Annotated in this window: 49 protein-coding genes and 1 riboswitch (2 of these 50 cut by a window edge); of the genes, 20 read left to right on the top strand and 29 right to left on the bottom strand. The window is 43.9% G+C overall.

Going from position 1 to position 57,671, the window contains the following annotated elements; translation table 11 throughout:
* Together ACKLNH_RS08075 and ACKLNH_RS08070 are read left to right on the top strand one after the other, a co-directional pair.
* Positions 1-649, top strand: partial view of a cation diffusion facilitator family transporter gene (locus ACKLNH_RS08075; protein WP_413111751.1) — the 3' portion only. Its footprint begins 248 nt before the window's first position; only the last 649 of its 897 coding nucleotides appear in the window; the start codon falls outside the window, past its left edge; it ends in the stop codon at positions 647-649.
* 111 nt (positions 650-760) lie between these two features.
* Entirely contained in the window at positions 761-1,420 is a 660-nt protein-coding gene (locus ACKLNH_RS08070) for a YoaK family protein (RefSeq protein ID WP_413111750.1), read from the top strand.
* Here ACKLNH_RS08070 and ACKLNH_RS08065 read toward each other — a convergent pair.
* From ACKLNH_RS08065 to ACKLNH_RS08050, 4 genes are all read right to left on the bottom strand, one after another.
* On the bottom strand, positions 1,404-2,090 hold the full coding sequence (locus ACKLNH_RS08065) for a DNA alkylation repair protein (protein WP_413111749.1): 687 nt from the start codon (positions 2,088-2,090) through the stop codon (positions 1,404-1,406). The genes ACKLNH_RS08070 and ACKLNH_RS08065 overlap by 17 nt on opposite strands.
* A 109-nt stretch (positions 2,091-2,199) precedes the next feature.
* On the bottom strand, positions 2,200-2,352 hold the full coding sequence (locus tag ACKLNH_RS08060) for a hypothetical protein (RefSeq protein WP_413111748.1): 153 nt from the start codon (positions 2,350-2,352) through the stop codon (positions 2,200-2,202).
* 103 nt (positions 2,353-2,455) lie between these two features.
* Complete coding sequence (locus tag ACKLNH_RS08055; RefSeq protein WP_413111747.1) at positions 2,456-3,823, bottom strand: NCS2 family permease; 1,368 nt, start codon at positions 3,821-3,823, stop codon at positions 2,456-2,458.
* Between the two features lie 80 nt (positions 3,824-3,903).
* Positions 3,904-4,004: riboswitch (purine riboswitch) on the bottom strand.
* Between the two features lie 263 nt (positions 4,005-4,267).
* On the bottom strand, positions 4,268-7,093 hold the full coding sequence (locus ACKLNH_RS08050; RefSeq protein ID WP_413111746.1) for an FAD-binding and (Fe-S)-binding domain-containing protein: 2,826 nt from the start codon (positions 7,091-7,093) through the stop codon (positions 4,268-4,270).
* Between the two features lie 245 nt (positions 7,094-7,338).
* Here ACKLNH_RS08050 and ACKLNH_RS08045 point away from each other — a divergent pair, with 245 nt between their 5' ends.
* On the top strand, positions 7,339-8,220 hold the full coding sequence (locus tag ACKLNH_RS08045; RefSeq protein ID WP_413111745.1) for an aspartoacylase: 882 nt from the start codon (positions 7,339-7,341) through the stop codon (positions 8,218-8,220).
* Between the two features lie 105 nt (positions 8,221-8,325).
* Positions 8,326-8,757 (top strand): DUF3010 family protein, encoded by a 432-nt coding sequence (locus tag ACKLNH_RS08040; protein ID WP_413111744.1) that lies wholly within the window; start codon positions 8,326-8,328, stop codon positions 8,755-8,757.
* A gap of 127 nt (positions 8,758-8,884) precedes the next feature.
* On the opposite strand, the gene ald is transcribed toward ACKLNH_RS08040, so the two are convergent.
* Complete coding sequence (gene ald, locus ACKLNH_RS08035) at positions 8,885-10,003, bottom strand: alanine dehydrogenase (RefSeq protein WP_413111743.1); 1,119 nt, start codon at positions 10,001-10,003, stop codon at positions 8,885-8,887.
* A gap of 405 nt (positions 10,004-10,408) precedes the next feature.
* Between ald and ACKLNH_RS08030 the strand changes: the two genes are divergently transcribed.
* A complete protein-coding gene (locus tag ACKLNH_RS08030) occupies positions 10,409-10,831 on the top strand; it encodes an META domain-containing protein (RefSeq protein WP_413111742.1) in 423 nt (140 codons plus the stop codon).
* Between the two features lie 23 nt (positions 10,832-10,854).
* Here ACKLNH_RS08030 and ACKLNH_RS08025 read toward each other — a convergent pair whose 3' ends face one another.
* Positions 10,855-11,457 (bottom strand): D-Ala-D-Ala carboxypeptidase family metallohydrolase, encoded by a 603-nt coding sequence (locus ACKLNH_RS08025; RefSeq protein ID WP_413111900.1) that lies wholly within the window; start codon positions 11,455-11,457, stop codon positions 10,855-10,857.
* 231 nt (positions 11,458-11,688) lie between these two features.
* Between ACKLNH_RS08025 and ACKLNH_RS08020 the strand changes: the two genes are divergently transcribed.
* Positions 11,689-11,910: a hypothetical protein gene (locus ACKLNH_RS08020; protein ID WP_413111741.1), complete on the top strand. Its 222-nt coding sequence runs from the start codon at positions 11,689-11,691 to the stop codon at positions 11,908-11,910.
* Positions 11,911-11,955: 45 nt separating this feature from the next.
* On the opposite strand, the gene ACKLNH_RS08015 is transcribed toward ACKLNH_RS08020, so the two are convergent.
* Positions 11,956-12,519, bottom strand: coding sequence for a rhomboid family intramembrane serine protease (locus ACKLNH_RS08015; protein ID WP_413111740.1), 564 nt, complete (start codon positions 12,517-12,519; stop codon positions 11,956-11,958).
* A 34-nt stretch (positions 12,520-12,553) separates the two neighbouring features.
* Entirely contained in the window at positions 12,554-13,084 is a 531-nt protein-coding gene (locus tag ACKLNH_RS08010; RefSeq protein WP_413111899.1) for a 3'-5' exonuclease, read from the bottom strand.
* A gap of 299 nt (positions 13,085-13,383) precedes the next feature.
* On the opposite strand from ACKLNH_RS08010, the gene ACKLNH_RS08005 reads away from it, so the two are divergent.
* Positions 13,384-15,231, top strand: coding sequence for an ABC transporter ATP-binding protein (locus tag ACKLNH_RS08005; RefSeq protein ID WP_413111739.1), 1,848 nt, complete (start codon positions 13,384-13,386; stop codon positions 15,229-15,231).
* A gap of 544 nt (positions 15,232-15,775) precedes the next feature.
* Positions 15,776-16,882: a phosphoribosylaminoimidazolesuccinocarboxamide synthase gene (locus tag ACKLNH_RS08000; protein WP_413111738.1), complete on the top strand. Its 1,107-nt coding sequence runs from the start codon at positions 15,776-15,778 to the stop codon at positions 16,880-16,882.
* A gap of 115 nt (positions 16,883-16,997) precedes the next feature.
* Here the strand turns inward: ACKLNH_RS08000 and ACKLNH_RS07995 are convergent, their stop codons facing one another.
* Positions 16,998-18,536, bottom strand: a complete 1,539-nt coding sequence (locus ACKLNH_RS07995; protein WP_413111737.1) for an amidohydrolase family protein — start codon at positions 18,534-18,536, stop codon at positions 16,998-17,000.
* 300 nt (positions 18,537-18,836) lie between these two features.
* Here ACKLNH_RS07995 and ACKLNH_RS07990 point away from each other — a divergent pair, with 300 nt between their 5' ends.
* Positions 18,837-19,493 carry a helix-turn-helix domain-containing protein gene (locus ACKLNH_RS07990; protein ID WP_413111736.1) on the top strand — a complete coding sequence of 219 codons (657 nt, stop codon included), beginning with the start codon at positions 18,837-18,839 and terminating at the stop codon, positions 19,491-19,493.
* Positions 19,494-19,594: 101 nt separating this feature from the next.
* Here ACKLNH_RS07990 and ACKLNH_RS07985 read toward each other — a convergent pair whose 3' ends face one another.
* On the bottom strand, positions 19,595-20,128 hold the full coding sequence (locus ACKLNH_RS07985; RefSeq protein WP_413111735.1) for a hypothetical protein: 534 nt from the start codon (positions 20,126-20,128) through the stop codon (positions 19,595-19,597).
* Between the two features lie 149 nt (positions 20,129-20,277).
* Here ACKLNH_RS07985 and ACKLNH_RS07980 point away from each other — a divergent pair, with 149 nt between their 5' ends.
* The 4 genes from ACKLNH_RS07980 (at position 20,278) to ACKLNH_RS07965 (ending at position 24,202) form a co-directional block, all read left to right on the top strand.
* Complete coding sequence (locus ACKLNH_RS07980; protein ID WP_413111734.1) at positions 20,278-20,874, top strand: pentapeptide repeat-containing protein; 597 nt, start codon at positions 20,278-20,280, stop codon at positions 20,872-20,874.
* 439 nt (positions 20,875-21,313) lie between these two features.
* Entirely contained in the window at positions 21,314-21,817 is a 504-nt protein-coding gene (locus ACKLNH_RS07975; protein ID WP_413111733.1) for a hypothetical protein, read from the top strand.
* A gap of 212 nt (positions 21,818-22,029) precedes the next feature.
* Positions 22,030-22,317 carry a carboxymuconolactone decarboxylase family protein gene (locus ACKLNH_RS07970; protein WP_413111732.1) on the top strand — a complete coding sequence of 96 codons (288 nt, stop codon included), beginning with the start codon at positions 22,030-22,032 and terminating at the stop codon, positions 22,315-22,317.
* 226 nt (positions 22,318-22,543) lie between these two features.
* On the top strand, positions 22,544-24,202 hold the full coding sequence (locus ACKLNH_RS07965) for an AMP-binding protein (RefSeq protein ID WP_413111731.1): 1,659 nt from the start codon (positions 22,544-22,546) through the stop codon (positions 24,200-24,202).
* Between the two features lie 104 nt (positions 24,203-24,306).
* Here ACKLNH_RS07965 and ACKLNH_RS07960 read toward each other — a convergent pair whose 3' ends face one another.
* Complete coding sequence (locus tag ACKLNH_RS07960) at positions 24,307-26,658, bottom strand: Lon protease family protein (protein WP_413111730.1); 2,352 nt, start codon at positions 26,656-26,658, stop codon at positions 24,307-24,309.
* Between the two features lie 190 nt (positions 26,659-26,848).
* On the opposite strand from ACKLNH_RS07960, the gene ACKLNH_RS07955 reads away from it, so the two are divergent.
* Positions 26,849-27,103 (top strand): cysteine-rich CWC family protein, encoded by a 255-nt coding sequence (locus ACKLNH_RS07955; protein ID WP_413111729.1) that lies wholly within the window; start codon positions 26,849-26,851, stop codon positions 27,101-27,103.
* A gap of 119 nt (positions 27,104-27,222) precedes the next feature.
* Here ACKLNH_RS07955 and ACKLNH_RS07950 read toward each other — a convergent pair whose 3' ends face one another.
* From ACKLNH_RS07950 to ACKLNH_RS07940, 3 genes are all read right to left on the bottom strand, one after another.
* Positions 27,223-28,887 carry an amidohydrolase gene (locus tag ACKLNH_RS07950; RefSeq protein ID WP_413111728.1) on the bottom strand — a complete coding sequence of 555 codons (1,665 nt, stop codon included), beginning with the start codon at positions 28,885-28,887 and terminating at the stop codon, positions 27,223-27,225.
* Between the two features lie 437 nt (positions 28,888-29,324).
* Positions 29,325-29,639 carry a hypothetical protein gene (locus ACKLNH_RS07945; protein WP_413111727.1) on the bottom strand — a complete coding sequence of 105 codons (315 nt, stop codon included), beginning with the start codon at positions 29,637-29,639 and terminating at the stop codon, positions 29,325-29,327.
* A 161-nt stretch (positions 29,640-29,800) separates the two neighbouring features.
* Positions 29,801-30,709, bottom strand: coding sequence for an ROK family protein (locus ACKLNH_RS07940; protein WP_413111726.1), 909 nt, complete (start codon positions 30,707-30,709; stop codon positions 29,801-29,803).
* 153 nt (positions 30,710-30,862) lie between these two features.
* Between ACKLNH_RS07940 and ACKLNH_RS07935 the strand changes: the two genes are divergently transcribed.
* The gene (locus ACKLNH_RS07935) at positions 30,863-32,572 is read left to right on the top strand and encodes an NAD-dependent malic enzyme (protein ID WP_413111725.1); all 1,710 of its coding nucleotides are present in this window, start codon (positions 30,863-30,865) and stop codon (positions 32,570-32,572) included.
* Positions 32,573-32,711: 139 nt separating this feature from the next.
* On the opposite strand, the gene focA is transcribed toward ACKLNH_RS07935, so the two are convergent.
* Complete coding sequence (gene focA, locus ACKLNH_RS07930) at positions 32,712-34,211, bottom strand: formate transporter FocA (protein ID WP_413111724.1); 1,500 nt, start codon at positions 34,209-34,211, stop codon at positions 32,712-32,714.
* A gap of 225 nt (positions 34,212-34,436) precedes the next feature.
* Between focA and ACKLNH_RS07925 the strand changes: the two genes are divergently transcribed.
* Both ACKLNH_RS07925 and cutA read left to right on the top strand, forming a co-directional pair.
* Entirely contained in the window at positions 34,437-35,342 is a 906-nt protein-coding gene (locus ACKLNH_RS07925; RefSeq protein ID WP_413111723.1) for a LysR substrate-binding domain-containing protein, read from the top strand.
* 41 nt (positions 35,343-35,383) lie between these two features.
* A complete protein-coding gene (gene cutA / locus ACKLNH_RS07920) occupies positions 35,384-35,707 on the top strand; it encodes a divalent-cation tolerance protein CutA (protein WP_413111722.1) in 324 nt (107 codons plus the stop codon).
* Between the two features lie 9 nt (positions 35,708-35,716).
* Here cutA and ACKLNH_RS07915 read toward each other — a convergent pair whose 3' ends face one another.
* On the bottom strand, positions 35,717-35,851 hold the full coding sequence (locus tag ACKLNH_RS07915; protein ID WP_413111721.1) for a hypothetical protein: 135 nt from the start codon (positions 35,849-35,851) through the stop codon (positions 35,717-35,719).
* Positions 35,852-36,121: 270 nt separating this feature from the next.
* On the opposite strand from ACKLNH_RS07915, the gene ACKLNH_RS07910 reads away from it, so the two are divergent.
* Together ACKLNH_RS07910 and ACKLNH_RS07905 are read left to right on the top strand one after the other, a co-directional pair.
* On the top strand, positions 36,122-36,943 hold the full coding sequence (locus ACKLNH_RS07910) for an AraC family transcriptional regulator (RefSeq protein WP_413111720.1): 822 nt from the start codon (positions 36,122-36,124) through the stop codon (positions 36,941-36,943).
* A gap of 82 nt (positions 36,944-37,025) precedes the next feature.
* Positions 37,026-38,396, top strand: a complete 1,371-nt coding sequence (locus tag ACKLNH_RS07905) for an L-serine ammonia-lyase (protein ID WP_413111719.1) — start codon at positions 37,026-37,028, stop codon at positions 38,394-38,396.
* Between the two features lie 222 nt (positions 38,397-38,618).
* Here ACKLNH_RS07905 and ACKLNH_RS07900 read toward each other — a convergent pair whose 3' ends face one another.
* The 12 genes from ACKLNH_RS07900 to ACKLNH_RS07845 form a co-directional block, all read right to left on the bottom strand.
* Positions 38,619-39,053 carry an ecotin family protein gene (locus ACKLNH_RS07900; RefSeq protein ID WP_413111718.1) on the bottom strand — a complete coding sequence of 145 codons (435 nt, stop codon included), beginning with the start codon at positions 39,051-39,053 and terminating at the stop codon, positions 38,619-38,621.
* 320 nt (positions 39,054-39,373) lie between these two features.
* Positions 39,374-41,554, bottom strand: coding sequence for a glycoside hydrolase family 3 N-terminal domain-containing protein (locus ACKLNH_RS07895; RefSeq protein WP_413111717.1), 2,181 nt, complete (start codon positions 41,552-41,554; stop codon positions 39,374-39,376).
* 106 nt (positions 41,555-41,660) lie between these two features.
* Complete coding sequence (locus ACKLNH_RS07890; RefSeq protein WP_413111716.1) at positions 41,661-42,140, bottom strand: hypothetical protein; 480 nt, start codon at positions 42,138-42,140, stop codon at positions 41,661-41,663.
* Positions 42,140-42,961 carry a carbohydrate ABC transporter permease gene (locus tag ACKLNH_RS07885; protein ID WP_413111715.1) on the bottom strand — a complete coding sequence of 274 codons (822 nt, stop codon included), beginning with the start codon at positions 42,959-42,961 and terminating at the stop codon, positions 42,140-42,142. The genes ACKLNH_RS07890 and ACKLNH_RS07885 overlap by 1 nt, the downstream gene beginning before the upstream one ends.
* Positions 42,961-43,839, bottom strand: coding sequence for a carbohydrate ABC transporter permease (locus ACKLNH_RS07880; protein WP_413111714.1), 879 nt, complete (start codon positions 43,837-43,839; stop codon positions 42,961-42,963). Before ACKLNH_RS07880 ends, ACKLNH_RS07885 begins: the two co-directional genes overlap by 1 nt.
* 78 nt (positions 43,840-43,917) lie before the next feature.
* Positions 43,918-45,162, bottom strand: coding sequence for an extracellular solute-binding protein (locus ACKLNH_RS07875; protein WP_413111713.1), 1,245 nt, complete (start codon positions 45,160-45,162; stop codon positions 43,918-43,920).
* 110 nt (positions 45,163-45,272) lie between these two features.
* A complete protein-coding gene (locus tag ACKLNH_RS07870) occupies positions 45,273-46,259 on the bottom strand; it encodes a LacI family DNA-binding transcriptional regulator (RefSeq protein ID WP_413111712.1) in 987 nt (328 codons plus the stop codon).
* Between the two features lie 200 nt (positions 46,260-46,459).
* Positions 46,460-49,840, bottom strand: coding sequence for a GH36-type glycosyl hydrolase domain-containing protein (locus tag ACKLNH_RS07865; protein ID WP_413111711.1), 3,381 nt, complete (start codon positions 49,838-49,840; stop codon positions 46,460-46,462).
* Between the two features lie 36 nt (positions 49,841-49,876).
* The gene (locus tag ACKLNH_RS07860; protein WP_413111710.1) at positions 49,877-50,995 is read right to left on the bottom strand and encodes an ABC transporter ATP-binding protein; all 1,119 of its coding nucleotides are present in this window, start codon (positions 50,993-50,995) and stop codon (positions 49,877-49,879) included.
* Between the two features lie 502 nt (positions 50,996-51,497).
* Positions 51,498-52,895 carry a hypothetical protein gene (locus ACKLNH_RS07855; RefSeq protein ID WP_413111709.1) on the bottom strand — a complete coding sequence of 466 codons (1,398 nt, stop codon included), beginning with the start codon at positions 52,893-52,895 and terminating at the stop codon, positions 51,498-51,500.
* A 33-nt stretch (positions 52,896-52,928) separates the two neighbouring features.
* Positions 52,929-53,906 carry a hypothetical protein gene (locus ACKLNH_RS07850; protein WP_413111708.1) on the bottom strand — a complete coding sequence of 326 codons (978 nt, stop codon included), beginning with the start codon at positions 53,904-53,906 and terminating at the stop codon, positions 52,929-52,931.
* 24 nt (positions 53,907-53,930) lie between these two features.
* Positions 53,931-55,271 (bottom strand): hypothetical protein, encoded by a 1,341-nt coding sequence (locus ACKLNH_RS07845; RefSeq protein ID WP_413111707.1) that lies wholly within the window; start codon positions 55,269-55,271, stop codon positions 53,931-53,933.
* A gap of 391 nt (positions 55,272-55,662) precedes the next feature.
* Here ACKLNH_RS07845 and ACKLNH_RS07840 point away from each other — a divergent pair, with 391 nt between their 5' ends.
* On the top strand, positions 55,663-56,925 hold the full coding sequence (locus ACKLNH_RS07840; protein WP_413111706.1) for a putative glycoside hydrolase: 1,263 nt from the start codon (positions 55,663-55,665) through the stop codon (positions 56,923-56,925).
* Between the two features lie 129 nt (positions 56,926-57,054).
* On the opposite strand, the gene ACKLNH_RS07835 is transcribed toward ACKLNH_RS07840, so the two are convergent.
* Positions 57,055-57,671: the 3' portion of a porin gene (locus ACKLNH_RS07835; RefSeq protein ID WP_413111705.1), read on the bottom strand. 388 nt of this gene lie beyond the right edge of the window; only the last 617 of its 1,005 coding nucleotides appear in the window; the start codon falls outside the window, past its right edge — the gene reads right to left on this strand; its stop codon occupies positions 57,055-57,057.

Raw genomic sequence — 57,671 nt, 5'->3', positions numbered from 1 at the left:
TGCAATCAAAGCATCCGTTATTTTGACGGTTGTCGCCTTTTCACTTTATGCCGCTATTGCCGCTCTATTTAGCGGCGGCCGTGAAATTGATGCCTCTATTGCGACCCTATTTGGACTCATTAACGTTATTGGCTGCGGATTTGGTTGGTGGGTAATACAACGTAAGAGCCATCACTTCTCTTCTGACCTCATTGACGCAGAAGCTAAACAGTGGCAAATGGATACCCTACTGAGCGCTGCTGTTATGGCTGGCTTTATAGTAGCTGGGTTTATCTCACGTTCACCGTTTGCGCATTGGGCAGTCTACGCCGACCCGCTGATGATGTGTATTATGTCATTTTACTTCATAAAAGTGCCCCTTGATATGCTACGCAGTTCAACAAGAGAACTCTTAATGATGTCACCAAGTAAAGAAATTACTGAGCTTGCCAACAAGAATGTTAACGCGATTAGTGCGGCAACAGGGCACCCTATTGAGATAACTGGCTTAACCAAAGTAGGTCGAGAATTGCGTCTTAACCTAAACTATCACCCCAAACATGGCAACACCGTAAAAATTGAAGAGCTAGAGCATGTAAAAAGCCAACTGCATAAACGGTTTGCTCCTACTCCTTTAGATCTCCAGTTGACACTAAATATTCAACACTAATCTACCTCATAAGTGGCAGCCTCCACTTGCATTACAAATAACCATGAAACAGGTGCAATATCCTGATAGAATGCGCCGCTTTTCCAACCATTAATTAACGGTTACTTTGTAATGTTAACTCGCATTCCTCTTTGGATACTACTTGGTGCGGTATCATTAGCCTTTAGTGCGGGCTACATTAATGCCATCGCACTATTAACCTTTTCAAATAACGCTGTTTCACACGTTACAGGAACGCTCACCCAAACGATGAACGCTCTCAGCGTTGGCGATGATGGTACAAGTACGTATCTATTTACGCTGGTCGCGATGTTTTTCTTTGGTGCAGTGACCAGCGGTATGATAATCAAAAATGAAGCGTTAAAGCTTGGACGACGCTACGGAATCGCGCTGTTTTTAGAAGCAATAGTGCTTTTCGCTGCCACCTATCTCTTTTACCACGGTGCCATTATGGGCGAAATGCTGGCTTCTTTTGCCTGTGGGTTACAAAACGCCATGATCGCAACGTACAGCGGCTCGGTGATAAGAACAACGCATTTAACGGGCATTGTGTCAGATTTGGGTTCCGCCATCGGTCAGTTACTGGTACGTAAACAGGTAAATACACGCCAAGTTACGATTCAAAGTGCCATTCTCGCTGCGTTTTTAAGCGGTGCTTTTGTCGGCGCTAGCCTTCTTAACATTCTAAGCTCGCTGGCGATGCTAGTACCTGCGGTCATCGTTTTGTGTGCCAGCCTCGGTTATCAACTCAAGATCAAGAAAGTGATTTGACCATAATTTTTGTCGCTTCTCGGTATGAAAGCGGCGATAGCACATGCCTTCTTAAGAACTCGTTCACGTATGCGGGATCGGTTTTACTGTACTCTCGCAATACCCAACCAATGGCTTTACGAATGAAGTAATCTTCCTCTTGAGCCAACATCAGTATGGTTTCTTCGAGCAATACCACATTGGTGGCTTGCTTATGTTTTAGGCGCACCAATAGAGAGGCACGGCGCACCCACATATTTGAGTCTGTGCGCCATTTAACCACACGCGCTTCCAAATCACTGTGCTCCAGTAACAACGGTCCAACAAGGCCGACTGCCAGCCGGTCTAATACGTCCCAGTTGTCAGCGCTGAAGATCAACTCTTCGTACAGATCCATTGCTGCCACCGTTCGAAAGCAGGAATACCCTTCGGCAACATCAAGTGCCAAATATTGCTCTTCACGATACTGACCGCTCCATAACCATCGGATCAATGCCGTATACTTTTCAAATGTATCTATTGGGCTATAGGCTTGAGCCTGCTTAAAGATCGCCTTTCGTTCCGGGGCTTTCACACCATAAAACCGCTTAGCTATCTTCATGTATGCCTGCATCTCTCGTGCTTGGGTACTCTCCCCTGCTTCGGTCAGCAATTTTTGCATGATTAACACGACGGGAAAAACAGATGACATACTCACGTCCATTGCAAATGGTTAAGGAGAAGATTGAACTCCTCAATGAAGCTCACTGTAAGACAGAAAAAAGGCCCTTAACATTATTAGGGCCTTCGTTTCAAAGCACTTACTCATCAGAGTCAGGAATGTTTTCCCAATGCTCATAAGGGTTTTGTTTTTTGTCTGTCAGTTCAATCGACAGCCCCATATCAACGATCTCTTTTAGAGTAAGATCATCAGCCAAGTGAGTCACATCACCACGTTCGTTGCGCAATTCCATACTCGCTCCTTTTTCATCAAGGCCTCACATAAAGCATAGACTGCATTTTCAAAGCATAAAGAAAGCCAGTGCATTTGCGCTGGCTTCTCTCTATTTGTTTATCTTAAGTCAAAAATAGGAATACAAGGAACAATACCGACAAACCATAAATTAGTGGGTGAACCTGTTTGCCTTTGCCTGCAACAACCATAGAGAACGCATAGCTGATAAAGCCCATCGCCATACCATTTGCTGGTGAGAAACTCAGCACCGTAAACATGATGGTGAAAAATGCAGAAATGCGTGATTCGGTGCATTCCCAATTAATTTGCCCAATGCGACCAATCATGTACACACCCACCACCACCATCGCCGGTGCTACCATCGCAGCCGAGAAAACTGAAAACAGTGGGAACAAGAACAGTGATAGCACGAATAATCCAGACACCACCACCGCGGCTAAACCGGTTTTAGCACCTTGAGACGAAGCAATACCAGACTCAGAAAAGGCGGTGATAGAGGTAGTACCCAAAAAGGCACCAATCACTGTGCCACCAGCATCAGCAACCAGCGCTGAACGTGCATTCGGCACTTTACCATCTTTACTGATAATCCCTGCATCACGTCCTACACCAACAATGGTACTTAAACCATCGAAGAAATCGACGATGAAAAAGATCACGACAACAAACAGCAAATCCATCAATTTGTCGGCCGTGAAACCAGACAGATCAAAAATCGCGCCCATGCTTGGTTCGATACTCGGCGGCATAGAAACCAACTGCTCTGGTAGTGGCGCATAGCTGGTACCAAGAATGAAATCAGCAAAAATGGTTAAGATAATGGCAGAAACAAACGAAATAAACGTTGCTAGTTTAATATTACGAATCATGCATGCCAATGCGATGAAGATACTGATATATGCAATCATTACTGGTGGGTGAGTGATGTCGCCCATGCTGACTAAAATAATTGGGTTTGAAACAATAATCCCAGCGTTTTTCAAACCTAGAAATGCGATAAATAGGCCCAGTGAAACCGAAATCGACAACTTCAAGTCTTCTGGAATCGCCTCTATCATATTACGGCGAATTTTGGTCAAGCTGAAAATCAGATAGACCACGCCAGATAAGAAGATGCCAAACAGTGCCTCATGCCATACCAGTGCAATAGAACCACTTAACAGCATACCCTTAAAGAAGCCATTCATGCTCATGCCGGGCGCTAACATAACTGGGTAGTTACCAAACACACCCATGATTAGCGTTGCAATCGCTGCAGCTAATGCCGTTGCCGTAAAGACCGAACCATGATTCATGCCCGGAATATCGCCCAAAATAGCTGGGTTAACAGCTAGAATGTAGCTCATTGCTAGGAAAGTAATGAATCCAGCATAAATCTCTGTGGAAACCGTCGACTGGCGCTCAGTAATTTTAAACGTTGAGTCTAGTGTCTTACGTTGGGTAATCTTAAGGGTGGAGTTGAGGTTCACAACAAGGCCTTATCTAAAATTAAATGTATGATAAGCCTGTTTAACCGTAGAGATCGGCAATAGCGCCATGCAGTTTTATCTCGCGATAGAACGCAGACTGTAGTGTCTCAATATAGGTCGAGACGTAGAAACTTATGGCCCAAATTGCCAAAAATATACAGTCAAACAAGTCAATATGACGCGAATCATAACGTTAATTGCAAAAAACACAATAACGTTATTTCTGTGACTTAGCGCACCTCATTAACATGTTAATGCAATGTTAACCGCAGTTATCAGCGTCACACGAATGAACGTGCCATTCGACCCTTTAAATTCAATACGCCCTAAAGCAGTAAGTGACTTGCCAAGCAAACCTTTGCGCAAACGTTTGCAATTCAGCTGGGATTAATCACAAAATGTTAACATTGTAATTTATGTAACAATTTATTACTGCGCAATTTCCTAGCGACTCACCTCATCAACCAAGTATAAAATGGAGCGATACTCTATACCGCTATGGTGTGATAGCCCTATCTCACAGGTACGACTATTTGAATACCCTTCCGTGCACGTCTCGGGAACCTGGGTGGCCAATGTTGCTAAAGCCGCTGCATTCAGTTCAGGTTGCGTAAACCCTTTATCACCAGCAAAACCACAACACAGAATATCGTCGGGTATCACCACCTCTTTGGCACAGGCGCGGGCAACCTGCTCCATAATGGGAGCGAGACCACGACGGCGCGATGTGCAGGTAATATGCAACATCACTGTTGCCTCTTTCGGAGTAATTGGAAGTAACGGAAGCACATACTCTGCAATAAAAGCGAAGGGCTCATAGATCGACATCGACGCCGTGAATTGATTTTTACTCAGGGCACTACACGGACTTGTGTCCATTAGTATAGGATATTGTCCCTTTGCACTCGCATTAAACAGTTCTTGCTCTAGTTGAAGCGACGCTTTCTCGGCTTGCTCAGCATACCCTTTACTGTGAAACGGCATGCCACAGCATAAGCGATTAACATCATCTGGAATAATGACATCGAAGCCAGCACGCCCCAATAGTGACACCGTCACCTCCATCACACTCCGCGCGTCAACTGCGCTGGATTGAGGTCCCATCACGCGCGTTGCGCAGCTAGGAAAATAAACGACCTTATGCTTACTCAGTTTGGAGATAGATAACGTCTTAACGTTCGGCGCGAGCGTTGGCATTTCTGCTGGCCATAATGGTCCGCCCATACGTAAAAGCAACTGGCTGACGCCCCGAGTGAGGCGTTTACCCAGCAACCGCTGGCTGGCAGTGCTCACTTTAACGCCTACGCGGCTCATATTTTCCACTGCACCAAAATGCTCAGCACTCCATGTAGCGATACGCTCTGCTGCACCGCCGTGTGAGTGGCGCAACTGGCGCATCATCTCGCCAGTGTTAATATCTACTGGACAACGTTCAGCACATACCCCTGTGGCAGCGCATGTATCAACCCCTAAATGCTGATAGCGCTGCTGCCAAACACGCAAACGCTCCGCATCGTCGCCCGCAAGCTCCATACGCTTCAATTCCCTTAACACGGTATTGCGCTGACGCGGCGTAAGTGTGTAATGACGAGAAGGACAAACTGGCTCACAAAAACCGCACTCGATGCACTTATCGACCAAGGGATGTGCTGCTGGCATATGTTTTAGATCGGACAAGTGAGCACGCTTATTACTATTAATAATTACACCTGGATTAAGTAGTCCTTTGGGATCAAATAAGGCTTTAATCTGCCGCATCAGGGCCATCCCCTTCTCACCCCACTCCAGTTCGACATAAGGCGCCATATTGCGCCCCGTGCCATGTTCTGCTTTCAAGGATCCTTGATATTCAATGGCGACCAAATGAGACACCGCGTCCATAAATTTCCCATAGCGCTCCACCTCACTCTCTAACTCAAAGCTCTGCGTAAAGACAAAATGGAGATTCCCTGCTAGCGCATGACCAAAAATGATCGCTTCGTCATACCCAAACTGTGTAAAACACATCTGCAAATCACGCACTGCCTGAGCCAACCTATCAATCGGAAACGCGACATCCTCTATAATTACCGTCGTGCCCGTTTCACGCACGGCTCCCACGGCTGGAAATAGGCCTTTTCTTATCGACCACAACTGCTGTGCCACGGTGCTATCTTGGCTAAACGCAATTTGCGCACTCGGAGTTTGCTGCTCAATTAATGCTTGAACTGAATCACTCAGTGTCACCAATAACGCCTCTTCCGCCGATTGAATCTCAACCAGCAGCGCGGCAGGCTCACCTTCCAATTTGGCAATCACATTGGGCATGGCCGGATCATTGGCCACCGATGCCAATGCGCGACAATCCATAAGCTCCACCGCAACAACGTCAGTATTAGCTAACAAACTGACGGTATTGCACGCTGCCTCTATCGAGGAGAATACAAATAAACCCGTCGCTTTATATGGATAGTCGATAACAGTGCGGTACGTAATATCAGCAATAAACCCAAGCGTGCCTTCTGAACCAATCATGAGATGCTGAATAATATCGATAGGATCAAGGTAATCAATCAAGGCGTTTAAACTGTATCCGGTGGTATTTTTTAAACGGTATTTGTGTTGAATCAGCGACACCAGCTCATCGTCTGCACGACACGTCATCACTAGCTGCATTAAAGCATGAATAAACGGGGCATGGCTTCGTTTGAAAGCAGAAACACTGGCAGTACTACGTGTATCTAATACCGTGCCATCCCACATCACAATCGTCATACCATCCAAAGTTTGGTAACTATTATGCGCAGTACCACAGCACATACCAGACGCATTATTTGCCGCGATACCACCGATTTTACACGTGTTAATGGATGCTGGATCTGGACCTATTTTGCGCCCAAACGGAACCAATAATCGATTTGCTTCGGCTCCAATGACACCAGGTTGAAGCGTGACCCGCTCACCTTGTTCATGAATTTCATGTTGACGCCATCGCGGTGTTAAGGTGATAAGCAGTGAATCTGATAGTGCCTGTCCAGACAGACTGGTGCCCGCGGCCCGATAGGTATAATGAATGCCATACTCAGCGCAATGGCGCACTATCCAACATATTTCATCCAAATTATCCGCCATAACAACAAGCTCTGGAGTAAGGCGATAAAAACTCGCATCGGTACCCAATGCCATTCTTTGTAGCGGATCATCAATGACTCGCTCAGCAGGTATTTTCCTTATTAGCGTTTCTCGTAGTGCTGCAAACTTGGCATCCATAGGGTTGATCTCACCACTCATAATATCGACTGTTCAAGCATACGATGCAATTACCCTCAGAAATAGCGTAACAATCACATAACAAATAGTTCATTCATCGCATCAGAACAGAACCTCTTCAGCACCAATCAGACTGAACAAATGGATGTAATAACAAGGCATAACAGCGTAAATACCGCCAAATTGCCCGCGTTATGACATTGAAATAATGCAAATTCAACGTACACTGTCGAACATGAGTGACGTAAATAGAAAAGGACCTTGAGTTGACTAAGATAACCTCAGTGGCCATTGTTGGTGGCACGCACGGAAATGAATTTAGCGGAATATACTTGTTGAAAAAATGGCAAGAAGACCCCACTGCCATTGCTCGCCCTAGTCTCGCGTGTCAAACACTGTTCGCTAACCCAAAGGCATTCGACAATAACAAACGCTACCTCGATAGCGATCTGAATCGTCAGTTTACACTGCCTGATTTAAGCAACTCTGCGTTAGCTAACTACGAGCAGAGCCGTGCCAAAGTTATCAACCAACAACTGGGTCCTAAAGGTGATGCCAATTGTGACTTTATTATCGATTTACACAATACCACCAGTAATATGGGACCATCACTGATCCTACTACAGTCAGACGACTTTAACCGTCAACTGGGTAGCTATGTGTCGGAGAAAATGCCCGAAGTTGTTGTTGTATTTGAAGACCAATGCAGTGTCGAAGAGCACGGTTTTCTCAGTTCGATTACCGCACAAGGCGTCATTGTTGAAGTTGGCCCTCAACCACAGTCGGTATTGCGCCAAGATGTACTTGAACAAATGGAAACGATGACCCACCACATTCTCGACTTCGTCGAACTTTACAATACGCAAGCACTACCTACCCTCAACGGTTATTCAGCCTATCGGTATAAAGAGACCTTGTCATTACCAATGGATGAGCATGGTGAACGTATCGGAATGGTCCACAAGCATGTACAAGATGCTGATTTCAAGCTGTTAAGACAAGGGGACCCAATCTTTAGCTTGTTCAATGGTGAGGAAGTCGTTTGGCAAGGTAACTATGATGCGTATCCACACTTTATTAACGAAGCAGCATATTACGATAATAACTTAGCAATGTCGTTAGCAGAAAAGATCGACATTAGTCTCTAGCTCTGGCTAAAAAAGGTGTCGATATAGCGGGATTCACTGATAGCCAATGCTGGCATTTAGTACTCAGTCCACTATAATGCGCCAAAAACCTATCGAGATGACAAAATGAAGATTTGCGCCGTAGAAATTAAAAATAATGAAGCAGTTGTGGTATTGGCTTCTATGCATCAAGGAATGATGGCTGTTCACGATTGTCGCGTTACTGCTGTATCGATCAAAGTTGATCATGACACGGAAATGCTGGCTGAATTCCAATCTAAGTTCGCAAAACTAATGCAAGACTATCAAATTGAGCATGTCGTTATCCGCGAGCGTATGTCTAAAGGGAAGCTTGCTGCACCAGGCCTGAGCTTTAAGTTAGAAGCAGCGATTCAGCTTATTGATACACTTAAGGTTGATGTACTCACTGCCCAGCAGAGCAAAGACAGCTTAAAACGCACACCATTGACAATGAAAGCCAAAGATGTTGGTCTGAAACCATTCCAGGAAGAAGCTTTCAATACCGCATTTGCATTCCTAAACAAACGCGACTACTAATTGAAGAATTAAAAGCTCACAATATCGTGAGCTTTTTTTACACCTTGTATCCGATAGGCATTAGCCCAAAAACAAAAACACCTTCTCCTAAGAGAAGGTGTTTTTTATAAACAACTGATGGAGACCGTTACTTCGCCAACATGTCTGCTGCTGGCACGTACGGTAGGTTCAGTGCTTCCGACACTTCTTCACAAGTGACATGACCGTGCATAACATTCAAGCCATTAAGCAGGTGCTTATCATCCAACAGCGCCTGCTTATACCCTTTATTCGCCAGTGCAACAATAAAAGGCAGTGTTACATTGTTTAGCGCGAACGTTGATGTGCGAGCAACCGCACCCGGCATGTTAGCGACACAGTAGTGCACAACATCGTCAACAATGAAAGTTGGCTCACTATGCGTTGTTGCGTGAGATGTTTCTGCACAACCGCCTTGGTCAATGGCAACATCCACAATCGCCGCACCTGACTTCATGCGCTTAACAAGATCTGCTGTGATTAACTTCGGCGCAGCAGCACCTTTTAGAAGAACACCACCGATAACCAGATCAGCGTCTAGAACGTGTTTCTCAATAGATGCTTGAGTCGAGTATACTGTCTCAACCTTGCCACCAAACTGTGCATCAATCGCTCGTAAAGTGTCAATATTACGGTCAAGTACAACGACATTTGCACGTAGGCCAACCGCCATTTGTGCCGCGTTTACACCAACAACGCCGCCACCAATAACAACCACTTTTGCAGGTTCAACGCCTGGAACGCCACCAAGCAGCATGCCACGTCCACCACGCGATTTTTCTAGAGCAAACGCACCCGCTTGAATAGACATACGGCCTGCAACTTCTGACATCGGCGCTAATAGAGGTAGCTGACCTTTGTTATCTGTTACCGTTTCGTATGCGATACACACCGCTTTACTGTTAATCAAGTCCTCTGTTTGAGCTGGGTCCGGAGCAAGATGCAAGTAAGTAAATAGAATTTGGTCTTCACGCAACATTGCACGCTCTACCGCTTGAGGTTCTTTTACCTTTACAATCATGTCTGCTTTTGCAAACACTTCCGCTGCCGTCGTCAAGATCTCTGCGCCAGCTGCAATATAATCTTCGTCACTAAAACCAATACCCGCACCCGCTAGGGTTTCGACACAGACATTATGTCCATTCGCAACCAACTCTTTTACTGAGGCTGGCACCATACCGACACGGTATTCATGAACTTTAATTTCTTTAGGTACGCCGATAATCATTTCTTTTATCCTATGTCGTTGTTTGAGCTTTATATATACATTAGGTGAAAAATATCGGCATGTGGCACTGTTTTTTCCCGCTTTTATGGCAGCTCAAACCAAACTCTAAACCAAAATTAGAATAAATAACTATATGTGACACCTATCACGGGCTAAAATGTGGCACTTGTCACACTTTGGCAGTGTTAGGTACCAAGCAATGGCCATAGATCGGAATATTAGACTGCATTTTTGTGACATTGGTAATGAAACGTCCTATCAAAATACGTCTCAATAACAAACCACCACGCAACCTGACAACATTGCACCCACAGAGAGCACCGCAAAAGCAACAAATGATATACAATTCAGTATGTATACTCGTGCACAGCCTCAACGCTGTAACTATCATTGAAGGACAAAAGAATGAAATCCATCACGACATTAGCACTTACATTACTCACATTGGCGGGCTGCAGCATGACCAGCGATCCAACCATTAACTTAGCCAATAACTTAGCCAATAAAGAGTGGCAACTCGCTGCCATTGATTCCTCGCCGATAGATCCGGCAACAATTCAACACCCCCCCACTTTTATGATGGCAACAAATGGACGTATTTCTGGTCATGGGGGATGTAATCACTATTTTGGTGATACCAAGATTAGCAACAGCTATATGATGGCTCCTGGGTTAGCAACAACAAAAATGCTCTGCATTCAAAATGAAGTGGCGACCATTGAGTCCCAGTTACTAAAAGCGTTAACCCAAGGTGTAGACGTTGAGTTTTCAGACAACGACTTAATTTTGGTTGGCGATGACCACCAGTTTATATTTCAAACAAAATAACCCAGTTCAGTATTGTAAATGCCTTACCATTGCCGGTAGCCACATGTGTCGATATGAAAGCGCACGCCAGCATAGAGTCCGAGTCCCATTTGGGATTCGCGACCCTGCAGTCGATATATTTCTTTTAACTTTTGATGGAGTTCTGCCCTAGAGATAGCGTTAACTGGCACAAGATCTAAAGCGCAAAAAGTTAAGTGCTTACTCGCCTTCGCGCCACCTGCAATCACATTATACTCCTGACTTCTGTCTCCAGAGACAGGAATAACTGGGCCAACTTCAGGAATAACATGTTTTTGAATGAACCTTAGTGTACGTGCCATATTGGCCCAATTTTTCCTCTGTGGCAGATTAAAAACGGTTTTTCCCGATCGAGCCCAATCAGTTCCCTGCATCATCACGAGATGCCAAGGCAGCATTTCATCAACGCCCTGTTGATCAAAAAACTGATAGATCTGCTCTACTTCAGTCTCTAGGTCGTTCATTATTACCCAACCACGAAAAGCGGTTAGTGTTGGAACTTGAAAGCCCTGTACATTAACAAGAAGGTCAGTGTAGCGAACGTTATGCGTGTCCTCGTACAATGCCGACAAATCAGCGGCACGACCTGTAATAATCGGAACCAGCATCAATAACAAACAGCAAACGAGTGCACGATAAAACGACGTCATCTTCACCATTTCTATACTCACTAATTTATGGGCTATCCCTAGTCAGTATAGTGAAGGTTGTCAATTACTGTACTTGTTCAACTTTGCGTAAATGGTGCAACTATTACTTACAACTCGTAACAAGTTATAGCTCACATTTTTTCCCAGGAAAGATACTATTTAACTTCATCATTTGAGTATCGATAGCGCATGAAGCCATTACTGTTTAATCCCTTAGGAAAAATACGCAAACCCATCTTTTTTCTCTTTTTCTCTGCTTACTACACCTTTAGTGGCGCGATACTGGTTCTGCTAATACGCCAAACCATGCGCTTTAGCGGCCTTCTTGTTATGCTTCCCGTCGCAGTTATTGGTGGCACAATGATTGCCTTAGCTGGCGATTGGCTAGCAAACAAACTTACCGCGCGTTAAACGTGCACTGCCATTCGAGTGCTTAAATAATAAATAGGTAAATGCTTACCCTACCACTTTATCAGCACGGCATTTATCTCTACGGGCATAAAAAAAGCCGAAATAGCCACCAATCAACGCGCCAAACAGATGACTTTCAAAACTCATCCAACGTTGAGCGGGAAACACTCCCCAAATAAAAGAGCCATAAATTAGTACCACAACCAAGGCAATTGCCGCAGACTTTATGCTTTTTCGCAACACCCCATACACCAACAGATAGGCCCAAAGCGAATATATCACGCCACTCAGTCCAATATGGTAATGCGCCCGCGCAAATAGCCAAACAGCAAACCCCGTTAATATCCAACTAACAAAGAGAACACGGTAATACCGCGCAGCACCAAACTGAAAGAGAAAGAAGGAAAGAACATAGAAAGACAAGATGTTACCGAAAAAGTGTGACCAACTGGCATGCAATACAGGGGCAAAAACTATCCCCGTCAAACCGGACAACTGCCGGGGAAGAATTCCCCAATGACTTAGTCCCCCACCATAAACGACATTTAACGCGGTAAGAGCAAGCAACCCCCCGCCGAACACCCCTAAGTACTTAACGTGCTTTTGCATGCTCACCTCATTGAACTTAAAACATTGTGGTTAGTTACATAATTTTTAATGCCAAGCGCGCCAGATTATACGCATCTACGTATCCAGAATGCTGTCGCCCTTCCCATTCCAAATTAATCATGTCCATCGCTGCCTTGTGACCAAAGCGTGGTGTTTTCACGCGTTGCTTTATTGCAAACAAGGTTGCCAAATTCAAATACTCTTGAAAGGGAACCGTCAAACCTTTACTTTCACACTCGTCGCGCAAAATAAGATCATCTCGGCCCCACGCGGCATAGATTTTATTGTTCCCACCAAAGTTCTTTACCATCGAGCGTAGCACAGACTCAAGTGGCCGCCCTTGCTTCTCGATCACTTTGGGTCTGATTCCGGTAAGCTCAGTACAAAACCACGACACTTCATCTTGCTCGGGTTTTACGAAGTAGCGCGCACGCTTTACGATCTCACCTTTCATTAAATCGATTTCAGCTAAACCGACCTCAATGATCTCACCGGTATTCTTTTCACGTCCGTCATTCCAACAGCACATCTCTAAGTCGAAGCAGACAATTCGGTTGTAATTCATAATCATCATCAATAACGCATTTAGCGACATTGTACCTCAGCGTCACACGGGTTAAAGAGACTTTCTCCATTTTCCAGCCAAAATACGTTTAGATGACGAAACCTTACTCAGTTCACAACAGTGGCGCAAAATCGCTCTCGCCAAACATGGTTTTGTTGGGCACAAAGCACGCACGGATTCCAATAAAAAGGTAAAACTTCCTTCTATATAAGTATATGATTAACACTTATAAAACTATGACTATCTGTTTATGACGTCCACGGAACTCGCAAACGGGAACACCACTATCAGGATGCGCTATGTCCCTACTAAAGTACTTTGAAAAACTGCTTCCCGCCCTACCAGATGACGCTGTAGAGCAACCACCTAACGGGTTATGGGCCTTTTGCCGTCACTATACCCGTGGTTGCGAAATCCCTTTACTCTGTATGACAGCTCTAACCACACTGATAGCGATTAGTGAAGTGATCTTATTTGGTTTTATGGGCACGCTGGTTGATTGGCTAGTTCAATATTCACCCGATACCTTTCTTGAACAAGAAAGCGGTACATTATTCAAAATGGCACTGCTAATATTGGTGGGTATTCCTTGTCTCGTTTTCCTCCATTCATTAGTGGTACACCAAGTATTACTGGGTAATTACCCTATGAAGATTAGGTGGTTAGCACACCGCTATTTATTACGCCAAAGTATCTCCTTTTATCAGGACGATTTTGCCGGACGTATTGCAACAAAAGTGATGCAAACATCACTATCAATTCGCGAAACAGTGATGAAACTGCTCGACGTAATGGTCTACGTCAGTGTCTATTTCACCTCAATGCTATTTATGATAGCAAAAGCCGATACACGATTAATGCTACCTATGCTGGTATGGCTCGTTGCGTACGTTGGCATTCAATGGCATTTTGTTCCGAAGCTAAAGCGAGTATCGACCGAGCAAGCCGATGCTCGTTCCACCATGACAGGCCGTATTGTTGATAGTTACACGAATATCTCGACAGTAAAGCTATTTGCACACACAGATAACGAAGAAAAATATGCCAAAGAAGGGATGGAGACATTTCTTGATACCGTATATCGTCAAATGCGGCTAGTCACAGGCATTAACCTCAGCGTGGAAGCAATAAACTACCTACTGGTATTCATCATTGGTGCTGTTTCTATTGGCTTATGGGTCACTAACGCGATTACCGTTGGAGCGATTACTATCGCTATCAGCCTAGCACTAAGATTAAACGGTATGTCACACTGGATTATGTGGGAGATCAGTACGTTATTTGAAAATATCGGCACGGTTGCTGATGGGATGGCGACGCTGTCTAAACCGACAGAGATCTTAGATGATGACAATGCTTCTGAGCTAAACGTAAGCAAAGGCGAAATAACATTTAATAATGTTAGCTTCCATTATGGAGAAGAGAAAGGGGTATTAGAGAACCTTAACCTTCATATTAAACCGGGCGAAAAAGTTGGCTTAGTCGGCCGTTCTGGGGCTGGAAAATCTACGCTAGTAAATCTACTCATGCGCTTTCATGATGTCGAAAACGGCACGATTTCCGTTGATGGACAAGATATTCGCACCGTTACTCAAGAAAGCCTACGCGCCAAAATAGGCATGGTGACTCAAGATACGTCATTGCTACATCGCTCTATTAAAGAAAACATTCTCTACGGCAAGCCCGACGCCAGCCATGAGGAGTTACTTAATGCAACTCAGCAAGCCCAAGCTCACGAGTTTATAACAACATTAAGTGATCCACATGGCAATACCGCTTATGACGCCCAAGTAGGTGAACGGGGAGTGAAGCTATCTGGCGGGCAGCGTCAACGAATAGCCATCTCGCGTGTATTGTTGAAAGATGCCCCTATTCTTCTCTTAGACGAAGCAACGTCAGCACTAGATTCAGAAGTAGAAGCCGCGATACAAGAAAGTTTATATGAACTCATGAAAGGAAAAACAGTTATTGCTATCGCCCATCGATTATCAACTATTGCGGCAATGGATCGACTTATCGTGTTGGACAAAGGCCAAATTGTCGAACAAGGAAGCCATCAGGAGCTTGTGAATAACAAAGGGATCTACGCTCAGCTATGGGCTCACCAAACGGGTGGTTTCATCGGCATAGAGACAGAAGAGCACTAAATCGTACCGCATGAATCAGGCCAGCAACCTGTTGGCCTACTCTTTTTCAAGCATTTTTTACTCTTTCTCACAATTTCCTCTTTTTTTATTAAGTCTAGCGCATTTGTTGTCGTTTCTTTTCGGCACAACAAGAACATTTAACGAGTACATTGAGCATGGATAAACTTGACGCAGCTCACACTTTTATTGTTTACTATCAGTTTGCCCCCTCACTTTTTTAGTACTTTTTATGCAAAACAAATCCCATGCAGCGCTAAAAGCGCGCTTAACCAAATGCCGATCTTTAGAAGAGGTTATCGCTCAATCGCGAAAGGTCACAAGCCCTTTCCTTAACCCTAATCACGAAGATAAATCCAGCAAATTCGACTGGGATATAGATAGTACCCCCAGTGATACGCCTTCACCAAATAAGGCCTAATCTACTGACCATCCCCCAGCAAAGCAAACGTTTGCTTTTTTGATGGCGGTAATTCTTATTTCTGGTAAGATTGCGCTCATATATAGCGAATTTAGTCTTGTTGTCTTTTGAAATAGGAACTTCACCATGAGCCTTGCCGATTCTGTTTTAGCTGTAAATGATGACCTACCAATCCGCACCGATAAGCCGGTTCACAGTGGTAAAGTCCGCTCTGTTTACTGGCTTACTGACGCAGATAGTCGACGTCTAATCAAAGAAAAGGGGTATGATGTCACCGAGGACGCGCCACTCGCGATAATGGTGATCAGCGATCGCATTTCTGCATTCGACTGCATTTGGCACGCAGACGGCGGAATGAATGGTATTCCAGGAAAAGGGGCAGCACTCAATGCAATATCAAATCACTGGTTCAAACTATTCAAAGAGCAAGGTTTGGCAGACAGTCACATCCTTGATATTCCACACCCTTTTGTTTGGATAGTGCAAAAAGCGAAACCAGTTAAAGTCGAAGCCATTTGTCGTCAGTATATTACCGGTTCTATGTGGCGCGAATATGCTAAAGGCGAGCGCTTGTTCTGTGGCATCCAACTGCCTGAAGGACTAATAAAAGACCAAAAACTACCAGAACTACTGATTACCCCGTCAACCAAAGGGGTTCTTGAAGGGATTCCAGATGTCCCTGCACAAGATGATGTCAACATCAGCCGCAAGAACATCGAAGACAACTATGCGGCTTTTAACTTCTCGTCTCCTGATGACATTGCGACATACGAGTTATTGTTGAAGCAAGGATTTAATGTTATCAGCGATGCATTAGCACAGATAGATCAAGTTTTTGTGGATACCAAATTTGAATTTGGCTACGTCACTGATGCTGCTGGCCAAGAAAAGCTTATTTATATGGATGAAGTCGGCACACCCGATTCGTCTCGCATTTGGGATGGTTCGCAGTACCGTGAAGGCCATATTATCGAGAACTCGAAAGAGGGGTTTCGTCAATTACTTCTGAACTACTTCCCTGACCCTGACATTCTATTAAATAAGAATCGTATGCCAGAGCGAGAAGCGCTCGCACGTGACAACGCCCTGCCACAAGACGTACTTCTGCAAGTATCTAAAACATATACAGATATCGCTGAAAAAATCACTGGCGAGAAAATTCATCTAAGCCAAAATCCGAAACAAGAGATCATCGACGTTTTGCGTGAAAAATACGGCTTAATCGACCAATAAGAACAGCTTCTCAAATCAATTGGTCAATAAGATCTATTCAGTTGTATCAATTAAAAAGGCCTAGTTATTCACTAGGCCTCACAAAGGCAACTCATATCAATCGTTAATGCGTCGATTAGTTAACCTGTCTAGGGGCACGGATTGGTGCTCCCGGGTACTCACCTTCAACAATATTACCGTCATCAACAACAACAACACCATTAACAACAACATAATTGATCCCTACCGATGGAAGACTATTTGTCCCCCCTTCATAGCCAGCTGGGCTGCTAACTGTTTCTGGGTCAAAGATCGTAATATCCGCGTAAGCACCTTCTTGCAATCGACCACGTTTTGCCATGTCTGGAACGATTTCTTCTAAGAATTGCGCTGGTAATAAACTCGTTTTACCCAGAATATCAGGTAGTGACAAGTCAACACCATCTATAGCCATACGCAAGTAAGTTGCGTAAGAGCCAGCGCTACGAGGATGGCCTAAACCAGCACCAAACGGTGAGTCCTCTTCCATCATCTTACCATTCTCATCAACATATACTGTTGAGTCACTGCCAATCATTACACTCGGGTGCTTAAGTGCTAGCTTCATGTCAGCAGCTTTGATGTGATTCATAATGTACCAGCCATGCGGCTGTTCTCTACGATAGAAATCAAAGCTCTCTTTGGTCAGTGTTTCACCCGTCTCAACCCAGCTTAGATCGCTGTAGTCCATATCCATGCGCTCTTGCCAACCTTCATCCAGCATCTCTGTACCGATATAAGTTGTGCCATGTTCATATGGGAACATTTCAGCAGAAATACGTGCACCATTGGCATTCGCTTCGTCAATCAGACCAAGAACAAACTTTGTGTCAGCTAAAGCGTTAGTTGGAAGATGATGAATCAACAAAGGTACATCATAGCTCGCCGACAAAGCGATCATTTCCTGAATGCCGAGTGCGCCTGTTGGTTGAAGTAAACTAATATAGCGAGCGTGAACGGTAAAGAAGCTATCGTTATCGGCTGCGATTTTCGCCGCACGAGCAATTGCCTCACTACTTTCATTCTTGTAGTAACCCGCTAGTACACCGATACCAAGCGCACCATCTCTCAAATCATCAGAAAGCATATTATCGATTTGATCAAGCTCTTCATCTGATGAACGGCGCGCTGCCCACTGGTTACCATTTGCAGATGTTCTTTCTAACAATCCCAAAATCAAACCAGGTCCTTGTGGATCAACGCCATCCATAACCGCAGCACGAACCATAGAGTGACCAACTGACGTACCATAGTTAGATACTGAACGTCCTTTTTGAAGCTCATAATAATCTTGTACTGGATATGACCCTGTTTCTAAATCAATCTGAGTCGTTTTACCATCCAGCGCACCAATACGCAGCCCATATAGATCCTGACCATGAGCATGTAAATCAATAAAGCCAGGCGCCGCAATCAAACCGCTTGCATCAATTTCTCGGCTACCTGATAGTGCATCAGAAGTAATAATTGCTATCTGATCATTGATAACACCAATATTGGCAACTTGGTCGAAGCCTGTCTCAGGGTCAACCACACGAGCACCAGAAATAACAACGTCATAACTAGCAGCATGAGCTGACATTGCTAAGCCGCATAATATCATTGTCGAAAGAAAGCGTTTTGGGCCTTTATACATGTTTAATTCCTTTATTATATAAGCACAATACGGCGCTGCCATCGATAATTAATATCAATTCAAAAACAAAGGCGCCATATTTAGATCGAATTCTATCGCCATAAAATACATGGCGACAGTGCTATATATGAGACTTTCATCACACACGCAAAGATTATAAGTAATGGTAATATTTATTTTCTTATATTTTTAATATAGAGTTGAATTTTACATCTCATCATGTCCCTTTTTAAAAGGCTTAAAACAATAACAAGGACAAATATCCAAATATAAGCGACACTCATATACGGAGATATACTGTTGAAGAAAAAGAAACCAAGTGCCTACAGCTCAAAAGTACTAACCAAAGTGCAACAAGAATGGAACAAATACAGAAGTAAACATAACATTACTCAACTTGATGCGGCAAAACAGATTGGCCTAAGTCAATCAGCATTTTCGCAGTACCTAAGGGGAGGTATTCAACTTAATACTGATTTCCTTGTCCGCTTCGCACAACTGGTCGGTGAGCCCCTCGCCAACTTTCACCACCGCCTTGATATCGACGGCGAGGAGTGGCATTCTCAGGACTCAACGCTATTTACTGTTGAAGTAAAGCAATGCCTATCTTGCGGTAAAATGCCGCCTAAATTCGTTATTATGCCGAGAATGACCAGAGTAGCTGGCTATTTACCTGTTGAAATAGATAATCACAATTCTCGCTACAAACTTGGTTCAATCGTCGTTTTTGGCCCTGCCGATAATATTAGTGAGTTTAGCGAAGTTGGTGTTTTTAATCGTAGAAATGACATTATCGCGATTGGAGAGCTAACCCACACCGACGGAGAGTGGTGGGTTAACACATTAGCCAATGGAATACCCACCCGACTAAATGTCCAAAAAGAACACCACTTAATGAGGGTCGAAGGAACGGTCACATCTCATAGTAATCAAGGTTTATTATTTAAGAATAGATAACCACCACCCTTCACTTTATCGCAACAACGATAAGCCATCGCCAAGATCACAAACTCTGATACATAAAGTAATGACGACGGCTTAAATATATCTAAAGTCAATCAATCTCCGACAGGGATCATAATATGGACATAAGGTGTATCTTTCCACATAACATATGGCCCGCCATTATGTGGGTCAGTGGGTAACGAGTTTAATAAATCTTTATCTGGGGTGATAATCATTAAATGAGGGCCCTCTTTTACCCATTGATTATCTGCGGTTTCTCCTTGGGCATAAGGATCGATATTACTAGCCCCTTCATCACCGGCTAGCATATACGAAATGCCTATCGTTTTCGCTTCAAACGGTTTCTTATTCATCCAGGCATCAGCCCATTCCATCCAAGGCGCATCCATACACATTGGCGCCTTTCCTTGCAATTGAGGCGGAGTAGGAAAGCAAGTATAGCTGCTACTGCCTTCTTGCAGAACGTTGTTATCCCAATCAACAACGGTTACCTTATCTCGCAATGACGGCGGTGCAGCACTCAGCGCGTCTTCTAATAAAGCTTGAGAGTTATCAGTGGCATGAGCATTCACGATATAACCAAATGCAACAAGTATCACCGAAAGAACATGTATACTTTGTTTCATAACAACACCCTTAGGTTTATTTAACCAAAGAACCATGGCGATTTCAGTATAGTTCATCAGCACTAGTTTCAGGTGAACAAATAGATTACACTTTGATTATAGTTGCATAGCAATGAGCATCTATTACCGGACTTCCCAAGGCGACCAAAATGAGAATTGAAAGCAATAAACAACACTTCGAAGAAACATTTAATCAGCAAACACTATTATCTGCTGATATTTCTGTAACAGAATTCGAGCAGTGTGAGTTTAATCATTGTGACTTTTCATCAACAACATTCTCCCATTGCAAGTTTATTAACTGCTCTTTTAACCACTGTAACCTAAGCTTGATAAAAATCTCGCATTCACGCTTCTTTGAGGTTGAGTTTACTGAGTGTAAAATTATCGGCGTTGACTGGACCAAGGCATATTGGCCACCATATCATTTAGATTCAGAGCTTAAGTTTAACCAATGTATCCTCAACGATTCATCCTTCTTCGGCTTAACGTTACACGAACTAAATTTAACGCATTGTAAGCTGCATGAAGCCGACTTTCGCGAAGGGGATTTTCCCAACTCGTCCATGCAAAACTGTGATTTTACCAACAGCCTATTTATGCGCACCAATTTACAAAATGTCGACTTTACCGAATCATGGAATTTCACGATCGATGTATTGCAAAACAAAATTACTAACGCCAAGTTTTCTCGTTATGAAGCATTAAGCCTTTTAGATAGCTTAGAAATTGAACTCGTCGATTAGCAACAAATAGAATTGATGTAATTGGTAAAGCGATATTTCCCATGGTTCAACCAGCTCATTGTGGTGCGCCACACCAATATAAATAAAGCAAGCAAACACCTAATCCACCGCCCCTTTAACCCTTACCGTGCGACGCACTACACATCTATAGGCAGCACGGTCAAATCGCCACTCATTAATGCTATTATTATCAATATGTTGGTGATAACATAAATCGAAAAGCGCTGTTGCATATCCCGCATCGTACTGCCACTCGTTTTATAAATAAAAATGGAAAGTGAATGCTCATCGTATTAAAGGACTCATACTGTAGTTTGGTTTATCAAACAGCTTTAACAGAGAATATCAGTTACCACCACTTCTAGATTGAAACTAACTACCATTCCCAATCTAGCACGGCACTATATAACTTGTCGGACAAATCTACATGGAGAAAAAGATGAAAAAACTCTTGATTGGCACTTCCCTACTTATTACCTGTACTCAGATCAATGCTAATAGCTTTGAAGGCGTAATTACGGCACAGGCCAAAGAATGGGGAGTTAACCAATGCCTTCAAGAAATTAAAAAAATGGACGGCTATTTGAACGAAAATGCTGGACCAAATGGAGCATGGTCATTCTCTTCGTCAGACAACCCGTCAGAACGGCTATTCTCCGCGCTTAATATTAGGAAATATAACGACGGTACATGGGGTTACGCCACGTTATCCATTGCACCAGGCACAGATGGTCGCTGTGATAGCACATTAATGCAAATGGTAACATTCCCTGACAAATCTTGTAACGCACTAAGAGAAACAGGTTACAAGGACTACGAATACAAAGGCGATATTGCAGGTAAATCCATCTATGAAAGTGGCTCTACAAAGGCCGTGCTTGAAGAGCTAAATGGCGGCTGTATCTCTATTCGCTACGAGGCACTATATCCATCACCTATCTAGCTTAACAGTAGAGCAGCACACCGATTACGCTGTAAGGACATATTATCATCCCCATTAAAACAGCGTTAACCGCTAACACACAAAAGCGCAGTGAATAACTGCGCTTTTATAGCTTTAGATATACTATATATACTTGGCTCTACGCTACTACCACTGAATACACAGTTATTCGCAACAAAGTTAATTCATTAATTACAACGACAGGAAGTCATATGCTAGGAAAGCATCAAGAGCCTTACGGCGCGTTTTATCGCTCAACCCACGACAACGAGCATTTGGATACTAGAACTGAGCTTCTAGTCGGTTTATCAGCGGCAATGGCAATGAATTGCTTACCTTGTACCCGTTATTATCTACTGCAAGCAAAGAAAGCTGGGATTACCAAAGGAGAAATTTCCGACGTGACTGCAAAGGTAATGGCTGTCGCAGCGGGACAGAAGAAGTTGCAAATGCAAGAGGTGCTGAATAAGTACAATATTGACCTCGATAAGTTCGAATAAACCAAATGATAGAACGGGCATAAACGACGGTAGTTCATGCCTGTTCTAGTCAACGATAACACCTGACTCTTCCTTCTCGCCTTTTATTGGATCGAGTACCTCTTTGATCAGCCATAAGTAGCTTCGACGCATGCTTATTTTTAACTGCATCACCAACCTTGACGGGATAATACTCATCCGACTAATGTTAACAATATCGCAACATTATAAAAAGTAAGGAAATCAGATGACACAAACTCTCGTATGTGAACAGTACATGCATTGGGTAGACGTCAAACCCGATGAAGTTTCGCTAAGGCAGATTATCAACCGTCAATTTAAAGACTTCACATACGCAGAAGTGTTAGATCAAGCTAAGTGCCTAATTAGCTTTTTACGCAGTCAAGGCGTCACCGCAGGTGATCGCGTGGCGCTTATTTCAAAAAACTGTGCTGAATGGTACATCACCGATCTCGCTCTGATGCTGGGAGGGTACATCAGTGTTCCTATCTTCCCAACTGCCGGCGCCGATACCATTTCACATATCCTTACCCATAGCGAAAGTCAGCTGGTTATCGTGGGTAAATTAGATAGCAACGATGCCACTCACCAATCAATTCAAAGTTTAACGCACCCGATAACAACACTCTCGTTTCCGTATCCTGACGCCTATCACTGTGATTTTAATTGGGACGATATACTAAGCGATTATGCGCCAACCGACGACATTACATTACCATCTCCGGATGACTATATGTCTTTTGTTTATACCTCTGGCACCTCGGGGTTACCGAAAGGTGCCATGCTCACCCATGGTGATTTTGCCTGGTCTTCACAGCAATTGATCGACCACATTGGTATTAATACAGGCGAACGCTTATTCTCTTACCTGCCATTGGCTCACATTACGGAACGAGTCTATATCTTAGGTACCTCAATGTTAGGTGGCGTCAATACTGCTTTCCCTGAATCACTTGATACCTTTATTGAAGATGTCAAAATGCAGCGCCCAACCCTATTTATTTCTGTCCCCCGATTGTGGACGCTTTTCCAGCAGCGCATTCTCGATAAACTACCGCAAAAGAAACTCAACCTGTTACTGAAAATTCCTCTGGTTTCGACGTTAGTTAAAAAGAAATTGGCACAAGGCTTAGGACTTGATCAAGCCAGAGTCCTTGGATGTGGCTCGGCACCAGTATCACCAGCTTTACTCCACTGGTATCATTCTGTTGGCCTCAACATTACCGAAGCATGGGGCATGACGGAATCGTTTGCCTATAGCACGCTCAATTACCCTTTCCGCGGCGATAAAATCGGTACCGTCGGCAATGCAGGCCCAGGTGTTGAACTAAGAATTGCTGACGATGAAGAGGTACTGGTTAAAAGCCAGGGGCTATTTAAAGGTTACTATAAGCAAGACTCTGCCCATGGCGAATGTATCGTCGATGGTTGGTTACATACTGGTGATTTAGGCACATTGGACAATGATGGCTACTTAACCATTAAAGGGCGCAAAAAAGACACCTTCAAAACCGCGAAAGGGAAATTCGTTGCGCCAGTACCTATCGAAAAACGCCTCTTTGAACTTAGCAATATTGAGATGATGTGCTTAATTGGATCGGGCTTGCCGGCACCGATATTACTGGCGATCCCGCACGCGTTCCCTAATTTTGACCCTGCACGTTACGAACGCAAAGCGCTTAGAGTCCTTAACCAGATCAATAGCGAGTTAGAGTCTCACGCAAAAATCAAAGGAGTGTTACTCATTGACGATCCGTGGACAATCGAAAATGGCATACTAACACCAACACTTAAAATTAAACGTCACTTGCTAGAAAAAAAATATCACGACATTGGTGCCAACTGGCCAAAAGACAGGCAGGTAATGTGGGAGAAAAAGCGATAATGGCAATAGTGCATGCCATCTCGAGGTAACACTCTCAAGCTAACAAACCGTCCCATAGCACCTAAGTATGACACTCAGAATAGGCATAATCTGAGATAGGTGCTTCACACCTCATCGACCTTTTTGCCAGGATAGTGGGAAAGTTGCTCGACAACACGCTCGTGAATACCACCTTCTCCTTTCCAGGCCATGCCTGTCATTAATTCAATCGCATCGAAAACGGTTTCAACGGTATACACCTGTAGCTTCTCTTTCTCTATTTCCTGTCTCAGCGCTTTCTTCAACATTAAATGACGCGCATTAGAAAGGGGAATGATCACTGCCAGTCTCCCTTCATAAGCCAGTGAGCGGGCGACATCAACAAACCCTTCGACTTTCTCATTAACTCCTCCAATGGCCTGCGCTTCACCAAACTGATCCATAGACCCAGTGATTGCCATATTCTGCTGTACTGGTACATTCGCTATCGCAGAAATCAATGCAATAAACTCGGCCATTGATGCACTATCACCATCGATACCGCCATAATTTTGTTCAAAGGTTAGCGACGCCTTAATGGGTAAACTACGCTGCTGGGCAAATAACGATTCGAGAAAAGCTGTCAGTATTAACACCCCTTTTGAGTGAATGGCGCCACTTAACTCGACCTGACGCTCGATCGCAACCACACCAACATCACCAGCAGCGCACGTGGCAGTGAGTCGACTCGGCATACCAAACGAAAACTCGCCAGTGTTTAGCACTGTTAATGCGTTCACTTGACCAACGCGCTCACCTGAGACATCGATCTTCACCGCACCCTCGATATACGTGGTGTGCATCAAATCGCGTGCTCGACTCACCCGCATTTCACGGCTTTCCAATGCCTGCTCGATATGCTTACTGCGGATTAGCGTAGACTCACTCTGCACTGCCCAATAGTGTGCCTCGCGCAGTAAATTCGCTATCTCTCCAGAGTGCAGCGACAATTTAAACTGATCTTCTGCTTGGCGCGCGGCATATTCAATAACGCGACACAGCGCACTACGATCACAGTGGTTTAATCCGTTTTCATTGACAATACTCGATATAAACTGGGCATAGTTTTGCTCGCCCTCAGCCGTTCTTTCCATGTCCTCTTCAAAGTCTGCAGTGACGCGAAACAACTCAGTAAACTCGGGATCATATTGCTGTAATAACCGATAAGTCTGCCGATCTCCAAATAGAATTATTTTCACGTTTAGCGGGATAGGTTGTGGCTCCATCGATAACGAACCAGATAACGTTACTTCACGCTCTAATGAACTAAAATCGAGTTGGCGAGAACGCAAGGCTTTTTTTAAACCATCCCACACATATGGGCGTTCCAACACTTTTATTGCATCCATTAACAGTACGCCACCGTTCGCTTGGTGCATGCTGCCAGAACGCAACAGTGTAAAGTCGGTCACAACCGTCCCTTTATACGTCGCATTTTCAACATAACCAAACAGGGTGTGATAACTGGGGCTCTCTTCCACCACCACAGGAAACTGGTGTGCCCCATGGGAAACCAGAAGATTAACTTGATAACGACGCGGGATTTTCTTACCAGATAAGGCATAGGCCAAGTCCGTATGGATCTCCTTGTCGTCTAAAAAAACATCAAGATTCTCGACAATGTCATTTCGTAGTGTCTCAATATACTCAATTGCCTTGGGGACATCAGAAAACTGCTTTTCCAAACGCGCAAACTGATGCGACATGACATTTTCTGCGACTTCGCTTTCTAGTTTTTGCTGCTGCTCAACAAACGTCTCTTCCCATTCATTCATCTGACGGCTAATACCACGTAACTGCTTTTCCAGTTCAACAATCGCCTCTTCTAACCGGTCTTGTTCAGCAGCAGGCAGTGTCGCAAAGCTCTCTTCTGTGTGGGCTTCTTCGCCATTAAGAGCGACAAATTGATAATCACCTTGCGGTGTCAGCAGCAAATTGATGCCTTGCTGCTGGGCTTGTTCGTTCAGCTGCTTCAACGCTGCTTCTTGCTTCGTGGTTAATTGTGACTTGATTTTATCTGCGCGCGAATAATAAAGGTCATTATCAAATGCCAATGGCATTGCCGTAAGTAAACGGGTAATGATGGCTTCTAGCTCTTTTTTAAAGCTAGCACCGCGTCCAGCAGGCAACTGAATCGTATAAGCAAAGCGGGCATCGTCGAAGTTATTAACATATATCCAATCAAAAATATGCCCGTTCGCCATCTGATGAAACTTTAAGTAACGCATCACCATGGTACGCTTGCCTAAGCCGTTATGCCCTACGGCATAAATGTTATAACCCTTTCCTGGCATGGACATCGCAAAATGGACAGCCTGCTGAGCGCGGTCCTGACCAACGATCGAGTTGAGTGGAGGCAGAGACTTGGTCGACGGATGTTGAAAAAGATCAGATCGAGTTTCTGCATAAACATGTTCTGACGCGAGCTGGCTGTGCATCGTATCTCCTTGACTAACTCGATCCTGTCATTCAGTTTAGTATACAAATCAAGACCTTGATTTGATACCTGTTAGAAAGACACGAATACGTAGGAATAATGCTTGAACCAAGTTGCTCAGTAGCAGAGTTCTTGTGTTACATGCGACTAGTCCCTAACGGTACACTGTAAAGGTAAATGATTGAAATAATATGTTAATTATCGAGAATACTTGGAACCCTATGAACGCTAAACTTGATCCAACAGCATGCCCATTGTGTGGCGAGAGCAACGTATGCGCAAACCATGCATCAAGCGGAAAAACAACCTCATGCTGGTGTAAAGACCCTTCACTGACTTTCTCACAACCACTTTTTTTAGACATACCGCTCGAGTTAAAAGGAAAAGCATGTGTCTGTAAATCGTGTGTCCTTAAGTATCAAGCAGGAAAAGATGTGCGTCAATAATGAAAAAGCCGAGTCCTAAGGACTCGGCTTTTGAGGGAAGGCGAAGTTACTTAACTTGCACACTTCACTGTATTAGTAACGCTGATGTCAGTCACCAATACGGTTCAATCTATAACGAATTATAGTGTATAGATTGTTTTACCATCTTTGATAGTTTCAAGGACAGAGATGTCTTTGATTGCCATCGGGTCAACGTCTAGCGGGTTATCACCAAGGATAACTAGGTCAGCACGTTTGCCTACTTCCAAAGAACCTTTTTCATTCTCTTCGAAGTTTTGGAATGCTGCAGTAACTGTCACCGCTTCTAATGCTTCATAAGCGGTTAGTTTATGCCATTCACCTAACGTATCGCCTGAACGAGTAGAACGGTTAACTGCAGTCCACATATTTAACAATTGGTTAGGTAGAACAACTGGCGCATCCATGTGAATGGTATATTTCAAACCAAACTCTTTCGCCCATCCCAATGGTGAGATGTTTGATGCACGCCAAGGGCCCAATACTGAATCGCGGTGGAAATCACCCCAGAAGAAAGTATGTGCCGGGAAAAATGAGCCAATCATATCCAGATCTGCCGCTCTTTGAACTTGGTCCAAGCGCATTGTCTGACCATGAATGATCGTCGTACGGTGGTCACGATCACCGTGTAGTTCAATCGCGTGGTCAACAGCATTAAGCAGCATTTGCGCAGCAGCATCACCATTGGCATGGGTGATCAAGTGAGCATTGTGTTTAAACGCAATCGCCGCGTACTCATTCAACTCTTCTTGCGGCATGATTGGGTAGCCATGGTAGTGATATGCGTGGTTGTGCGGCACTTCGAAATACGGTGTCGACAAATACGCTGTTTTACCTTGTGGCGAGCCATCACTGGTAATCTTCATACCAGCAACTTTTAGACCATTAACATACTCACCCAACGGGCTAGTTTCAATAATCTCTTCAAACTCATACCACTTAGGGTAAGCAAGAATATCAATATCCAGTAAGTCTGCTGACGCCAAGTGTTGCATTAACTGCATTGTCGTTTTAGTTGCAAGGCCTTCTTGGGCGGTGGTAACACCATTTTTGGTGAAGACTTCTTGCGCCTCTTTAAAGCGTTGCGCGATTTCACTTGGTTCAATGGTTAGGTGCGCCATTACCGGATAAGTTGCTGACTCTTCCAACACACCGGTCATTTTACCTTGATCATCACGACGGATTACACCACCGTCAGGATTTGGTGTATTTTCATCGTAACCCAATGCCGCAAGTCCAGCACTGTTACAACTAATTAAGTGGCCTGATACATGTGCCAAGCAAAGTTTAAACCCCTTACTGATTGGGTCTAAATCATCGATAGTTGGGTGACGACCAATTACTGAGTCATCATAACCAAAACTGATATGAACTTTATCTTTATCCAGACCCGGCGTAGCCAAATAGTTAGTCATAAGGCGCGTCACGTCTTCCATCGTATCAGCTTCTCCAGCTGGCGACGGGTATAGGAACTGCGTGCCCATGAATGGGATAAAGTTAACAATGTGGGCATGGCTGTCGATAAAGCCTGGTGCCATTGTCTTACCTTTCAAGTCACGAACTTCTGTTTGCGCACCTTTTTCTTTTAGTACTTCTGCATTGCTACCCACGGCGATGATTACACCGTCTTTGATTGCGATGGCTTGAGCGCGATCAGTCTCGCCTGTCATTGGAATGATATCACCATTGGTGAAAATCAGATCCGCATTTGCGAATGCGCCACCTGAAGCGACCATTAAAGCTAAAGCTAAACTTTTCAATTTCATGTTACAACCTAATAAATAACGTAAACAACGTAAACAACGTAAACAACGTAAACAACGTAAACAACGTAAACAACGTCCAGATTATCGATGATACTTACGGCCCTTACAAGCCGCTTTTGGATGGTGTATACATACAAAGATCTTGCAAATACATGACACGGGCACCAGAATTGCATTTCGACTCTGGCTGTTGTCTTTTCTAGATAAATAAATTTGAAATAATCGTGCAATCCACAAACGCTATTAGAACGGATTCAAAAGGTTGGTGTTGAAATTGTCTTCTCTCGATCTCGTTGTATCTATATACCTACCGATAACATCTGACAAAACCAAAAAAAGGTAGGCCGAGAGTCTGAGAGGATAACCCCTCTCGCCTACCATGGTATTAGATAATATCTAGATCAATTTAAGAACAGGGTTTTTACGACAAGAGGAGATTATCGTGCAGAGAGGTCGCCTTTCGGGTTAATCAGATGTGGAACAATTTTCGGCAAATTTAGTTCAATATCTTGATCTTTTACTGGGTAGATCACGTCGTTATACCAACCCAGCAACCCCAGAACAGCATAACCAATGGCGTCATCACTATCACGGTGTTCTACGATGATCTGCAAAAAGCGCAAAATCGCTTTCTCATTTGACGTTGCTTGCTTCAGCGTCTCTTTAAAGATCTCAGTCGCTTCAGCAACCAACCCCTCATACTCGGTCTCAATCGCAACTTTGAAAGAGCCACCATCAACAGAAATTTTCATATCAAATACCCTACAAATTTAGTGGGGGAATACTAACGAAGTTAAAGCAGCTTGTCGCGATAATCGCAACAAACCGAGAATAAAGGCACCAAAATTCACCAACAGCCAATGCATCGCGTTTCCCAATGTTAACTTGAACACGATGCATCGATGGCTGATCGTTATTTCACTAGCATCGCCGCACCAAACACGCCTGCACTATCACCAAGCTTTGGCCTAACTAACAATGAAGCGAAATGAGGGTTAAACAGATGCTTTTTTATTGCAGCAGGCGTGTACTCGTAAATGGCATCAATATTTCCAACCCCACCGCCAATCACGATAACATCTGGGTCAATAATATTGATCGCAACAGATACCGCAGCAGCAAACTGTTCAACCAAATGGGTTAACGTGTGTCGACATAATCCATCCCCTGCCTCGGCTGCCGCCGCAATGTCTTTTAACGGACGCACTTCTCCGGCCAATTCAGCATAGAAACGTTCAAGTGCTGGCCCCGAGATTTCAGTTTCAACACAGCCCGACTTACCACAATAGCACGGCATACCGGTATCATGATTAAGTACGTTGTGTCCCCACTCGCCTGCAATACCATGGTGACCATTCAATACTTTGCCATTAACGACAATACCTGCGCCCACCCCAGTGCCTAGAATAACGCCAAATACCACGCTGGCCTCTGGGGCTACATCTGGAACAACGCCCAGAGTTGTCTCCGCTAAGGCAAAACAATTTGCATCATTGGCTAATAGCACATCACAATCGAGCAATATCTTTAGATCTTTATCTAAAGGCTGATCATTCAAATGGGTCGAATTACAGTTTTTCATTACGCCAGTTTGCGGATCCAATGTGCCAGGTGTTCCAAAACCAACGCGTTCTGGGTATGCGCCCACTTGCTCAGCACAACGCTCAATCAACATTTTGATGTTATCCAAAACATGCCGATATCCTTTATCACCCTCGGTTGGCATACGCTCACGCAACACACAAGTATCCGTTTCACGATCCATAACTGCGCATTCTATTTTGGTTCCGCCTAAATCGACGCCCCAGTAGTACTTTTGCATTCTCTCTCCCTTAGTTATCCCATTGAGAAGCAACCTCAATATCGTCGCAAAATTAATGCGGTTAATCATGCTTTTTCGATAACCTCACAGTATTTTTCCACATTAGGTCATACTATTAATGATCTTAACCTAATCCCGCCACGTGGAGGCGTCATGACTGAAGGTAAATATTTACGCTGGAAAGACGAAAATGGAAATGAATTTCGCCCTGTCTCCATTTCAGGCACAGACCTATTAAACGACAGAACACTAAATAAAAGCACTGCTTTTACTTATGAAGAGCGCAAAGCGTTCGGGCTTAATGGTCTGCTTCCACCACGAGTACAATCCTTTGAAGACCAAGTAAATCGTGTCTATGCTGGGTTTGCCAACCTAGATGAAGATATGGAAAAATATCAATATCTACGGGCACTACAAGATCGAAACGAAACACTCTTTTATGCCCTTCTTTCGCGCTATATCGATGAAATGATGCCCATCATTTATACCCCAACAGTAGGTAAGGCATGTCAACAATTTAGCCATCGTTACCAAACGGCGCGTGGCCTATATGTTACTGAAGATAACGTCGATAATATGACTGAATTAGCCCGCCATTTTCAAGGTAAGGATATTCGAATTATCGTTGTAACCGATAGTCAAGGAATATTAGGCATTGGCGACCAAGGCGTAGGGGGAATGGCCATTCCTATCGGTAAGCTCTCCTTATATACATTAGGGGCAGGCATCCACCCAGCGCACTGCCTACCCATTGCACTTGATGTAGGAACCGATAATCAAGATTTGCTCAATGATCCTATGTATTTAGGTGAAGCACGTAAGCGCATGAAAGGAAAAGAGTATCACGACTTCATTGCTAAGTTTATCATGCAAGTGCAGCGCTGTTTCCCCCGGGCCGTCTTGCAGTGGGAAGATTTTAGCAAATCAAATGCTTTTGATAATTTGGTTGCGTACCATGACACCTTGCCGTCATTTAACGACGATATTCAGGGGACTGGCGCTGTTACACTCGCCGGAATATTGGCGGCAATGCGGACGAAAAAGCAATCTCTTTCTGAGCAATTTATTGCTATCTATGGCGCGGGGGCTGGCGGCGTTGGTATTGCTGACCAAATATATGCGGGTTTACTTAAAGAAGGGCGCTCCCAACAAGACGCTAAATCACGTATTTTTGTTGCCGACTCGCAAGGAGTCATCTTCGATGACCGAGATAATCTTGATGATTATAAACGCCGTTTTGCCCAACCAGCATCGTTAAAACAAGCGTGGGGAATCTCAGGAGCAGTATCTTTAGACGATCTGCTAGAAAAGCAAAAAATTACCGTATTGGTCGGTGCCAGTGGAGTTGGGGGTTCTTTCCAACAACAGCATATCAAGGCACTACTCAACCACGACCCTCGACCTATTGTTATGCCGCTTTCCAACCCCACTGCAAATTGTGAAGCGCTACCCGAAGATATTATTCGCTGGAGTAAGGGACAAGCACTCGTTGCTACTGGAAGTCCATTTAGTGACGTGTCTTACGAGGGAAAAAACTATCGAATCGGACAGGGAAATAACGTCTTTATTTTCCCAGGTGTTGGCCTAGCAGCCATTGTCGCGCAGCTACAAACCATCAACTTAGACGTATTTACTACTGCTGCCTATGCCCTCGCCGACTGTGTCAGCGACGCCGATATTGAAGAAGGCTGCGTTTTCCCGCCAGTGAACCAACTGCGCGAGATTTCGTTATTGGTTGCGAAGCGAATCCTGCAGAATGTCTGCATTAAGGAACCAGGCTGTAGCTTCTGCGCTACAAATATTGAAGAGTTACTGGAAGAGAATATTTGGGACCCTGTCTATTTACCTTATCGGCGAGTATAAATATGATGAAATGGAACGAGCACACGATGAAATAGTAAAACGACAAATAAAAAAAGGCCCGGAAATCCGGGCCAAAAATAAGTTTTGAACACTTAACTTATTTAAACGAGAAACAAATAGAAATAGATATAAATTAACTTTACGCTGTTTGCAGTTGTTCACTTTCTTTCGTTTCAGCTTCTATGTCAGCTTCTATGTCAGCTTCAACTACATTCAGGTGGTTACCAAAGAGAGGACGAATAGCCTTAATGACATGACTTCTCGCAATCAACCCTACTAGCTCACCATGTTCAACGACTGGATAACAATGTGGTCGATTAATCGTCATTGTACGTGCTCGCTCATACAGCGGCATAGTAGACAATCGGGTTGCAATGCCTGCATCACTTACCGGATAAAGGACATTTTTATCAATGCTCATATACTCTGCGATTTCAAGAACAGAATTCTCTGGACTGACGGTATGAACTTCGGATTTCATAAGGTCTTGTACTTTACGCTCATGGTTGGGCATATATTCCTCACACCACAAATCAACCAGCACATCGTGTACAGAAAAGAACCCAACTAAGCGCTGATCTGACGTCATTACTGGTGCACCAGAAAGATCATTCTCAATTAGTACATCAAGTGCTTTTACAATGGGCATTTCTGGTTGCAGCGTTAAAGAAGGCGATTCCATATGATCGCGCACTAACATATTGTCATTTGTCATCATGATATCCTCAAAAAATTGTTGGCTACCTGAAAAATTTGGAGTAAGAATTGTGGCCGATGGTAATGGTTGCGTTTTTGAGCTTAATAACGCCCAATACGTTAATCCAACCAATACGCTACCCCCAACAATATTACCTAGCGTTACTGGAATTAAATTTTCTGTTAAAAAGTGTGCAATCGTTAAATCTGAAAACTGTGCGGCTGAAACACCAATCTGCTGCCAGAAAGTGTCTGGTGCAAAGTTCTGTATAAATATTCCTAAAGGCACCATAAACATATTTGCCACGCTGTGCTCAAAGCCAGTACTAACAAACATCGACACGGGAAGAATAAGCACGACCAATTTAACTAACGTGTTGTTAGAACAAAATGTCATCCATATCGCCAAACACACCAGCATGTTACACAAGATACCAAGGCTAAATGCTTGCAACGGCTCATGGTGCAATTTATGTTGAGCTATCAACAACGCGTTATAGCCCCATTGACCATCATCTAGTTTGTAAAGCTGGGCGGAGGTAACCAGTGCTAACAAAATCATGGCACCTAAAAAATTGCCGATATAGACATTCAACCATATTCTTATCATCTTGGTCGTTGATATCTCATTATTTGCTCTTGCTATACTGGTCAGCACTGAACTAGTGAATAGTTCACCACCACACAACACAACTAAGATCAATCCCAAGCTAAACGCCATGCCACCCAGTAGACGGTTGACACCCCAGCCGATGCCAACATTTCCGGTCGTAACCGTGATGTAGAATACAAATGCCAAGCCAATGAAGACCCCAGCCGTCATTGCGAAACCAATGGTCGCTTTGGTCGACTTTGTCGCTTTACCAAGAGCGTAACTTTCAGCATTTTCCATCATCTCTTTAGGAGACAAATGATGAAGATCGCTATATATGGTTGGTTGCATTCAACACTCCTCATTTTCCACTACATGGCAATCACATACAAATTCCGGCCAATCCGTTATATCTGTAAATTAGGTCAGCCATGCACGACTTGTTTAACTGCTGACAGGTTACGTGGGCAAATACAGGGTGTACAATTGATTTTTCTTTTAACTAGTATCAGTAAATTTGATATTAATTATGGTACAATGACAGCGCTCGTTAGACCTATCATTAAAAGAGGCTTCATGCGTTATTCTCTCAAGCAACTTGCCGTTTTCGAAGAAGTAGCTTCAACAGGAAGTGTCAGTAAAGCTGCAGAAAAACTGGCACTTACCCAGTCTGCGGCCAGTATGGCACTGTCACAATTAGAAAAGATGCTAGGCCGCCCATTATTTGAACGACAAGGCAAGCGCATGTCGCTTACCTACTGGGGAACATGGCTGAGACCAAGAGCAAAGCAGCTACTATTCGATGCACAGCAAATCGAACTTGGCTTTTATGATCAACACCTTGTTAGTGGTGAGATCAACTTGGCAGCCAGTCAAACAGCCGCTGAACACCTTTTGCCTGAACTCATCAGTATTATTGATAGAGACTTCCCAGAATTACGAATTAACTTTAAGGTGCATAACACACAAAAAGTTATCGATAAAGTGAGGAACTTTGAAAGCGATATTGGCATCATTGAGGGACGTTGCGACGATAGTCGGCTACAGCAAGAAATCTGGTGTCATGATCATTTAGTCATTGTTGCTTCAAACCATCATCCCTATTCTAAACTAACTAAAGTAAGCTTGGCGCAATTAGAGCAGGCTAAGTGGGTTTTGCGTGAACAAGGCGCTGGTACACGGAAAATATTTGATAGTGCGATGCACGGCATCATTGATGACCTAGATGTGTGGCGAGAATACGAACAAGTTCAAGTGCTTAGAATGATGGTTAGTAATGGACATTATTTAAGCTGCCTGCCTTACTTGGATGTGGTTAAGTATATTGAACGTGGGGAGTTGGTCGCACTCAGCGTGCCCGAGCTTAACATGCAACGCACGCTCTCTTTTATCTGGCGTACTGATTCCATTGAAAACCCGCTTCGTGACTGTATTCGACGCGAGGCGAAGCGCATGATCAAATCAAAACAACTGGATATGTAATATCAACTTGTTTTATTAAACTATCAACTAACGGTATCACTATGAGTGACAGAAAATACTGCATTGTAAAAACGACGACAGATAACAATCAGGTAGCTGACACCATTTGTAATCAATTGTTGACTGAACATTTAGCAGCATGCATACAGTCATCGCAAGTACACAGTTTCTACCGCTGGCAAGGAAAGGTCAATGATGACAAAGAGTTCCAACTCGAAATCAAAACCCGTTATGCATTAGTTGAGCAAGTAAAAAGTGTCATCTGTAAAAATCATAACTATGATTTACCTGAAGTTATCGTGATTCCTATTCAAGGCGGGAGCAGCGCCTATCTTGATTGGATAGACGCTGAAACTCATCAATAACGCACCTTATCATTGGGCACTTAACGAATAACCACCTTGTCGTTGTGCCTGTCTAACCAATGCTTGCCTTAACGCCTCTGAACCACATGGTTTTAGAGGCAAGGATTGCACTTTTGGTGGCATTGCGTACACTTTTATCACCATTTCTACTCCGCTACATCTGTCAAATGATACAGTAAACCAATTGCATTATTACTCTCGTCTCGCCTCAGCACCTCCCCCTTTTCGCTATTTGCGAAGGGCGTAACACCAAGGCTTAGAGACCCGTACAATTAGAATCCATTACCGCCATTTCCCTATTAGTCGGTCGTTAGGCGGACTTATAACACATTCACCATCAATATGCACAGTGCGCACAAAGAACTTTACGCCGAATGTCTTATCTGATACATATATATCAAATAAGACACGGCCTTGACGCTAATCATGATCACCAACCAGTTCTTCCAAACAACGCCGTCACCAGCGACAGTATTTCTCTCTTCTTACAGTTCACGCTTATCTGTCAACCATCAGCCATATCACACACCCTGGGGTAAGTTACTAGTATCGAAAGGCGAAGTTCTTAGTTTACGTACACCGAAGAGACACATAGACAGCCCACCACATTTTGCGATTTGGGTTCCTGCATACGCATCCCACTTTACCCCTGAAACCACCGTTAACGGCTTTTTCGCCATTAATGTCACGCTATCGCACTGCACTGGTCTTCCCAAAATCATTTGTCAATTTGAAGTCACTCCGCTGATTGCCGCTATCATTGAAGACTTAAGCCGACGTAATGTCGGTGTACCAAGCTCTGAAGCAGACATCCGACTTATGACTGTTTTGCTCGACAAGCTCAAGCAAGCCCCACAAACACAAAGCTTTCTCCCTTCAACTCAGCACCCTTTAATCTGCCCCATCATTGCTCGGTTAACACACATGCCTAACCACCCTCGAACATTGGCAAAATGGGCAGAGAAACTGAAGACCACGGAACGATCGTTAGCACGCCATTTCAAAACTGAGCTCGGTATCAGCTTTACTGAGTGGCGAGCACGGAAGAAATACCTTACTTCCTTGAAAATGCTTGAAAAAGGAATCTCACCCGCCGAAATTATCACTTTCTTGGGCTACACACAAAGTGGCCCCTTCATCTCATTATTCAAAAAATATTCCGGAATGACACCAGAGCAGTACCGACAAACACTGCGTGATAACCATCAACAAACGATAGCAATATGTAACACTTAATCTGGCACGACCGACTACCCTATTAATAGGAAAATAATTAGTCTCTTCTTAATGAAGTAGCCTCTGTTATCGGAGTGTGCGAATGTTATCTATCTTTGATATTTTTAAAGTTGGTGTTGGGCCATCAAGCTCTCATACAAATGGCCCGATGTTGGCAGGATACGATTTTTGTAAGAAAATCCAACCATACATCGACCAAACAAGCCGAGTTCAGGTTGACCTGTATGGATCGTTATCTTTAACGGGTAAAGGACACCATACAGATAGGGCATCAATCCTCGGTTTAATGAACTACCGCCCCGATAGCATCGATATAGTCAATGCTAACCGAGCAATGCGCCAAGGCAATGCGACTCACACGCTTCTACTGGCTGGTACAACATCCATTTCCTTTAATTCAAGCGAAGACATTATTTTCCACACCAGTAATCTTCCTTTGCATGAAAATGGCATGACTATCAGTGCATTTGATAAGGCCAACCAACAACTATTTCAAGAGACATATTACTCGATTGGTGGCGGCTTTATTGCCACCGCAGACGAACTCAAAAATGGCATTAACCACCGCGAAGTCACTCCCCCCTACCCATTTGACAATGCTGATGACCTGCTAATTCTGTGCCAAAAGCATGGTTTGAGCTTGAGTACACTGATACAACAAAACGAACTAGCCTTCCGATCACAACAAGACATTGATCAGATGGCACAAAAAATCTGGGATGTCATGACGGCCTGTATGGAGCGAGGGTTTGAATCAGAAGGCATACTGGAAGGCGGATTGCATGTAACCCGACGCGCGCCTTCACTGCTTAAACAACTAAAAGCGAACCAAAAAACCAATAGTGATCCAATGAGTATCATGGACTGGGTTAACCTGTTCGCCTTTTCTGTTAGCGAAGAAAATGCCGCTGGTGGACAAGTCGTCACCTCGCCCACCAATGGCGCTGCTGGCGTTATTCCCGCTGTACTAATGTACTACCACAAATTTATTTGCAAACTAGACCTAAAACAAATCAAAGATTTTCTAGCCGTAGCTGGCGCGGTTGGCATGCTGTACAAAATGAATGCCTCTATTTCTGGCGCAGAGGTCGGATGCCAAGGTGAAATTGGTGTTTCGTCGTCGATGGCCGCTGCTGGATTAGCATCACTTCGAGGAGGCAGTAACGAGCAAATTTGCATTGCCGCAGAAATTGCAATGGAACACTCGTTAGGTATGACATGTGATCCTATTGGTGGTTTAGTTCAGATCCCTTGTATCGAGCGCAATGCAATGGGAGCGATGAAAGCAATTAACGCTTGTAGAATGGCATTACGACGTACCAGCAAATCACTAATATCATTAGATAAGGTAATTGAAACCATGTATCAAACTGGGAAGGACATGAATAAAAAGTATCGAGAGACATCGCTGGGTGGCCTAGCCATGATCCACTTAGCACCACCATGTGAATAAATGGTATAAATTCAACGTCCAATAAACAATCAACTAAATACGTTAAAGGTGATAAATACAAGCACAATATATCAATAATATTGATGATTTTTTTGGAGGAAAAAATGGCTTAGATCATGTATTTAAAAGTGAATACAACACATTTTAAGCCCTACCTAACACCAAAGATCGTTCAAATGCAGTTAACGCCATTACCTGTGCGGTAATGGCGTTATTTCAAAACTATTTTTCAGGACTCCATACTCGATAATCGATATCCATATCAGCTGGCGCATAAATCACCAATGGCACTTTGCTGTTGTAACGGTATAACTCACCTCTCGCACTTTCTAGTAAACGAACCTCAACCTCACACGGTAGTAAAGTCGTCCCTCGTGCTGGGGATTCGGTAACAACATAGTAAGGATATCCCCATCCTTCTAAAGATTTTTTTTCTACTGCAACACTTAGATTACGTACATTACAATCCGCTTCGACCTGCTTTCTTGCCACCACTTGCAGCAAGCTATCATTCTCATTTTCACGGCTATCCAAGCTGAAGGCATGCATGGTTAACTCGGGATATAGCTCAGCCGAAAACATATGTGCACTCTCGGGTTGTGCAACCACTGCGTTCGAACACAAAACCAATACTGCTGCACCAAATAGCTTTTTCATCACAATACCTCTTAACTGGGTAACGACACAATACAATAAAACAGTGTTCACAATAGCAAAAACTTACGCGCTTGTACTGCATCTTTACGTTACTTTAATTATGTTGACACACACTTTACGTTTGACAGGCAAGCAGCTGATCAAGTTCCGTTTGTAATACCAATCGCTCAATGCTTATCTGTGTTGATAATTGACGTTCGATGGCTACAACAGACAATATAAAGTGCCCCATGAAATAATGAGGCGCAGATTTTCCAATAATCGTCAAACCGTTATATTGCAGCTAGGCAATCTGACCAGGATACAACCCATTATCCCTTCTACTTAATCGTAAATGAGTCTTTTAGCGTCGCAGTACTGGCCGATCCTACATAAACATCAACAAGCGAAGCTTCAAGCGAAAACGTTTCTTTAGCCCCGTAAAAACTCAGTGTATGTGCAGGCAAATTAAGGGTAACATCCCTTTCCTCTCCCGGTTGTAACGTAATACGACAAAAAGCTTTCAACTCCCGCAACGGACGTGTTGTTGATGCTGTGTTGTGCTGAACATAACATTGCACAACTTCCGTCGCTTCGATAGACCCACGGTTGCTCAACGATACCGTCACCTCAAGGATGCCATCTTTGGGTAGCTCTGTATGGCTTAAGCGTAATTTTTCGAATTCAAACTGGCTATAAGTTAACCCGAAACCAAACGGATATAATGGCGTATCTTGCTGATCTTTATATGCTTGATAGTCTTGGAAATCGCGCATCTTACCAATTGGTTTACGCGCATAATAGATAGGAATTTGTCCTGTCGAACGCGGCACACTCATTGGTAGTTTACCCGATGGCGACACAGCACCAAACACTAGTCGAGCTAGCGCGTGGCCAGTCTCGGTTCCTGATTGCCACGCGTACAACAACGCATCGGCAAATTGCTCCGTCGCGGGCGACGGTAGTGGACGCCCAGTACATTGCACCACAACCATCGCTTTACCGGTTTCGCCAATAGCTCGAATCTGCTCCTCTTGACCTGCAGGCAGCAATAACTCGGCAACATTACGCGCTTCACCAGTGCGACGGTGGCTCTCACCACTGCAAAATATCACCACATCTGCACGGTGCGCACACTCCACCATCTCATCCGTGAATGCCGCATCTTCAGTCAACAAAGTAACATTAAGATAGTGTTTCGCGATAAACGCCTGCAAACCGGCATAGATACTGGTCACATCCTCCGTTTTACCATCCAGACACCAAGAGCCGAGATGTTGGCGTTGCGAATGAGCATGCGGACCAATCACAGCAATTTTCAGTGGTTGTCCTTCTTTAGGCACACGAATAGGCAGTACCTGCTGATTTTTTAATAGCACCATACTTTGCTCAGCAAGAGTCCGTGCTGCAAGCAGATGCTCTTCGCGACGCATCATGGTTTGATGTGCTGTTTCATCGACATACGGATGCTCAAACAGGCCGGCGCGAAACTTGGTTAGCAAAACACGTGAAACGGCATTATCCAGCGTCACCAGATCGACTTCACCCGTTTCAATCAGTGCTTCAAGGTGTCCTTCATAGGCTTCATTGGTCATCGCCATATCAACCCCAGCCTGCAACGCTTGCTTCGCCGCATTTTGCGCATTCTCAGCCACACCAAAATAGGCTAGATCTGAAATTGAGCCCCAGTCACTGACAACCATACCATCAAAGCCTTGCTCAGTTTTTAGCCAACCATTAATCAACGCTTTGCTGCCTGAAACAGGTGTTCCGCCTAGGTCATTGAAGCCCGACATCACAGTTGCAACCCCTGCCTCGACAGCGGCTTTAAAAGGAGGAAGATAAACGTTGTGTAAACTGTTATCTGTGATCTCGGTAGTATCGTAGTCACGCCCCCCCTCGGCGGCACCATAGCCGACAAAGTGCTTGGCACAGGCAACAAGGCTATCTTGTGCGGTAAGATCATTGCCTTGGAAGCCCTTTACCACCGCCTTTGCCATCTCACTCAGTACCAATGGGTCTTCGCCACCACTCTCAATCACGCGTCCCCAACGTGGATCGCGAACAATATCCAGCATAGGCGCAAACGTCCAATGAATGCCCAGAGAGGCCGCTTCTTTCGCTATACAACGATATGCCACTTCAATTTGATGAGGGTTAAATGAAGCAGCTTGCGCGAGTGGTATTGGCAATACAGTCTGCTGACCATAAATTACATCACGCGCCACTATGATAGGAATGCCCAAACGACTCTCTTCGACCGCTGCGCGCTGAATCTCATTGAGTTGGTATGGGGAGACAGCCTCTCCTGGTGCATTTCCTGCCCAAGCAGTGTCGGCCAAAATGCGCGATCCGCAACGACCTTTACGTACCGTCTGCAAATAGTGGTCACGATGTTTAGCATATTCGAGCATCGGCATCTGACACAGCTGACCTACTTTTTCGGCTACTGTCATCTGTGACAGCAAATCATCAACACGTACCGCAAGTGGTTGGGCGGGATCTTTATATATAGGGTTCATGCGCTACTCAACTAACAAGGGTATTGCGCCATATTCCGGCACAATACAGACAAGAAAAATGGCCGACAATAAAATACAAAAGCGGCAAAATGTTTGAATAACTCAGTTAAAACTGAGCAAGAGGATGATCTGGAAAGGCATTGATGAGGAAATCTCGCATTTCAGCCTCTAACGCTTCATTACCTTGCTCGGAAGATTTGAGCATCAACAAATGGGCAACTTCAGGCACATAACGCACATCAAGTTGAACATAAACATCAATGAATGCGTAAAGCTCAGCCGCGTTTAATCTCGACAATAAACGTTGTGGCGCCTGTTGCGATTGGTAATAAAAACTTGGTCGTAAGCCGAAGGTAGTGCTATCCCAAGCCTCTAACACTTGTTGATAACCACCAAAATATCTCTCTTCTATCCTTAACTCCAACTTATTCATCCCCTTTAATGCCACTACGGGATGGCCTTCGGCCTCTTGTGCCACGGCATAATCGAAATAGCGCTTAGTTAGATAATAAGTTTTCCCCCACGCACTCCAGTATGCGATAACCACTACCGACAACAGCAGGGCGACTTTTTTCATGTTACTCATCACTTCACTCCTACGCCGGTAAAGGCTTTAATGAAGTTCTTCTGCATGAAGAAGAACACAAACACCACGGGCGTGGCAATCATCGTTGTCATCGCCCACACCTGCTCAAGGTTGCCAGCAGGAATATCCTGTTGGAACTTAAACAGTGCCATCTGAAGGGTTAGCATTGAGTCGTCGCGGATATAGAGCAACGGTCCCATAAAGTCATTCCATGCCCCCATAAAGGTCAAGATACCCACAGTGGCCATGGCCGGGCGCATCATTGGCAGGACAATTTTGAAGAAGATGCGGATCTCACTCGCTCCGTCAATACGAGCGGCTTCGAGATACGCTTCGTCCACTTGGATCATAAATTGGTATAACAAAAAAATATTGTAAGCACTGATCGCTCCAGGAATGATCAGTACGCGATAGGTGTTCACCCAACCCCATTCATACATCATCATGTATACCGGAATAGTGAACAGAATTGCCGGTACCATCATGGATGACAAAATCAGACGTAGCCAAACGTGGCGACCTGGCATCTTGGTTTTGGCGATTGCAAATGCAACCATCGCGGACAAAATGCAATTAAGAAAAGTCACCGACAGCGAGACAAAGATAGTATTGAAGAAAATCCGTCCTAGATTGATGCTATCAAAAACTTCAACATAACCCTTTGCTGACCAAACGCTTGGTAGAGAGTTTGGGGAATGCATAATCTCTGCACCTGGCTTGAAGGAGTTAATGATCATAAAAATGAATGGATAGAGCACAATCGCACTGGCAACCAGTAAACCAAAGTAGACCAGTGCTTTGCCTTTATTAAACTTGTTCATTAGTCTTCCTTACCTTTGGTAATTTTCAGCTGTAACATGGTGAGGATAAAAATTAGAATGGCGAGTAACAGACCGATCGTTGACGCTTCGCCCATTCGCATCTGCTCAAAGCCTGTTTGGTAAAGGTGTAATACCGGAGTTAACGCAGCATTGTGTGGTCCGCCTTTGAGGTCAAAGTTCATGAAGACCTCAGTAAACATCTGCAGGCCATTAATAACGTTAATGGTCAAAACAAAGACTATCTGTGGCTTAATCAGTGGCAAAATGATTTTGGTCACTTTACGCCACCAACCAGCGCCATCGATATCTGCCGCTTCAAGCAGGGAACGGTTAATGCTGGCGATGCCCCCGAGAAAGATAATCATCTGAACACCAAACCACTTCCAAGCACTAAACACAGCGATCACTGGCATCGGTAGCCACTGTTCAAACTTCCAAAATACTGGTGCGTCCAACATATTCATACCCATCATGGCACTTTGTATCGGTCCGGTAGGAGCGGCCACAAAGTCAAAAATAATCATCGCCACCGTTATTGAGGTCACAACAGGAATAAACAGCACTGTACGAAATAAGCTCGAAAGGAACGTAATTTCATTAAGCATCAATGCAGCTAACATAGCGCAGACGAAACTCAATGATATAAATATTAACTGATTAAACATGACGTTAAATATTGAACGCCAAAAGTACGGATCAGCGACTCCATTAATCCAATTCGACAAACCAACAAAACGGGTATTTTCTGGATTAAGAATATTAATATCTAAAAAACTATTCTGAAGAGATAAGAAAAATGGGTAAAGCATAAAAATTAGAAAATACGCAGCCCATGGCAACATAAACAGGTAAGAAACCCAATAGCGTTTTATATTCATTGTGTTTTCCACTAAAACTTAAATATTGTGTGTGGCGGCATGCACGTTATAGTAACAAGCCGCTCAATCATCAGGTCTTTAATGTTTGGTTATTTTTTTTGCATCTTCCGCCGCAGCCGCAACCGCTTCTTCAGGCGACATATTCTGCATAACAACCGCCTTTGAATAGTAGCTAAGAACAATGGATGAAACCTCTCCTGCTGCCGCAGAAGACTCATTCATCACTACATGTTCGAGTTGCTCAACGAATGGCTTAATCTCCGGCTGCTGAAAGTAGGCATGATTTTGTAATGCCACCAGCGTCGGTAAGCTCTGCAGTGCTTTTAAAGCTTCTAAGTTAAACCGTTCTTCCATCAGCATTTCAATCAACTGCCAACTGCGTTCTTCTAAATGGCGACTATTTTTAAATACCATTAAAGCTCGTCCATCAAGGTTAGAGTATGGTGTATCGCCCTTTTTGAGAACAGGTAGTGCCGCAATACCAACATCTTCCCCAATCACCATTGGTTTTCCCGCTGCGTCTTGCAAGTTGGCAGCCCAAGATACGCCATATTGAGGCCACATACCGATAGTTCGTGAGAAGAAATTTTGCTCCATTGTCAACGGCGCATACTGCTGAACCGCTTTCATGGTAGTAAAGAACTCCACCATTCCCGCATCTGGGTGATCAAATACTGGGTGGGTTCCCCAACGATTCAACAATTGGTATTCGCCACCGTTAAAGTTGTAATACAGTGGGGCTAGCATATTCCAATACCACCCTCCAGTAGCGAGAGCATCATTCCACAATGCAACACCGTGGACGCGTGAACCATTACGTCGCGCAGGCAGTGCGCTAATTTTCTCTGCAGCAAGAAGTAGTTCATCCCATGTCTCTGGCGGCGTATCGGCATCCAGCCCTGCCTCTTCAAACAGCGCCTTGTTATAGATCATCATTTGGGTGGTTGCCAGCCATGGAATAAAGTAATGACGTCCAAAGTTTTTGGTCATAAATTGAGGAGCAATACTCTGTTTAAGTGCTTCAAAACCCTCAAAATCATCCAAATATGAAAGTCGACCTAAACGAGCGTAACGCGGTACCATGTAACCAAAAATACCCGCATAGACATTGGGATAGTCTCCCGCAGCCATACGAGTTTCCAGATTCCCATCGTTAGTGATAACAAGCTCGACATCGGGATAACGACGTTCAAACTCAGGTTTAATCCATTCAGTAGCAAAAGCCATCTGATCGCCGGAAGAAACCATAAACTCCAATTTTTCACCAGCTATTACAGTAGAGGTAATAGCAAATAAAAACAGTCCAATCCACTTAAATATCATCTCGATATCCTTGAAATATGCTAACACCTTATACCAATACGATAAGGGGATAATTAGCCACACACTACTGTGTGGCAAATATTAGAGATGATCAGAAAACGAATGGTTATTTAAACGCTGTTACGTTCTACTAAACGTGTAGGCAATATAGTAACAGGGTCTATATCGGTATCACCATTAATTGCACTAAATAGTATATCTACTGACTTAACACCCATCTCAAATTTTTGGTGTGTCACTGTGCTTAATGGCGGGTTAGCTTTTTCAGACTCGCGAATATTATCGAAGCCAATTACTTTTAATTGCTCCGGCACTTTCACATTATTATCTGCAGCGGCCCTTAATATACCGATTGCCATTTCATCGTTTGCTGAAAATATCGCTTTAGGCGTTCGCCCTTCAACGATCATCGCCGTCATTTTTTGATAAGCATCGTCTTCCGTAAAGTCTGAACGTACGATTAACTCGTTATTAAACTTCACGTTATAGAAGCCCAATGCTGCAATGTAACCTTCTAATCTTTTTTGGTTATCGTACGAATCTTCTGGTCCTGCAAAGAAAACCACTTCCTTGCATCCCACCCCAATTAACGTTTTCGTTGCTGCAAATGCACCACCAAAATTGTCGATCAAAATATTGTAAATGTGTTCAGATTTTATCTCTCGATCTAGTACAACTACTGGAATATCACTGTTCGCGACTGAGCATAAGAACTCGTCATCGAAGGCGTTACTCAAGATAATCGCACCATCAATCATCTGATCCTTCATATAGCGATGCGCGGTAGAATCAGCACCACCAAACAAGCTACAAGCGATTAAGTCATAACCCATCTCATGCACTTTACTCTCGATACCTTGGACCAATTCACTATAAATAGGACCAAACCACGAGTTGAAGAAGATACCTATCGCCCCCACATTTTTTTGTCGCAGTCGCTTAGCATTACTATTGGCTGAATAGTTCAGCCTTTTTGCGACCTCAAGAACATGATTGCGGGTTTTCTCACTAATCCGATCGCTTTTGTTCATCGCATAAGACACTGTCGAAATAGAGACATTGGCTTCCCGTGCGACATCTTTGATAGTGGGTCTCATGAAACTACATATCCTTCAATATTATGAAACTCTCTGCTATTTTCTGCCATTTGATACACAGAAAATTACTTGAAGTCAGTATAGAGGATCAGGTTAAACGTTTCTATCCCAATATCACAGCACAACATGACCAAATCCACAAAACTCATTGGATTGTCGCAAATTGGGCTCCCAGCTAGAAACTGAAAGCCCAACTTCACTTACAACCAAACAGTGATTTGGTTTGCATTATCGGTTAGGTTTTCATCCAACAATGCTTTGCCGACGATGGCACCACCGCTACGATACGCGTTGTTCGTCAGCACAACATCAACATCTTTTCCGTTAATAGTCACTCGCTTAGGCGTGTGACCTCCCTGTTCAGGGCGAATTTCGAAGCGACATGGCTTACCGTGAACGGCAAAATCAAGTATCACCGTACCTAGTGACTTCGCGATAACAGGATCAATCACCAGACCTTGATTGTCGAAACGCAAGCCAAGCACGCTGCTGATCACCTGATTAATGTAAATACCTGGACCACTGGAGTAGATACGCCAACCACCTTTCACGGCCACTTCGCCCTTCTTCAACTTATCGAAATCACGGTACGCTTCATAGCGGTCGTTAAACTTACCGTCTGAACTTGAGAAGTAAGCGTTAGACTGACGGATCTCAGCATTAGGTACGCACTCCTGAATGCCTAGCGGCACAATTTTATACAAGTTTTCAAGTACTTCTTCAGCTTTACCCATCTTACAAAGAGCTTCAATAAAGCGGATGTGTGCATGGCAGTATTGCAAGCCAACTTCACGACCTAGGTTTGCCGCCAGCTCTGCGCGCTTGAAGTAACTCTGTTTACCGCCATTGTATTCGGCCATACGTTCCATCAAGCGCACGCCATCAGGATGAACGAGATTCTCCTCGATCATTGCCATATGACTCTCTGCCATCTCCTTGTTAAACGTTTCAGAGATAATAGAGCGCGACGCAGGCAACAAACGGTATTTGATGCCTGTTTTTTGATCAGATGGGTGCAATAAATATTCGACCTGTTCAACATCTTTGTTAGCAAGGTGAATGAAGCCTGCAATCACACCATCCTTTACCAATAGTTTGTGATAATCCGCTTCCATGTTAACCGACAGCTCAGTAATTTGGTTAACGAAGGCTTCAAATCGTGCTTCGCCTTGCAACGCACTTGCCATGGTCTTTAATGACTGCAAAGTTAATGGGATTGTCCAGCCACTCACCATATTTTCACGTAATGATTGATTTGCCGGCTGCAAGGTATCATCCCAGTCACCGTCACCGTAGCAAGAGAGTGATGTTCCAGGAATTAGATTGTCGATGATATGCTTGATTTGGCGCTCAACGTGGGTGAATAGGCTATAGCTTTGGGTGGTGAAAACGAAACCTTCTTCAATACTAGTGTAAGGGACTTCGATATCAAGCACAGCCAAATCACCGGTAGCGGTGATGTAATCAGCAATGGCTTTTAGCGGCCATACAACAATGTCACCATGACAGTCTTCTTGCTGAATCTTAGAGTAGTTATCAAACATGAACCACTGAGGCCATGTACCGGTTTCGATATGTTGATGGCTGTATATCGTTTTCAATAAATCAACCACGCGGTCGTAGCGCTGCATCGACATAAACAGCTCAAAAGGTCCTTGCGATACATCACGTGTTCCCCACGCTGCACCCGAGTATTGCTCTAGGCCGTGCGGCGTCGCATAATGAATCAATGCATTGTGGGTGAACCACTGCATCGTCTCATTCATCTTCTGTGCATTGTAGCTGTCGTTTTCGAAACTAAGGTTGAAATGGTTCGTCAACGCACTTTGGCTTTGATGATACGCTGCTACTTCTGCTTCAAAATCAATTTTTTCAGCACGTTGTGCCACGGTTTCATCAATAACACCCGTGATGGTTAAGCTGGCCTTGTCTGCAACCTGACCAGTAAACAGCAGATAGCGTGGCAAATCGCCAGCTTTGATCACAGAGACGTCTGCCAGCGCTTTGTCAGCCATCAGCGAATAGTGAAGGCTTGGGTGTGCATCACTCATCAACGAGAAATCACCACGTACCGTCAAGTGATCCCCTTCCTCGATAATGTCTACTTTCGCATCACCTTCGTTGTTACCCATCAAGAGTTGATTAGTAACAACCACGTCTAAGGTAGGCAGATTCACTGTTTCGATGTCTAACTGAATCGTCGCCACGTCATTGGAACTGAAGCTAGTCACTTTGATCATGCCGTTTTGGTACTTGTAGTACCAACGCGAGAAGTTCAAACCCGTCTCAAATGCCGATGGCATAGTCAGAACACGGTACGCTTCACCTTCTTTTACCCAAATACGCTGGCCACTAAAACGGAACAGATTCAATGATGTACGATCAACACCTAACAGTTTGTTGAATGAAGTATTACCAACAACAACGTGTGAGTTAAATACCCCATACATTCCGTGCGTCGAGCTCATAACGCCATTAACAAAATTCTGGTTGTTACCCGAAGAGATCATGTGACCCGTTGAACGTTCCAACAGGCGTTCTTTGGCGGCGAGAGTTACGTACCGGCTGTCGGCGTTCTCTTCTCCGTAGAAAAAAGACAGCACTGTCTCGCCGTCTTTTTCCGCAAAACGACGTGTTTTGCCAAATAGTGCCGTCGCCTCTTCATCCGTCAGGGTTTCACCCAGTAATACATTGTCGGTATTTAGGAAGAAGTTCGGCAGCACTTGCTCTGTGGCTGATTCCATCGCCGGAGTCACATAAGCAGCAACAACGTTCGCAATTGAACCAGCTTCGGTCACATTCGAACCCACCAGGTTAGCCCCAAAAGCAAGGTAGAAAGTCGACTGCGCCGTTTCACCAACAGCCAGTGTTTTCTCAGCCGTTTGTAGAGCAATGTAACCCATTTCGAACTGTAAGCGCTCGTTTGCTAAAGTTGGCTCACACAATACCGCTGGTGTCGGATTGAATCGGTAGTCTTTACCAAAAAACTGATAACCATCCGTTGAGTATGCAACGATTTTGTCGCTCAATGCGCCAATTTGAGAGCAAGGGTTACCAGTGCTTTGTGGCAAATTTTGGCGCGAGCAGATCACGTAACCTTGTTCTGTTGTATCAAAGATTTGGTGGTCAAGGTATTGGCTAACATAGCACTCGTTACTCTTGACGCCGCCTTCATCTGCCAGGGCCAGATCTTGACCAAACACGAGATCATAGCTGAAGTCACTGTCAGACAAATTATCAACCTGTACAGTGTAATAGAGTGTGCTGCTATCTTTTGCTAGCGAGATCATCACTGTTGCGCGGAAGGCATCGGTTTCAGTCTGCCAACCGACCTGACCTGCAGCATTGCGGAAAGTACGTAGCGTTGGATTATAAGACATCAAAGGCGTAAAGTTGATCCCTTCACTGCTCTTAATGCGTAGATAAACGTTTGATAATGCGTATTCGAACTCACTTGGCTCGTATAAATTTACCATCACTGCATTGGCGCGAATACTTTGCAGGATATTGTTTTCAGAAAATACCAACGCCAAGTGGCCGTTGGAGACGTGATGATAAGTATCAGAAATTGAGTGAATCATGAAAATAGACCTGTAAACTTTATGTATAAGAACGTATTAGTTAGTAGGAAGCGAAATATTTCTGCCCGTTTCCTTATCAAAGATATGGCACTTATCCATGTTAAAATGGACAGGTAGCTCACTGTGCTTCATCAGTGGTGATTCAGGATTCACTCGCTTACAGATCAGCGAACGACCATTAAAATCAAGGTATACAAACGACTCTGGCCCCATCTCCTCTACCTCCGTGACATTAGCGTTAAACACGGCTTCCGCCGAACCAATATCGATATGTTCAGGGCGTAACCCCATCGCGACCGGTTTGCCCACATAATCAATTAAGCGTGTGTGCAATGTGGCAGGTAACACTAGCTGTTGCTGACCAAGATCGAGTAGCAGTTCATTGGCACTGTTCTGTTCTAGAGTACCTTCCATAATGTTCATGTTGGGAGAGCCGATAAACTCTGCAACGAATCGGTTAGCGGGTTTGTGGTACAAGTTGAGCGGTGTATCAACCTGCATGATCTCACCTTTGTTCATCACACAGATGCGGTCACCCATTGTCATGGCTTCAACCTGATCGTGAGTAACGTAGACCATGGTTGCCGGACGACCATCTAATTTAAGTTGTTCATGTAGACGGCTGATACGCATCCGCATAGAAACACGCAGCTTGGCATCAAGGTTCGACAACGGTTCATCAAATAGGAAAACCTCAGGTTTACGAACCATCGCACGCCCCAACGCAACACGTTGACATTGGCCACCCGACATCTGGCCAGGCTTGCGATCTAGAAGATCGGTAATCTCCAGTAGTTCCGCGGCTTCCGCCACGCGCTTTTCAATCACGTCTTTTGACTTCTTGCGAGTTTCCAAACCAAACGCCAAGTTCTCGCGAACAGTCATATGGGGATAGAGTGCATAATTTTGGAACACCATCGCAATGCCGCGATCTTTTGGGGCGACATCATTACAATGCTTTTCACCGATATGAAGGTCGCCACTTGAGATGCTTTCCAATCCGGCTATCATGCGCAGGGTGGTGGATTTAGCACAGCCCGACGGGCCAACCAATACCATAAATTCACCATCCTTAATGTCCAGACAGAAGTCATGCACAGCATGAAAACCATTCTTGTAGACCTTGTTGATATTTTGCAGTTTGACCTGAGCCATACACCGTACTCTTCGCTAAATAGGTTCTATTGAAACGTTTCTACAAATAATAAGAGTGAAGGTGAAAAGTGTCAACAAAGCTTGTTGTTTTGTATACACGGGTCACACTTTTAAACCTCAACGACACGAAAGCTGTGAAGTAAAACGACTACCAACTCATGCTCAATAGCAGTGAGACACAATAAGCTCGAAAGCCCATGACGGTAGTCAGCGGCGATTAGATCGGAATAAGAGTTGAGCGACGAATTTTAAACGCCATATGATAAATTTATCGCAATGACACGTCCCCTACCACCAAATAGAAACGTTTCACGCCATTTTAGACTATACCCACTAAAATGTACCTGTAACGCTCTTGCTAACTCGTGGCTCAGTCTGTTTCGCGCAAGTAAGAAAAAAGGACACCGTAGTGTCCTTAAACTCTCAAACCATCAGCAAGCTATAACGCCCATCACCATAGAAAAACGGCGTGGACGTTTCTATGTATCTTGCATCACCTTTATTATGGTCTTTCTTCAACTAATTCATCAGACACGAAGCTCTGATAAAGGGAATCAATCAAATGCCCTAAACCATACTCATCTAAGTAACGTTTCACATCCACGTGAATCGAGCTCGCAAAAAACGCTGCAGTAAACATGCCTTGATCGAGTCCAATGATCTTCTCACTGATGTTCCCGTTACTGTCGAGCGCATCAAACCAACCTGCTTTACTCTCAATTTCAGGATACATCGCCTTGATCATCAACAGGTGGTCGATAGCGGCTTCTTGATCGATTAATGCATACAGTGCTGTCGCATGCGGCGTACCTGTATTACCTTGGTGAATATCATTATCACCAACTTGGTAACTTTCCGACACCGCCTCAATACCATAGGCAAGATAACCATTGTCTGTCGTCGATGATGCTGACATAAACGGGATGTTATTCTCAACAGCAAAATTCATGTGAATTTGCGAGAAATCCTCAATCATCTGATAGTCAGGAATAAGTGTGGCCTCGTCAACCCAGATACCCGGTAGCAACGCTTGGAAATATGAGCCATCCCATGTAAGCATTGGCTCATAGTAGTCACCATCTCGATTATGTGCTTTAGTATAAAGCAACATATCTGTAAACGCTGACTCTGGCACTGATTCATGAGAGGCTAAACTGTCTGTCGACAAAACTGCCCACAATGTACCTAAGCGGCTTTCATTCGCTTTGCGATCAATATAGTACGGGAGATAAGCCTCAACCGCAGTGTCCCAACCTGCACGGAGGAAACCTCTTTCCGCGTCATAAAGACGACTCCAGCCCTGCCTTTGATCCGCTAGCAAGCGGTCCGCTCGCATTGCGATCGCTCTTAGCTCAGGCACTTCACTATCAACAAATGCCCCATAAACTGCCGCTAAGGAAAATGATAAATTGCCGTTATCGACCGCTGAGATAATACCGTTCGGCGACGCCGCTAAGTCGGTATCCCGCAGTAGATACAACCAATGGAATAGACCATACCATTTCGGTGCCGCTTCCAACTGCCCTAAAACCTCGTGCAGACGGTCAGTCGCAACGTCATCACCCGCACGTACCATTTCAACCAGAATATTTAGATAGAGACCTATCGTGGTTGAGTTTGTATACGCTACTTGCCGAGTGACTTTGTCATCTTTCACAAAGATATGTTCATAAGGGACTTTCACTTGCGGTGAAACCCCAATACCATCGATAAAGTAATCTAAGTTAACCTGCAGCTCTTCGCGAAAATTATCAGGATAGTACTGAGACGGGATCTGTATCGATTCAACAACAGAACCCCATGACTCATCACCACCATCCGAAGGGTTTGAATCTGAATTACAACCGCCCAACGCCAAACTTGCCAACAGCACGGCAAACACATTTTTTTTCAATAACATGATTTATCATTTTCCATTAAGCAGACTAAAGTGTTAGAAGGTCCAAATTAAACCAACTTTAGCGAAGGCAATTTCTTTATCACCCCAGTTATACTCACTTGTTCCGCCTACTTCCCCTTTACGAATAGCCAAGTCAGCAAGGAAGCTAATATCCGATGTCAGTGGTACCTCTGAATAGAGAGCATAATTATTGCTGCTATAGCTTGTTGCGCCACCTTGCTGCTCAGTCTCCTGACGTTCATAACGCAACTCTAAATAGATACCATTCTTAAAGTTGAATTGAACGAGTGGTTTGAATGCGTATTCTTTCCATGCAAAATCGTTTTTCTCTTCGTTATAAAGTACTTTTGCACCAAGGTTAATCCAATCGTTATACTGGTATATGTACAATGGCTCAGATTCGATAAACATGCCTCTATCACCATGGTCCATATAACCAACTTGTAGATTAAGGTGTAAGAAATGTTTGTCGTAGCCTAAATTCAGCTCAGGAGTAATAGAGTAATTTGTTCTATCTTGGTAATCAGATAGGCCACCCGTTACCTTTTCATAACCAAACTCAAAAGCATAACTAAGTTCTGGAGAGATCCATTTTTCATATCGAGGCATCAACTCTATTGTTTGGGCTGCAGAGTCTGCTGACGTATTATCACGGCCATTATATTGATGCGTCTCTTTTAGCAAATACGCCATCCGAAAATTATCACTAATTTTCGTTGACCCATCAGCAAAAATAATGCTTTTCAGTAGTGAACGCGGATTATTGTGATAAACCGCTTCTTCATACTCAAAGCCGGTTAAAACACGTGACGCTTTTCCACCCGAGACAGTCGGAGCCGAGATGTAAACATCGCCTATCCCACCAATACGGTTTAATGAATCTGCAACATTAACGATGCTACCGTAGCCGGCCAGCTCGACATTATCCCAAATACCATTGATGTTTTCATTCGCGTAAATCGTTGGCGAAACCAAAAGTGCGGCTGAAACCAGTCCTGTTAATTTTTTCATTATCTATAATCCCAATTTATTCGATTAGTTATTTGGTACGAAGCTTTGATACATTTCGACGACCTGATCCATATATCCACGAGCTTCTAAATAATGATGAACATCTTTATTAATGCTTTCCGCTAAGAATGCGCCGACAAACATACCTTGATCAAGTGACAATATTTTGGTTCCAATGCGTCCATTACTATCTACTGCATCAAACCAACCAAACTCAGTCTCAACTTCAGGATAAAAAGCTTTCAAGTTTTTCAAAGCGTGAACTGACATAGAAGGGTCGATGATATAAGCTAATGCTACAGCATGCGGAGTGCCCGTTTTACCATCATGAATTTCATTACCAAACTTAACTTTACTTTCAGAAAGGAACGGCACACCAAAAGGTTCATATCGATCATCCGTCGTCGCAGAAGCTGAAACCATTGGGATGTTATGCTCTTTCGCGTATACCATGTGCAGATAAGTCATGTCTTCAAACATGGTGTAATCCGGAACCAAATCACGCTCATTCAACCAAATCGCAGGTAGCATTGCTTGAAAATATGAACCATCCCATGTCAATATTGGGTTATATGTTGCTCCACCATATGTATACTCTGCTGTGTATAACTCCATATTAGTAAATGCTTTCTGTGGAACGGCATTCTGGCCCATGTCGTTAGTAATCAATGCAGCCCAAAGCGGAGCCAAACGGCTTTCATTCGCCATACGATCGATATGGTAAGGGATTGCGCGATCATTGGTTGTTGTCCAACCCGCACGCAGCAAGCCTCGACTACTGTCGTAAATTTTTGACCAGCCCTCTTTTTGATTATCAAATATTGCTTCAATACGACGGACAATATCGCGCTTCTCAGGATTATCAGAATCCATATATGCACCGGCAACCGCGGTTAACGAAAACATAAAGTTTGCGTTATCTACTGCAGGTACAATTTCATCGACATTTTTTTCTAACTTATCGCCTTCAATTTCATAGGGCCAATAAAATAAGCCGTGCCACTTTGGTGCGGCTTCTAGTGTGTCTAGCACCTCAGAAATTCGTACCAAGGCATCTTCGTTACCTGCGCGCTCTACTTCAACCAAAATATTGAGATATAAGCCAATCTCAGTAGTATTTACATAATACTCAGGCTTAACTTCACCATCTACAATAAAGACATTGTCATAGGGTACTTTAGCGCTTGTATCTACGCCTACCCCATCTTTAAAGAAATCGATATTTGTCTGTAGTTCAGCTCGAAAATTCTCGGGATAAAAATGATCACGAATAGATAGATTATCCAATGCAACCTGACTTGCTACTGATTGACTGCTGAGCAGTAGCATGACCAGACCAGCAAGACTCTTTTTCTTGTTTATCATTATTCTTTTAATCCTTTTACTGAAATTCAAAAGCAATTTAAACGTTTCTACATATTCTGATAGTAAAGCACCTAGACCGTCAATACAGCATCTCCCTGAATTGTGATCTGTGATTGTATTTATCTATTTATCACATAAAAAATGTGCCAAGAAACACTACCAACCAAGCAGCAACAACAAGATAAGTAACATAAGCCACTGAAATAAAAAATAAATTACACAATGCGCCGCTATAGTCAGATGAGGCTCACATTTTTATAAAGCGAAATGGCTTATTGCTTGATTTTGAATTTAAACTTGCGCATCCTTTGCTGAAACGTTTATACGAACAATTTAAAAAATAAGACATTTCCTGTATCTAGGTACAAATTAACAACTTGAGACAATAGACATGACATTAGTTAACAATAAATCTCTAATTATCGGTAGTTTGTCACTTACGCTATTAACTGGCTGCCTTGATGACCCCTATGACTATCCGCAAGGAGAGCCATTACCACCTGGAGAAACAAAACGAGTTAATATTTATGGTCCTGAAAGTGATGGTAACTTTCCATTAAGGGTCATTGATAGCGAGGGTTATGAAGCTGATGTACCAGAAAGTGGATATCTTACCCAAGGCAATATCTCAACACTGGCCCTTTCTACTGAGCGACAAGGTCAGATCAATGTTCAAGTTAAAGAGAATAAGTCAGGGCGCATTTTAAATTCGGCGACTAACCCAATCAATATTGATGTTAAAGCTGACAATGCTTTACTGGCATTTAATCTACGTGTCAACCGCAAGCCTGAGTTATTACAGAAGGTCAAGCTCATCACTCAGCAAGCCTATGGGGTTGATACCGCTTCACTTGATATCAGCTCTGCTGTCATGGCATATACTGGCTCTACAGAACAAACGGTCAACATTCCATTAACGTGTTTTGATGGGATGAACTTTGGTGAAACGTTGACCCCATTTATGCTTGCATCTGACAACAACTTAAATATTGATCTTGGGTCGATCAGAATCTCAGAGTATGAGGATTCGATTGATAACTTAGAAGATATACAGATACTCGCGTGTAACAATGACAGTATTCGTATTGGTGAGAACGACGGTGATCTGTTTGTCCTTCCCTATGATAACGAAGACGGCGCAGAAACCGGCTGGGCTAAAGCCATTACGACATGGCTAACTGACGGCAGTGAATTGAGGGTTGACTGGCCTCGTGGTGGCGACGGCTTCTTTACTATTGATTATCGTGAAACCAACGATGGTGTCAATGGCGGTATTTTACTATTTCCAAGCATGAACGAAGACAAATACCGCGATATCTCCGCCTTCATGGAAAAAGGCGCATTACAATTTAAGATTGAGGTTGGGGACTATGGCACTCACCCAACACGCCGTATTCAGGTACAAATGGAAACCGACGAGTTTGGTAACAGCAGCGAGTATTTCTTACCTGTAGGATTTGCACTGAACCAGACTGAGACGGTTACGATTCCACTGAAAGAGCTATTCTCTGATGAAAATGGTGTTGTTCAAGTCAATAAGATTCAAAATATCGCGAAACCTTTCTCTCTTCTACCCGAGTGGGTTGGAGAAGACCAAAACATTGGCGATATGACGATCCATATTGGCAACGTTAGACTGACAATGGAGCCATAAAGTATTGTTTAAGTAACAATATCAGTGACCGATTGCTGGTTAATCGCATTAACCAGCAATCACAAAAAAAGGGTTAGCTCTCGCTAACCCAAAAGTTTAAGGCAGTAAAATATCAAGGATGTTTATTGCTTACCAGTAGACGCGGAAACCAGCACCGAAGGCTGTTTCATCATCTAGGCGTTTTGCCGTAACGTTGTTAGCACTATCATTGCTAATATTGATAGCCGAACCATCAACTCGAGCGACTTCTACATAAATTCTAGCGAACGAATTGAATCGATAGTCAGTACCTACGTAGAAGAAAGAGCCATCTTCTTTCAGACCCGCTGCTTTATACTCAATCGCCTCATAACCAGCGTACGCAGTCGCTTTCTCACTCCAAGAGTAGGTAGCCGTTGCTTGGTAGCCAGTAGAATCTAGGTCTTGTCCATCAACGCTAACTGTTTGCGCAGAAGCACCTGCCAAAAGTGTCAAGGCGTCAATCGTATACGTCGCAACCGCTGTGCCATAATCCGCTTCAACCTTCTTACCTTTAATTAGGTTAAGGTCTTCCGCAGTTCCGAATGATCCACCAATAGTGAATGGGCCAAATACCGCGTTAATATTTGCCTCAGCAATCTCTTGCTGATCATTATCTTCCGCATTAGCACCTAAGCCGTAACCTACAGCAAAAGAGACTGAGCCAATTGTATGAGAATACTTAATTAACGAGTCGTGTCTACCACTAGTGAACGATGTTGAAGTGT

Source organism: Thaumasiovibrio clandestinus (assembly GCF_047250365.1).
Taxonomy (GTDB): Bacteria; Pseudomonadota; Gammaproteobacteria; order Enterobacterales; family Vibrionaceae; genus Thaumasiovibrio.
Note: the sequence above shows the minus strand (reverse complement) of the source record. Positions and strands in the feature narration are given on the sequence as shown.

What these genes read in the sequence shown, in the direction of transcription:
- ACKLNH_RS07895 (WP_413111717.1), bottom strand. Translation starts at nt 41,554, where the DNA reads ATGAACCCTATATATAAAGATCCCGCCCAACCACTTGCGGTACGTGTT.
- ACKLNH_RS07975 (WP_413111733.1), top strand. Translation starts at nt 21,314, where the DNA reads ATGAAAAAACTCTTGATTGGCACTTCCCTACTTATTACCTGTACTCAG.
- ACKLNH_RS07890 (WP_413111716.1), bottom strand. Translation starts at nt 42,140, where the DNA reads ATGAGTAACATGAAAAAAGTCGCCCTGCTGTTGTCGGTAGTGGTTATC.
- ACKLNH_RS08005 (WP_413111739.1), top strand. Translation starts at nt 13,384, where the DNA reads ATGTCCCTACTAAAGTACTTTGAAAAACTGCTTCCCGCCCTACCAGAT.
- ACKLNH_RS08020 (WP_413111741.1), top strand. Translation starts at nt 11,689, where the DNA reads ATGAAGCCATTACTGTTTAATCCCTTAGGAAAAATACGCAAACCCATC.
- ACKLNH_RS07840 (WP_413111706.1), top strand. Translation starts at nt 55,663, where the DNA reads ATGACATTAGTTAACAATAAATCTCTAATTATCGGTAGTTTGTCACTT.
- ACKLNH_RS07885 (WP_413111715.1), bottom strand. Translation starts at nt 42,961, where the DNA reads ATGAACAAGTTTAATAAAGGCAAAGCACTGGTCTACTTTGGTTTACTG.
- ACKLNH_RS08070 (WP_413111750.1), top strand. Translation starts at nt 761, where the DNA reads ATGTTAACTCGCATTCCTCTTTGGATACTACTTGGTGCGGTATCATTA.
- ACKLNH_RS08040 (WP_413111744.1), top strand. Translation starts at nt 8,326, where the DNA reads ATGAAGATTTGCGCCGTAGAAATTAAAAATAATGAAGCAGTTGTGGTA.
- ACKLNH_RS07985 (WP_413111735.1), bottom strand. Translation starts at nt 20,128, where the DNA reads ATGAAACAAAGTATACATGTTCTTTCGGTGATACTTGTTGCATTTGGT.
- cutA (WP_413111722.1), top strand. Translation starts at nt 35,384, where the DNA reads ATGAGTGACAGAAAATACTGCATTGTAAAAACGACGACAGATAACAAT.
- ACKLNH_RS07955 (WP_413111729.1), top strand. Translation starts at nt 26,849, where the DNA reads ATGTTAATTATCGAGAATACTTGGAACCCTATGAACGCTAAACTTGAT.
- ACKLNH_RS07995 (WP_413111737.1), bottom strand. Translation starts at nt 18,536, where the DNA reads ATGTATAAAGGCCCAAAACGCTTTCTTTCGACAATGATATTATGCGGC.
- ACKLNH_RS07860 (WP_413111710.1), bottom strand. Translation starts at nt 50,995, where the DNA reads ATGGCTCAGGTCAAACTGCAAAATATCAACAAGGTCTACAAGAATGGT.
- ACKLNH_RS07850 (WP_413111708.1), bottom strand. Translation starts at nt 53,906, where the DNA reads ATGAAAAAATTAACAGGACTGGTTTCAGCCGCACTTTTGGTTTCGCCA.
- ACKLNH_RS07960 (WP_413111730.1), bottom strand. Translation starts at nt 26,658, where the DNA reads ATGCACAGCCAGCTCGCGTCAGAACATGTTTATGCAGAAACTCGATCT.
- ACKLNH_RS07875 (WP_413111713.1), bottom strand. Translation starts at nt 45,162, where the DNA reads ATGATATTTAAGTGGATTGGACTGTTTTTATTTGCTATTACCTCTACT.
- focA (WP_413111724.1), bottom strand. Translation starts at nt 34,211, where the DNA reads ATGCAACCAACCATATATAGCGATCTTCATCATTTGTCTCCTAAAGAG.
- ACKLNH_RS08060 (WP_413111748.1), bottom strand. Translation starts at nt 2,352, where the DNA reads ATGGAATTGCGCAACGAACGTGGTGATGTGACTCACTTGGCTGATGAT.
- ACKLNH_RS08000 (WP_413111738.1), top strand. Translation starts at nt 15,776, where the DNA reads ATGAGCCTTGCCGATTCTGTTTTAGCTGTAAATGATGACCTACCAATC.
- ACKLNH_RS07880 (WP_413111714.1), bottom strand. Translation starts at nt 43,839, where the DNA reads ATGAATATAAAACGCTATTGGGTTTCTTACCTGTTTATGTTGCCATGG.
- ACKLNH_RS07845 (WP_413111707.1), bottom strand. Translation starts at nt 55,271, where the DNA reads ATGATAAACAAGAAAAAGAGTCTTGCTGGTCTGGTCATGCTACTGCTC.
- ACKLNH_RS08010 (WP_413111899.1), bottom strand. Translation starts at nt 13,084, where the DNA reads ATGAATTACAACCGAATTGTCTGCTTCGACTTAGAGATGTGCTGTTGG.
- ACKLNH_RS07925 (WP_413111723.1), top strand. Translation starts at nt 34,437, where the DNA reads ATGCGTTATTCTCTCAAGCAACTTGCCGTTTTCGAAGAAGTAGCTTCA.
- ald (WP_413111743.1), bottom strand. Translation starts at nt 10,003, where the DNA reads ATGATTATCGGCGTACCTAAAGAAATTAAAGTTCATGAATACCGTGTC.
- ACKLNH_RS07915 (WP_413111721.1), bottom strand. Translation starts at nt 35,851, where the DNA reads ATGGTGATAAAAGTGTACGCAATGCCACCAAAAGTGCAATCCTTGCCT.
- ACKLNH_RS08025 (WP_413111900.1), bottom strand. Translation starts at nt 11,457, where the DNA reads ATGCTGGTTCCGATTATTACAGGTCGTGCCGCTGATTTGTCGGCATTG.
- ACKLNH_RS07945 (WP_413111727.1), bottom strand. Translation starts at nt 29,639, where the DNA reads ATGAAAATTTCTGTTGATGGTGGCTCTTTCAAAGTTGCGATTGAGACC.
- ACKLNH_RS08015 (WP_413111740.1), bottom strand. Translation starts at nt 12,519, where the DNA reads ATGCAAAAGCACGTTAAGTACTTAGGGGTGTTCGGCGGGGGGTTGCTT.
- ACKLNH_RS07940 (WP_413111726.1), bottom strand. Translation starts at nt 30,709, where the DNA reads ATGCAAAAGTACTACTGGGGCGTCGATTTAGGCGGAACCAAAATAGAA.
- ACKLNH_RS07935 (WP_413111725.1), top strand. Translation starts at nt 30,863, where the DNA reads ATGACTGAAGGTAAATATTTACGCTGGAAAGACGAAAATGGAAATGAA.
- ACKLNH_RS07905 (WP_413111719.1), top strand. Translation starts at nt 37,026, where the DNA reads ATGTTATCTATCTTTGATATTTTTAAAGTTGGTGTTGGGCCATCAAGC.
- ACKLNH_RS07950 (WP_413111728.1), bottom strand. Translation starts at nt 28,887, where the DNA reads ATGAAATTGAAAAGTTTAGCTTTAGCTTTAATGGTCGCTTCAGGTGGC.
- ACKLNH_RS08050 (WP_413111746.1), bottom strand. Translation starts at nt 7,093, where the DNA reads ATGAGTGGTGAGATCAACCCTATGGATGCCAAGTTTGCAGCACTACGA.
- ACKLNH_RS07870 (WP_413111712.1), bottom strand. Translation starts at nt 46,259, where the DNA reads ATGAGACCCACTATCAAAGATGTCGCACGGGAAGCCAATGTCTCTATT.
- ACKLNH_RS07965 (WP_413111731.1), top strand. Translation starts at nt 22,544, where the DNA reads ATGACACAAACTCTCGTATGTGAACAGTACATGCATTGGGTAGACGTC.
- ACKLNH_RS08030 (WP_413111742.1), top strand. Translation starts at nt 10,409, where the DNA reads ATGAAATCCATCACGACATTAGCACTTACATTACTCACATTGGCGGGC.
- ACKLNH_RS07855 (WP_413111709.1), bottom strand. Translation starts at nt 52,895, where the DNA reads ATGTTATTGAAAAAAAATGTGTTTGCCGTGCTGTTGGCAAGTTTGGCG.
- ACKLNH_RS07980 (WP_413111734.1), top strand. Translation starts at nt 20,278, where the DNA reads ATGAGAATTGAAAGCAATAAACAACACTTCGAAGAAACATTTAATCAG.
- ACKLNH_RS08065 (WP_413111749.1), bottom strand. Translation starts at nt 2,090, where the DNA reads ATGTCATCTGTTTTTCCCGTCGTGTTAATCATGCAAAAATTGCTGACC.
- ACKLNH_RS07900 (WP_413111718.1), bottom strand. Translation starts at nt 39,053, where the DNA reads ATGAAAAAGCTATTTGGTGCAGCAGTATTGGTTTTGTGTTCGAACGCA.
- ACKLNH_RS07970 (WP_413111732.1), top strand. Translation starts at nt 22,030, where the DNA reads ATGCTAGGAAAGCATCAAGAGCCTTACGGCGCGTTTTATCGCTCAACC.
- ACKLNH_RS07865 (WP_413111711.1), bottom strand. Translation starts at nt 49,840, where the DNA reads ATGATTCACTCAATTTCTGATACTTATCATCACGTCTCCAACGGCCAC.